This is a genomic window from Paenibacillus wulumuqiensis, from assembly GCF_000971965.1.
Lineage (GTDB): Bacteria > Bacillota > Bacilli > Paenibacillales > Paenibacillaceae > Saccharibacillus > Saccharibacillus wulumuqiensis.
Map to the genome: position 1 here is coordinate 115,343 of NZ_LAQP01000004.1, position 57,671 is coordinate 173,013.

The following is a 57,671-nucleotide window of genomic DNA, read 5'->3' on the forward strand; positions in this document are numbered from 1 at the left end:
ACTGGGTATGCGGAGAACAAGTGCACAGCAATCATATTGCCATCGTAACAGCGGATCATGCAGGTAAAGGCTGGGCTGACCGGGAAAGCGCATTTCAGGCAACCGATGGGCTGATCACCAATGTGCCCGGCATATTGCTGACTTCCTTTTACGCGGATTGTGTGCCATTATATTTTATAGACCCTGTACATAAGGTCGTAGGACTGGCGCATGCCGGCTGGAAAGGTACGGTAGCCGATATTGCCGGGGAAATGATTCGGACGATGATAGAGCAGTATGGCAGCGATACAGCCGATATCCGTACAGCGATCGGACCTTCGATTGGCAGCGGTCATTATGAAGTGGACAGCAAGGTTATGGATGCGGTAGATGTTTGGACAGCCAGGCTTGAGGGTAATGGTCAGCAGCTTACATACGCGAGACCGGGCAAGCCGGGCAGAACCTGGCTCGACCTCAAACAATTAAATCGGGAAATTATGATTTTTGCAGGAATACAGCCCCAGCATATCGAAATGAGTACATGGTGTACGTACGAGAACAATGATTTGTTCTTCTCTTATCGTGCAGATGGAGGACGTACAGGCCGTATGGCAAGCTGGGTTGGTATAGAAATGGAGTGAACTACAGATTGGGACTACAGGAACGTATAGCTCATGTACAGGAGCGTATTGCCGCTGTCTGTGAGCGAAGCAGCCGCAGTGTGGATGAAGTCCAGGTAGTCGCTGTCACCAAATATGTGTCGCTGGAAAAAACAGCACGCGTACTGGATGCAGGACTTGTACACCTGGGAGAAAACCGCTGGCAAAACGCCCGGGAAAAATGGGAAGCACTGCATGATCGAGGTGTATGGCATTTTATCGGTCATTTGCAGACCAACAAAGTCAAGGACGTTATTGGCAAATTTCAATATATCCATTCCCTGGATCGCCTGTCACTGGCCAAAGAGCTGGAGAAAAAGGCAGCCGAACTGGATATCCGTGTAAATGTATTCGTACAGATTAATATATCAGGCGAAGAGTCCAAATACGGGCTGGCCCCGGAGGATGCGCCTGCTTTGCTGCAGGCTGTTCAGCAGATGCCGCATCTGAATGTGGTAGGACTGATGACGATGGCACCGGAAGTGGATGACCCGGAACAGACACGTCCGGTATTTCGCGGACTTCGTGAATTAAGAGACCGGCTGAACGAGCTCAAGCTGACGGAACAACCTATGCAGCATCTGTCGATGGGAATGTCGGGCGATTTTGAGATAGCAGTTGAGGAGGGGGCGACCTTTGTACGCCTTGGCTCCATTTTGGTGGGTAAAGAGGAGGATTAACGATGGGAGTAATGAATCGCTTTATGAACTTTTTGGGGCTTCAGGAAGAAGAGGAAATTGTGGAGCGCGAGCAGATTATTGAGGAAGATGATGATCACCGTGAAACTTCTCCAGCCGATCTACGTAAGAACAGTAGAGCGAATAATGTCGTTAGTATTCATTCACAAAAAAATGTGAAAGTCATTTTGAATGAGCCGCGAAGCTACGACGAAGCGCAGGATATTGCAGATCATCTGCGCTCGCACCGCTCGGTCATTGTGAACCTGCAGCGTGTCCGTACGGACCAGGCGCTGCGGATTATCGATTTTATGAGCGGAACGGTGTATGCACTCGGCGGCAGCATTTCCAAGATCGGCGGTAACATTTTCCTGTGCACACCGGATACGGTGGAGATTGAAGGCACGATCGCGGAGATACTTGGTGAAGATTTTGATATTAACAAGATGAGGTGATAGAACGTTGGGTACAGTTTTTGCGGTATTAAACATTTTGTACCAGATCTATACGTATATGCTTATTATTTATATCCTGTTGTCCTGGCTGCCTAGCGCACGCGAAAGTTCGTTTGGACAGCTGTTGGGCAAATTGGTAGAGCCTTATCTGGCGCCGTTCCGCCGCTTTATTCCGCCGATTGGTGGAGTATTGGACATTTCGCCAATCGTGGCGCTGTTCGTACTGAATTTGGCTTTTAGCGGCCTTCAGTACCTGTTGATCAGCCTGTTCTACTAATTTGGATTAATGATAAGTCACTATACGGCAGACGGATGTTGCAGGCCGAATACGGCTATATCCTTATACAGTACAGGAGCTGTCGCAGGATAGCTCAATGAAAGGTAGTAACCACTCATGCATAGTAACATTCATCATCATTTTCATCCGGATGAGCGGGAGTTTGTAGAACGGGCTGCGGAGTGGGTTGATAACGCAGCCCGTTATCATGAGCAAAAACTGACGGACTTTCTCGATCCGAGACAGGCCTATATTTTGTCTACACTGATCGCCAGAGAGCCGGATGTGCAGCTGCGTCTGGATGGCGGTGCGCCCCATGCTGAGCGCAAGCGTGCGCTGGTCGGTCCGGATTATCTGGATCTGGAGTCGGAAGACATGCAGCTGGAAGTATTATCGATTACACCCGAGGGTCAGAAGTTCACGGAACTGGAGCATGGCGATTATATGGGTTCCATTCTCGGACTCGGGATGAAGCGCGGCAAGGTCGGCGATATCCATGTACTGGATGATGGCTGTCATACCGTTGTGGCTTCGGAGATCGCTTCCTATCTGCATTTGCATCTGAATCAGGTTCACCGTCTGCATGTAATGACCAGTCTGCTGCCGATCAGTGAACTGCGGGCAGCTGTATCCGATATTCAGACACTGGAACTGAGCGTGGCCTCGATGCGTCTGGATGGCATTGCCAGCGATGTATACCGGCTGAGCCGCAGCAAAATACTCGTTCCGATCAAGGCGGGTCGCTGCCGGGTCAACTGGAAACCCGAAGAAGATCCTTCCCATCCTCTCAAAGAAGGGGATATGGTATCCGTCCAGGGTTTGGGCCGTTTCAAGGTGCTTGAACTGGAAGGAGTGACCAAAAAAGGAAGGTACCGAGTCAAAATCGGTAAATATGTGTGATAAACAGTAGATCCTTCTTTGACGTTCTGGCTGCACAAGCGGATAGCATAACTGTCTGCGGACTGCCTGGCAGGTAAAAGGATGTACACGAGGCAGTCTGTCCGGCTGACGATCAGGCAGAAGGTTGGACAAAAAAACGGACCGGATCCCCATTCAGGTCGGTTTTTTTGTACCGGCTGTTATTTCCGTGGTGCGTACAGTCGCCAAACAGGATCAAAAAACAGGTGCTGTTGGCCGATATAGACTAACATATCTGCTTTCGGCACAAGAGTATATTCAACGTTGCCGAAATACAGTATGATAGCAGTAATGAGGCAATTTAAGCGGCCTGAATATTATAGGAGGTGTCTATTATGCCATTAACCCCGCTGGATATACATAATAAGGAATTCTCGCGTCGGCTGCGTGGTTATGACGAAGACGAAGTGAATGAGTTCCTGGATCAGGTAATCAAGGATTACGAGGGAATGATCCGCGACAATAAAGACCTGCAAAACCAGCTGCTGGCGGTGCAGGAGCGTCTGGACCATTTCGCAAATCTGGAAGAGACACTCAGCAAAACGATCATCGTTGCCCAGGAAGCGGCCGATGAAGTGAAAAACAATGCCAAAAAAGAGGCTCAGCTGATCATCAAGGAATCCGAGAAAAATGCGGACCGGATTATCAATGAGTCGCTGTCCAAGGCACGCAAGATCTCCATGGAAGTGGAAGAACTCAAAAAGCAGGCTTCCATCTACCGGACCCGTTTCCGTACACTGGTCGAAGCGCAGCTGGAGCTGCTCAGCCAGGATGGCTGGGACGCACTGGAAAACCAGACCCGCGAGCTGGAGCGAACCAGCAGCGAACGTCAGGAGCGTAACGAGCGTGAGCGTGAGCAGTGGAACCGTGAGCGCGAACGCCTGGAAGACCGCGAAGCGGAAGAGTCACGTTCTACAGGAGATATGTACTGATATGCAAAAGATCAGGTTGACATTTTCAGCCTGAAGCGCTATAAATATTTTATGACTGTGTATGGATTCCATATTCCGGCACAGCTGACTGTACTGCATACCGTAGCGTAAGCAGACGGTCAGAGATCGTTATAGTGCAATATGATATAACTTCTAAATTCAGTGATGGGGCCAGTACAGGCTGTCATTGTTCCCAGAGAGTTGGCGGCAGGTGCAAGCCAATGAACAATGCGCTATGGAAAATCTCCCCGGAGAAGCGCGGCTGAACCGTAATTTGTAGTAAGCCAAGCCGGATTGCCTGCCGTTACAGAGGCACCGCATTAGATGATGCGGGTACAAGTGTCATTTTATCTGTGGAGATCAATCGCTGCAGCCGCAAGTACATTTTGACAGTCACTCAGCTTGTGATTTTGCTGAGACCGGCAGGAGTGTATGGCAGTCAGCCGATGATGATGTTCGGCTTTACAGCAGACAGATGAAATGGAACAAGGGTGGTAACGCGAGCAGCCTCGTCCCTTTTTGGGATGGGGCTTTTTTGTGTTCTGGAACATGTGGAATACATGGATAACGGCTGCAAGATCAGCTCTTCTTCCTGCAGTCAGACAGAAGGTCACAGCACAATGAGACAGATCGAAAGGATGAAATGGACATGCAAAAGGTAGATATCAAAGAAAAAGCACGGGCACGGGATCTGCGCATCCTGAATAAGTGGAACACGGAACGTACATTCCAGCGTTCCATCGAGAGCCGCGAAGGCAAGCCGAACTTCGTATTTTATGAAGGACCGCCAACCGCGAACGGCAAACCGCATATCGGACACGTACTCGGGCGAGTAATCAAGGACTTTATCGGTCGTTACAATACGATGAAGGGCTATCGTGTCGTGCGTAAAGCAGGCTGGGATACACATGGTCTGCCGGTAGAACTCGGCGTACAGAAAAAGCTCGGCATTTCCCATAAATGGGAAATCGAAGACTATGGCGTAGAGAAATTCATCAACGAATGTAAAGCGAGCGTATTCGAATACGAGCAGCAGTGGCGCGATCTGACCGAAGCGATCGGTTACTGGACCGATATGGATCATCCGTACATCACACTCGATAATAATTATATCGAGAGCGTATGGAACAACCTGGCAACGATCCATGACAAAGGACTGATGTACCGCGGACACCGGGTAAGCCCATACTGTCCTTCCTGTCAGACGACACTGAGTTCCCATGAGGTGGCTCAAGGGTACAAAGACGTCAAGGACCTGAGTGCAACTGCCAAGTTCAAGCTGCACGACAGCGGCGAATATGTAGTGGCATGGACGACAACGCCTTGGACACTGCCTTCCCACGTGGCATTGGCGGTTAATCCGGAGATGGAATATGCACGTGTCAGCCAGGATGGCGAAGTATACATCATGGCCAAAAACCTTGTCGAAGAGGTTATGAAAGAAAGCAAAGGCGATTATGAAGTGCTGAGCACGATGCCGGGTGCCGATCTGGTCGGCAAAACCTATGACCCGCCATTTAACTATGTCCAAGCGGAAAAAGCGAACATCGTCCTTGGCGCAGGGTTTGTTACCGATGCGAGTGGTACAGGTATCGTTCATATGGCTCCGGCTCATGGTGAAGATGACTACCGTGTCTGCCGTGAGAATGGCATCACTTTTGTAAACATGGTTGATCTGGAAGGTAAATTCGTTGATGCGGTAACTGACTTTGCCGGTCGTTTTGTCAAAGACTGTGATGTGGATATCATCCGCTACCTGTCCGAGCATGGACGTCTGTTCAGCAAAGAAAGATACGAGCACAGCTATCCGTTCTGCTGGCGCTGTGATACACCACTGCTCTACTATGCAATGGACAGCTGGTTTATCCAGACGACAGCGATCAAGGATCAGCTGATCGCCAACAACAACGAAGTAAACTGGTATCCGGGTCATGTGCGTGAAGGACGCTTCGGCAAGTTTCTCGAAGATCTCGTGGACTGGAATATCAGCCGTGACCGCTACTGGGGTACACCGCTGAACGTATGGGTATGCGAGGAGACCGGTGAGCAGTTTGCACCGCACAGCATCGCCGAACTGCGTGAGCGTGCCATCGGTGATGTGCCGGAGAACCTGGAACTGCACAAACCGTATGTGGATGATATCAAAGTTCGCAGCTCCTGCGGCAAGTATGAAATGAAGCGTACACCGGAAGTGATCGATGTATGGTTCGACAGTGGTTCGATGCCGTTTGCCCAGCAGCATTATCCTTTTGAAAATGTGGAGACCTTTGAGCAGCAGTATCCGGCAGATATGATCTGTGAAGGGATCGACCAGACACGTGGCTGGTTCTATAGCCTGCTGGCCGTATCCACACTGATGACCGGCAAGGCACCGTACAAAGCGGTTATGGCGACCGGACACGTACTGGATGAGAACGGACAGAAGATGTCCAAATCCAAAGGCAATGTAATCGATCCTTGGGAAGTGATCGAAGAATATGGTACTGACGCTTTCCGCTGGGCACTGCTGTCCGATAGTGCACCATGGAACAGCAAACGCTTCTCCAAAGGCATCGTCGGTGAAGCCAAATCCAAAATGATCGACACCCTCGTGAATACACATGCGTTCCTGACGCTGTATGCAACGATCGATGGATTTGACCCGGCAGAGCATCCATTCCAGCCATCGGCACACAAACTGGACCGCTGGATCGTTTCCCGTCTGAACAGCTTGATCGTTCAAGTGGAGAAAGCACTGGCTGTCAATGATTACCTGAACTCTTCCAAAGCGATCGAAGGCTTTGTCGATGAACTGAGTAACTGGTATATCCGTCGTTCCCGTGACCGCTTCTGGGGCAGTGGGTTGACTGAAGACAAGCTGGATGCTTACCGTACACTGACGGAAGTACTGCTGACGACAGCCAAGCTGGTAGCACCATTTACACCAATGCTGGCAGAAGATATCTACCTCAACCTGAGCAGCGGCGAGAGCGTGCATATGGAAGATTATCCGGTAGTGAATGAAGCACTGGTGGATCTGGAGCTGGAGCGCGATATGGAGACAGCACGCCGCATCGTTGAGTTGGCGCGTAACGTTCGTAACGAGACCGGCATCAAGAACCGTCAGCCGCTGTCCGAGCTGATCGTCTCGCTGGACAAGGATTTTGATCTGGCATCGTATGAAGAGATCATCAAGGACGAGATCAATGTCAAAGGAATCCGTACCGAGCATGACGATGCAGGCTTCGTCGATTTCAGTTTCAAACTGAATCTGAAAGTTGCCGGTAAAAAGTACGGCAAAAACGTAGGTTTCCTGCAGAGCTTCTTCAAGGAAATGTCTGCCGAAGAGACCCGTAATGTTGTGGCAGCCGGTGTGCTGAACATCACTTCTCCGGAAGGCGAAGAGCTGCATGTGACGAGTGAAGAACTGCTGGTAGAGAAAAAAGCCAAATCCGGCTTTGCTTCTGCATCCGGCTATGGTCTGACTGTCGCACTGAACACCGATATCACGCCTGAACTGGAACAGGAAGGCTGGGTACGCGAAGTAGTACGTACCGTACAGGATTACCGCAAAAAGCTTGACCTGCCGATCGAGAAATATGTTCACCTGACCCTGAACGTCAGCGACGAGCTGCGTCAGGCAATCGAAGCATTCGATCATGTACTGCGCGAAAATGTACTCGTCACCGATGTAAGCTTTGGTGAAGTGGAAGGCATGGAGCAGGTAGAGCTGGTCGGTCAAAAAGCAGGTATTCATATTAACTGAGTGGTTGATTCAAGGCAGGATGGAATGTTGTGATTAGCATATTGGATTTGCATTCATATTACGTTCTGCTGATTGCTTCCAGGAGTGAAATATGAGGCTGGCTGTTTTACTTTAATAACGATTGAGCTCATAGATATAATATTGAACCCACCTTTCCTTTGCTGGAAGGGTGGGTTCTTTGTATTGCATAAATGCAAGTCAAACAATGAAATGTAAATAGATAGCATTTTCATTATATAAAGAAATGTAGTGATTTTTTTTATAATAAGTTAGGATAAGGACAACAGAGAACGGAGGGATAAAATGCCAACATAGTATTCTATCAAACCCATACATAAACCTGATTTAATTCTTATAACAACTAATTATTAAAATCTTAATTATAAAGAAATGAGGAGAGCCAAGATGAACAGTATAGATTTGAAAAAAGCCCGGATACACAATCTTAAAGAAATTGATATTTCTATTCCCAAAAATAAACTTATCGTCGCCACTGGTATTAGTGGATCAGGTAAATCGAGTCTTATGTTCGATATCATCTTTGAAGAGGGGCGTAAAGAATATCTGAAATCTATTGGCTTGTTTGGAGATCTGGAAGATGAACAGAAGTTTGATAGCATTTCCGGCATTGGGCCTACAGTTGCTGTGAAGCAAAGTGTTGTGCGTCAAGCCAACCCTCGATCAACCGTGGGTTCAAGAACAGATCTTCTACGCCTTATTGGTCTGCTCTTTTTCAGTGAAGGTCATCTTTCTTGCTCACAGTGCGAGGAAGCGGTAACGAAAGGGGTAAGCTGTAGTGCCTGTGAAAATGAAAGGAATCAGCTCGATCTCGGCTGCTTCTCCTACAATAATATTAATGGCATGTGTGTAAAATGTTCAGGACGCGGTGCTTATTATCAGGTTAATATGGACAGGTTAGTTCCAAATGATCAAATAACAGTTCGTGAAATTTTCAAATCTATCCATGTTACTCCCGGCATAACAAGGATAGTGGAGAGACAACTCAAATCCTATATGGATATATCGTATGCGGAGCTGCCAGAGTCTATCAAAAATGAGGTCATTAATGGTCATTACACGAATAATAGTGCCAATCAGAGTTTCTGTCTGTCTCGCATATTGCAGACTCGTCATAAAAAAGGTGAGTATATGGATAACCTGTACGAGCTGGTTGCATGTCCGGAATGCAGTGGCTTCCGCATTAGCGACCAAGCACGCAGAGTATTCATTAATGGCCAACATATTGGAGAAGTCGGAAAGATGACACTTCTGGAAGCGAGACTCTTTTTTGAATCTGCGCTGGAAAACAGCTGTTTTACAGCACCAGGGGTGATTTTAAGTCAGGACATTTTACGTAAAATCTCTTCATTGATCCGATCTCGTTTAGGGCATTTATCGCTCTATAGAGAAATGTCTTCCTTAAGCGGAGGAGAACTGCAGCGATTATTTCTTAATTCCCATCTTGAATCGAAAATGGAATCGCTGATCTATATCCTTGATGAACCCACAGTAGGATTACATGAGTCAGAAAAAGCTGAATTGCTGAACTCCATTTATGCACTCAAGGAATTGGGGAATACCGTTATTGTAGTCGAACATGATAAAAGAACGATTGAAGCTGCTGATCATATTATCGATGTCGGACCGAAGGCAGGCATCGAAGGTGGACAAGTTATTTATGAAGGTAGTTTTGCAGGGCTGCTTCAGTGCGAGGACTCACTCAGCGGGCAGTATTTGTCCGGAAAAGCAAAAATGCCGATCAGAACGTTGAGACCCGATATATTTAGCGATGAAAAGTCACCCCGATTAACGATCCATCATGCAAAAACGAATAATCTGAAAGATGTGACGGTATCGCTGCCGCTTGGCGTCCTGGTTGGTGTGGCGGGAATTTCCGGCTGTGGAAAAAGCTCGCTAATTTCAAAAACGCTGGTTCCATTTCTGAAAAAGCATTTTCGCAATTCATCAAGGAATAACACCCTAATGTATAACGGAGATTATCAAAGCAATATTGAAGATGATGCGTCACTTATTGAGACAGTAGTGGAAAGTGTGGATGGTCTGGCATATTTGTCGGGTTTTACGGAAGTTTCCCAAGCGCCAATCGGTAGAAATATTAATTCCAATCCGGTTACCTTCATTAAGATCTGGGATAAAATTCGCAAGCTTTTCTCTGACCAACCTGAAGCTAGACGCTTACGGCTGTCAGCCGGGCACTTTTCATTTAATTCCGAGGGGGCCTGCGAGAATTGCGGAGGCAGTGGTCGTCAAGCAGTGTTTCCTGGTACAGCCATGAAAATTTATATAACGTGCAGCAAATGTAAAGGAAAGCGATATAATGATGCAGCCCTGCAGGTGAGATACAAGGATAAAACCATTGCAGAAATTCTTGACCTGCAAGTATCGGAAGCGGTCTCATTCTTCAAAGAACATAAAACGATCGTTGCTACCCTGGAAGTGATGGAGCGTATTGGCATGGGTTATATTACACTGGGACAACCGACTTCCACAATGAGTGGGGGAGAAGCACAACGACTGAAGCTCGCAAAAGAGATTGGAAAGAAAAAGAAAGGGAATATTCTGTATGTCATGGATGAGCCGACTACCGGGTTGAGTCTTTACGATACAGCACAATTGATCAAACTGCTGGATGAACTGGTCAAAGATGGAAATTCGGTTATCGTTATCGAGCATAACTCCGAAGTATTAAATTCATGTGATTGGATCATTGAGCTGGGTCCAGAAGCGGGAGCAAAAGGGGGCAAAATTATTGCAGAAGGATCACCCCAGACGTTAAGAGACAATCAGGCATCGATAACCGGAAGATATTTGGAGAGGAATTAAATGGTACACAGCCATGCTGCCTGACCAGACCAATAGACGCATCATTTCCGCCTATGCTACAATAGGAAAAGCTGTGTTCACGATGCAAACGGACAAAATGACAATTAATATCCGCTGCCGCCGGCACAGGATTGAACAAACAGGGTGGAGGATGAACGTGATCTATTATGTAATTGCGCTCGTGGCTATTATTATCGACCAGATCAGCAAATACTTTGTGGCAACACGTATGGAACTCAGAGAGCAAATTCCGGTAATCGGTGACTTTTTCCTGATTACGTCACATCGCAATCAGGGTGCAGCGTTTGGCATTTTGCAGAATCAGCGCTGGTTTTTTATCGTGATTACGATTATTGTAGTGGCTGCGATTATATGGTATATCCAAAAAGTCAAATCACGGCCGGATAAGCTGCTGCCTCTGGCACTGTCACTTGTGCTGGGCGGAGCGATTGGCAACTTTATAGATCGTGCACGGATGGGTGAAGTCGTCGATTTCTTTCAATTTAACTTTGGCAGCTACACCTTCCCGATTTTTAATGTGGCGGATTCCTGTATTGTTGTCGGCGTGGCGCTCATTATTCTGGACGCGCTGCTGGATATGATCCGCGAGAAGAAACAGCCTGCTAAGCAGGAAGAGGAGAATGTATAAGTGAGTAAGCAAGAGAATCATAATCAGGCTGAGAGCCTGGAATCTGTAGAAGAGATGGATACATTGGAAGTAACCGCAGAGATGGACGATATACTGGAAGACGGCGAGGAAGCAGGAACAGAGCTGCTGGAATGGACCGTGACTGCAGACGAAGCCAAAGCACGTGTGGATAAATATATTGCCGACCGTCTGCCGGAAGGCATTTCCCGTTCCCAGGTACAGCAGTGGATTACCGGCGGCCATGTCACCATTAACGACCAGCCGGTCAAAGCCAACCGCAAACTGGCGGAAGGCGAGCAGGTCGTCGTACGTGTACCTGATCTGTCGGCTGTAGAGATCGAGCCGGAAAATATTCCACTCAACATTGTATACGAGGATGCTGATGTAATCGTCGTGAACAAGGCGCGCGGTATGGTCGTTCACCCGGCAGCCGGTCATTCCTCCGGTACGCTCGTTAATGCACTGATGTACCATTGCACGGACTTGTCCGGCATTAATGGTGAACTGCGTCCGGGGATTGTACATCGAATCGACAAGGACACGAGCGGCCTGCTGATGGCTGCCAAAAATGACAAGGCCCATGCGTCCCTGTCTGCACAGCTCAAGAACCATACCGTAACACGCAAATATATTGCGCTCGTACATGGCAATATCGAGCATGATCACGGAACGATTGATGCACCGATCGGACGCGCTTCCCAGAACCGCAAGATGTTCACGGTGACAGAGAAAAACGGCAAGCGTGCGGTTACCCATTTTGCGGTTACCGAGCGGTTTGGCGATTTCACTGTAGCCGAGCTTCGTCTGGAGACCGGCCGTACACACCAGATCCGTGTGCATATGAAGTTTATCGAGCATCCATTGGTGGGTGATCCGATGTATGGACGTGTCCGTGCCAAAGCTTCCTTTGTCCAAGGTCAGGCACTTCATGCCGCTATTCTTGGCTTTGAGCATCCGACTACGGGAGAATATATGGAGTTTGAAGCACCTATTCCGGAAGATATGGAACAGGAATTGCATGCTCTGCGCAATCGCTAATCCCGTCCTTTATCAGGAAATAGGATGAATTGGATGCTCTAATACAATATCTCAAAAGTCTGTCATTCCGTTCAGGGTGGCAGGCTTTTATTTTTACTGACAATACGACTTCACCGGTAAATGAGAAGCAGAGGGACAACTATTCATTGCTCAGATAAATATGCATAAAAAATGCATACTATACATATCTGACTTGCGATGATAAATATGGAGGTTGACATGCCTCATTCTTTCTGTCATAATTCAATGCAGATGAATAAGCACCTTTAATTCAGTCCCGTGAGACTGGCAAGGTAACGTGAATGATGTTCACTGTAAGTACACCCTCTGATGGAGCGGTGAGGTTGCAGTGCGTCTGAGTATGACAGTCATGACTGCGGTCGATGACTCGAGACTCCTTGCCGTTTTGGGGCAGGGAGTCTTTTTTATACCCTGCATCCAGACGGCTACAGGTAGACTCGGGTACATCATCTGCAGCCAGCATGTTAACCACGGGGCCTTAGGTGTACGAACCACAAACCTGAGGAGGCTATAAATCATGACGATGGATACGCACATTATCATGGACGAGACGGCAATCCGCCGTGCTCTTACCCGTATTGCACACGAGATTCTTGAGAAAAATAAAGGGATTGAAGATTGTATTATCGTAGGTATCCGCACACGCGGTGTCTATTTGGCAAGACGGATGGCAGAACGCATTGAGGAGATCGAAGGTACGCCTGTTCCTTATGGCGAGCTTGATATTACAGGCTACCGGGACGACCGCAAGGAAGAGCAGGCCGGACTGACAGAACAGATGATGCTGACACCGGAAAATCTGAGCATCAGCGACAAGAAAGTTATTCTGTTCGATGACGTACTCTACACCGGCAGAACGATCCGCGCAGCGATGGATGCCCTGATGGACTGCGGCAGACCAAAGCAGATTCAGCTGGCGGTACTCGCCGATCGCGGACACCGGGAACTGCCGATCCGTCCGGATTATATCGGTAAAAATGTACCTACCTCCAAGCTGGAAGAAATTGAAGTACGCTTGAGCGAAGTGGATGGCAGCGATCAGGTCAACATTATGCAGCATCGGGAGGTGACTGTATGATCATGGCAGCACCTACATTGCATCAGCGCAGTCTTCTCGGTCTCAAGGGCATGAGTGCACACGAACTGACATCGATTCTGGACCGGGCGGCTTACTGGGACGCTCATACGGAAAAACAGGTATCTGTACTCCAATCCAAATTTGTCGCGAATATGTTTTTTGAGAACAGCACGCGTACCCGCTTCTCTTTTGAAATGGCCGAGAAGCGTCTGGGTGCGGAAGTACTGAACTTTACGGCCGCCGCTTCCAGTGTGGAAAAGGGTGAGTCGATCTATGATACGGTACGTACACTGGAGAGCATGGGCATCGACGCGGGCATTATCCGCCTCAAACCTGCCGGTGTACTCCAGGAGCTGGCTGCCAAAGTAGGCGTGCCGCTCATTAACGCGGGGGATGGTAACAACGAACACCCGACACAGGCTTTACTTGATCTGTATACAATGCGCAGCCACTTCGGTTCGGTCAAAGGGTTGCATGTAGCGATCGTCGGCGATATTCTGCACAGCCGGGTCGCCCGCTCGAACTACTGGGCATTGAATGCGCTGGGCGCCAAAGTAAGCTTCTGTGCACCCGATAATATGAAAGCTGACGACCTGCCGGATGCCCACTATATTGGTATGGAAGAAGCGCTGCAGGCGGATGTGGTCATGATGCTGCGGGTGCAGCTGGAGCGCCATGCAACAGGCATGCTCAAGTCGGCTGAAGATTACCGACTTCAATACGGACTGACTGAAGAACGGGCAGCCAAAATGAAAAAACATGCAATCATTATGCATCCGGCTCCAGTGAACCGCAACGTCGAAATTGACGATGCACTGGTCGAAAGTGCCCAATCCAAAATCTTTACCCAGATGCAAAATGGCGTACCGGTACGTATGTCTGTCATCGAACGAGCTCTGCGTAACTAAATCATACAGTACGGAATGACTGAATTCATATCAGGTATCCGCGTCTGTAGGAGAATAGGACCGACAGAGCGGATACCGAAAATAAACCGGCGGATCTATCCGGAAATGATGGATAGCTGAAGCCCATTTCGGAGGGTAATCATGACACTTTTCATAACCAATGCAAGCGTACTGAACGGACAGGGACAGCTCGAGAATACTCATGTATGGGTAGAATCCGGTCGTATCAAACATATTTTCTCCGGAACCACTTCTGTCGATGAAATCAAAGCTTCCCACGGTGGCAGCTCTGAGATCACAGAAATTGATGCTTCCGGCAAGCTGCTCACTCCCGGGCTGATCGATATGCATGTGCATCTGCGCGAACCGGGCTTTGAACATAAAGAAACAATAGCTACAGGAACACAGGCTGCAGCTAAAGGCGGATTCACGACAATCGCCTGCATGCCAAATACCAAGCCGGTGACCGACAAGCCGGAAGTGGTACAGCTGGTGCTGGACAAAGCCGCACAAGCGAACGGTGTCAAAGTGCTGCCGTATGCAGCGATTACGTATAATGAGCTTGGCCGCGAGCTGACCGATTTTGCTGCACTCAAGCAGGCTGGAGCGATCGGATTTACCGACGATGGTGTCGGTGTACAAAATGCACAGATGATGAAGGACGCCATGAAGCTGGCGGCCTCACTCGACATGCCCGTAATTGCGCACTGCGAGGATGATTCACTGGTTGTCGGCGCTCCTGTAGCCGAAGGCGAATTTGCCCGCAAGCACGGTCTCAAAGGCATCCCGAACGAGTCGGAAGCAATCCATGTCGGTCGCGATATTCTGCTGGCGGAAGCTACCGGTGTTCATTACCATGTGTGCCATGTCAGCACCGAACAGTCCATCCGGTTGATCCGTATGGCCAAATCGATCGGCATCAACGTTACTGCCGAGGTATGCCCGCATCACCTGATTCTGTCGAATGAAGATATCCCGGGTCTGGATGCCAACTGGAAAATGAACCCGCCGTTGCGCTCGCCGCGTGATGTAGAAGCCTGCATCGCCGCACTGGAAGACGGTACGCTCGATATGATCGTTACCGACCACGCACCGCACAGTGCCGAGGAAAAAGCCAAAGGCATGGAGCTGGCACCTTTCGGAATTACCGGATTCGAGACGGCTTTCCCGCTGCTGTATACGAAGTTCGTCAAGACCGGACGCTGGTCTCTGGAAATGCTCGTACAGCGCATGACGGCTGATCCGGCAAGAGTATTCCGGCTGGAAAGCGGACGACTGGAAGAGAACGCGCCTGCTGATCTGACATTGATTGATCTGGAAGAACAACGCACGGTTGATCCGTCGACATTTGCTTCCAAAGGAAAGAATACACCATTTACTGGATGGGAGCTGCAAGGCTGGCCGATCATGACGATCGTAGACGGTCAAGTCGTGTGGTCACAGGAAGTTACAACTCCTAGTGCATAAATATACTATAATGTGATATAATTATTCATAGAGCATAAAGAACACGGTGTATGAGCTTCATACCCGTCCCAAATAACTTTCAGGATAGACAGAGGAGTGAATCGGAATGCAGGCAAAATTGTTATTGGAAGACGGAACCTTATTTACCGGCCAGAGTTTCGGAGCGGAAGGTGAAACGACAGGTGAGGTTGTATTCAACACCGGGATTACCGGTTACCAGGAAGTGCTGTCCGACCCATCCTATTGCGGACAGATCGTTACGATGACATATCCGCTAATCGGGAATTACGGAATTAACCGCGATGACTTTGAATCGGTCCGCCCGTATATTAATGGATTTGTCGTCCGCCGGCATGAGCCTGTTCCCAGCAACTGGCGCGCCCAATATACGATTGATGAACTGCTGCGGGAATACGGCATCATCGGCATTAGCGATATCGATACACGGATGCTGACCCGTCGCATTCGTCATCAGGGTACCCTGCGGGGCATTCTGACGACAGCTGCACTGTCTACGGAAGAACTGATGGAGCGTCTGCAGGCGACCAGCTCGTCGATTGACCAGGTCAGCCAGACTTCGACCCGTCATATTTACAGCAGTCCCGGTGCCAAGGAACGGATCGTACTGATCGATTACGGCGCCAAGAGCGGCATTATGCGTGAACTGACACAGCGCGGCTGCGACGTGGTGGTGGTTCCTCAGGATACGACGGCAGAACAGATTCGCCGCCTGCATCCCGACGGTATTCAGCTGTCCAACGGCCCTGGAGACCCCAAAGATGTGATGCATGCAGCCGGCGTGATTGCCGAACTGCTCGGTGAGTACCCGATCTTCGGGATCTGTCTAGGACATCAGCTGTTCGCACTTGCCTGCGGCGCCGACACCGAGAAGCTCAAATTCGGACACCGCGGTGGTAACCATCCGGTCAAGGATCTGAGCACAGGCCGCTGCTATATCACTTCCCAGAATCATGGTTATACAGTGAAGGAAGAGTCCATCAATGGCACCGACCTGGAAGTGACCCATATCAACAATAACGATAAGACGATTGAAGGTTTGAAGCACAGCAAATACCCGGCATTCTCGGTACAGTACCATCCGGAAGCAGCGCCTGGTCCATTTGATAACAGTTATCTGTTCGATCAGTTCCTGGAAATGATCCGTGAACATAAGCAGCAAAACCCCAAGAAAACACGTCAGGCTGAGATGATGGCCGCTGTGAAAGGAGCTCGCTAAGTATGCCGATAAACAAAGATCTCAAAAAAATACTCGTTATAGGTTCCGGGCCAATCGTTATTGGTCAGGCAGCCGAGTTTGACTACGCAGGCACACAGGCCTGCCAGGCCCTGAAAGAAGAAGGCGTGGAGGTGGTGCTGATCAACAGCAACCCGGCCACTATTATGACTGATACGAATATGGCGGACAAAGTATACATCGAGCCGATCACACTGGAATTTGTAACACAGATTATCCGCCAGGAACGTCCGGATGGACTGCTGCCGACACTCGGCGGCCAGACCGGTCTGAATATGGCGGTAGAGCTGGCACGCGCCGGTGTACTGGAGAGCGAAAATGTCAAACTGCTCGGCACCCAGCTGAACTCGATTGAAAAAGCGGAAGACCGCGACCTGTTCCGTGACCTGATGCGCGAACTGGAGCAGCCGGTTCCGGACAGCACGATTGTAACCACACTGGAAGAATCGATCGTGTTTGCCAATGAGATCGGCTATCCCATCATCGTTCGTCCGGCCTACACGCTGGGCGGTACAGGCGGCGGAATCTGCGTTGACGAAGAAGAACTGCGCGAGACGGTAGCGGCAGGACTGCGCTACAGCCCGATCGGACAATGTCTCGTAGAGAAAAGTATCGCCGGCATGAAAGAAGTCGAGTACGAAGTAATGCGTGACGCCAACGATAACTGTATCGTTGTATGTAATATGGAGAACTTTGACCCGGTAGGCGTTCATACCGGTGACAGTATCGTCGTAGCACCGAGCCAGACGCTGTCTGACCGCGAGTACCAGATGCTGCGCTCCGCATCCCTGAAAATCATTCGTGCCCTGAATATCGAAGGCGGATGTAACGTACAGTTCGCACTGGATCCGCAGAGCTACCAATACTATGTCATCGAAGTGAACCCGCGTGTCAGCCGCTCATCGGCGCTCGCTTCCAAAGCAACAGGCTACCCGATCGCCAAAATGGCTGCCAAGATTGCGCTTGGATATACACTGGACGAGCTCATGAACCCGGTTACCGGCCAGACGTATGCTTGCTTTGAGCCGACACTGGATTATATCGTAGCCAAAATTCCACGCTGGCCATTTGACAAATTCACCGGTGCCAACCGCAAGCTGGGTACCCAGATGAAAGCAACCGGCGAAGTAATGGCGATTGGCCGTACATTTGAAGAAGCGATTCACAAAGCGGTCCGCTCGCTGGAAATCGGTGTTCACCGTCTGCATCTCAAAGATGCTGCCGACCTCGAAGACAGCAAGCTGGATGAGCGCCTGACCAAGGCGGATGATGAGCGTCTGTTCCTTGTCGCCGAAGCATTCCGCCGCGGATACAGCCTCGATCAAATTCAGGAGCTGACCAATATCGACTGGTGGTTCCTCGACAAGATTGAGCGTATCGTCGCTTATGAATCTGTCATTACGATGGAAGACGAACTGACCGATGAGACGCTGTATACAGCGAAGCGGCTTGGATTCACCGACCGCTCAATCGCCGAACTGCGCAGCCAGAACAAACCGGATGACAAATTTAACAATGAACATGCCATCCGTGCCTATCGTAAAGAAAACGGCATGATGCCTGTCTTCAAAATGGTAGACACCTGCGCTGCCGAGTTCGAAGCGACAACGCCATACTACTATTCCACATTCGAGACCGAGAATGAAGTGACTCCGGCTACCAAGGAGAAAATCGTTGTACTCGGTTCGGGACCGATCCGTATCGGACAGGGGATTGAGTTCGATTACTCTACCGTTCATGCGGTATGGGCAATCCAGGAAGCCGGTTATGAAGCGGTCATTATCAATAACAACCCTGAGACTGTATCGACTGACTTTAACACATCGGACAGACTGTACTTCGAGCCTCTTTTCTTCGAGGATGTCATGAATGTCATTGAGCAGGAACAGCCGGTAGGCGTAATCGTACAGTTTGGTGGACAGACAGCGATCAATCTGGCTGCACCATTGCAAAAAGCAGGCGTCAAAATTCTCGGAACGAGCCTGGAAAGTATCGATGAAGCGGAAGACCGCAAAAAGTTCGAAGCACTGCTGTCCCGCCTCAATATCGCCCAGCCGCAGGGCAGCACCGTGCTGTCTGTGGATGAAGCGGTAGAAACCGCGCAGAAGCTCGGTTATCCGGTACTGGTACGCCCATCCTACGTACTCGGCGGACGTGCCATGGAGATTGTATACTCTGACGAAGAACTGCTGCGCTACATGGTGGAAGCCGTCAAGGTCAATCCGGAGCACCCGGTACTGATCGACCGTTATATGCTCGGCAAGGAAGTTGAAGTGGATGCCATCTGTGACGGCGATACCGTTGTGGTACCGGGTATTATGGAACATGTGGAACGTGCAGGCGTTCACTCCGGTGACTCCATCGCAGTCTACCCGCCGCAGCATCTGTCTGCAGAGCTCAAGGAAAAGATCGTCAACATCACGATTCGCATTGCCAAGGAACTGAAAACGATCGGCCTGCTTAACATCCAATTCGTTATTTACCAGAATGAAGTGTACGTGATTGAAGTGAACCCGCGCTCCTCCCGTACCGTACCATTCCTGAGCAAAGTCACCAATATCCCGATGGCCAATGTAGCGACGCAAGCGATTCTGGGACGCAAGCTGGCGGATCTCGGATATGAGGAAGGCATGTGGCCGGAGAGCGACCATGTCTCTGTCAAAGTGCCGGTATTCTCCTTTGCCAAGCTGCGCCGCGTCGAACCGACACTCGGACCGGAGATGAAATCTACAGGTGAAGTGATGGGACGCGATCTGCTCTATGCCAAAGCACTGTACAAAGGACTGATCGGTGCTGGTATGAAAATACCATCCACTGGCGCCCTGATCGCTACCGTAGCGGACAAAGACAAAGATGAAGCGGTTCGCCTGCTCAAAGGCTTCTACCGTCTCGGTTACAAAATCATTGCCACCGGCGGTACAGCCGATGCACTAAAAGCAGCCAATATCCCGGTAACCGTTGTCAACAAGCTGTCCGAAGGTACGCCGAACATCCTGGATCTGATTCGCAGCGGACAGGCGAACTTCGTGGTCAACACATTGACCAAAGGCAAAACACCGGAGCGTGACGGATTCCGTATCCGCCGTGAAGCGGTAGAGAATGGCGTCGTATGTATGACGTCTCTGGATACCGTTGAAGCGCTGCTGACCATGCTGGATACGATCAACTTCTCGTCTTATGCAATGCCTTCTTTGAGCAAGGAGAAGCAGCAAAGCAAAGAGAGTCTGGATATCCAGGCCGTTGTCGGCCAGCTGGAAGACCAGGAGACAATCCTGAGCTAAATGATGATGAGCCACTTGTGCGGCGGACCATTCACGTGTCCGCCGTCATTTGTGTGCGCATATGTGCATATAAGCAGAGAACAGAGGTATAGTTACACAAGTAGGATGTAAAAGTAACAGGAAAAAGGGAGTGGAACAATGAACCAGGCTCTACATAGCGCTGCCCGGCGGCTGATCATTGCACTGGATTATCCGAACGCAGCAGAAGCGGGTCAGCTGATTACGCAGCTTGAAGGCATCCCCTGTTATATGAAAGTAGGCATGCAGCTGTTCTACACGGCAGGTCCGGACTTTATCCGTGAGCTGAAATCGAGAGGCTATTCCGTCTTTCTCGATCTGAAAATGCACGATATTCCCAACACTGTCAAAGGCGGTGCACATAGCATCACCCGTCTGGGTGTCGACATGTTCAATGTGCATGCTGCCGGTGGACGCCAGATGATGGCAGCGGCTGCAGCCGGTATGGAGCAAGCACTGCAGGAAGATTCCAGCCTGCAGCGTCCGCTGTTGATCGCCGTAACACAGCTGACCAGCACGTCGCAGGAAACCATGAATCAGGATATCGGCATTCCCGGCAAAGTGGAAGACACCGTCGTACGTTATGCCCAGATGGCCCGGGAAAGCGGACTGGACGGAGTAGTATCCTCACCGCTGGAAGGTCCTGCGATCAAGCAGATGTGCGGGCATTCCTTTATTACAGTCACACCGGGAGTACGGCCGGCAGGCAGCGATGCAGGCGATCAGAGCCGGATTATGACACCGGGACAAGCGATGGCAGCAGGCAATGACTACCTGGTCGTAGGCCGCCCGATTACCGGCGCCAAAGACCCAAGACAATCTGCAGAACAAATCATAGAGGAGATGAGTGTCCATGTTAACGATTGAAGAGATTCCGGCTCATATTGCCGCAGCCTTGCTGCAGATTGAAGCGGTAGCGCTTCGTCCGCAGGAGCCTTTTACCTGGACGTCCGGTATCAAGTCGCCGATCTACTGCGATAACCGGCTGACTATGTCCTATCCATACATCCGCGATCAGATTGCAGATGCATTTGCCATGATCATTCGCGAGCAGTACCCGGATACGGAAGTAATCGCCGGTACAGCGACAGCCGGGATTCCACATGCTGCCTGGGTGGCCCAGAAGCTGGATTTGCCGATGGCCTATATTCGCGACAAAGCCAAAGGACATGGCAAGCAGAACCAGATCGAAGGACTGATCAAGGAAGGCCAGAAAGTGATTGTAATCGAAGATCTGATCTCCACTGGAGGCAGCTCGATCAAAGCGGCTGAAGCGGTACGTGAAGCAGGTGCCGATCCGCTGGCCGTACTGGCGATTTTCAGCTATCAGCTGGATAAAGCCGTTCAGGCTTTTGCCGCTGCCAATCTGCCGCTGCAGACGCTGTCCAACTATACGGCACTGATCGATAAAGCTGTAGAGATGGGCAAAATACAGCCGGACGATCTCGCTCTGCTGCATTCCTGGAGAGAAGACCCGGCTGCATTTGGCAAGTAAATAAGCTGAAGTAAGCTGAAATTGTCTACTAACGCCTGGTGAACGCTTGCTTGCAGCTTCACCAGGTCTTATACATATCTGTCAGCGGTTGTGAAAAAATATTGACAGCGATAAATGAGATGCGGTATATTAATTAAGTCGCTGTTTACTTGATGCACCAGAAGAGAACGCTCTTTTTGGTCACAAGGGCCTATAGCTCAGTTGGTTAGAGCTACCGGCTCATAACCGGTTGGTCGGGGGTTCGAGTCCCTCTGGGCCCATACTAAAAAAGGACTGTCCATCGTCAATTGCTGACATGATGGACGGTCCTTTTTATTATGCATCAAAAGGTTAACCGATTAACGCCTGCCGCGTCTCTTGAAAAGTATAACCAGCAGTACAATAACAACGATAATCAACAGAAATTTCATATGGGGCCACCTCCTTGAATCAGCGGCCTTTTTCCAGAACCTATCTCCTGGAAAATAAACAGGATACATGGTACCTCATCGATAAGCTGCTGTCATTATAGTGGGAGTTTAGATAATGAAGTGAGAGACGACCCTGCCTGAATCCTAAATGCGGGAAGGCTTGTCTTTGTCTGTTTCATCATCTTTATCCGTAAAGTCTTCACGTACCTTGTTTACCGCTTCGCCGACTGCTTCTTCCAGCAGGTCCTGAGCGGAACGGTCGTTATTTGGATCGGGCTCGGGAACAGGATCCACACCTGCGCCGCGTTCTTTATGGGAATCTTTATATTCATCTGGATTGTTCATTGTCATTCATCCTTTCTGTATCGTCTATGGGTAGTGAACGGAATTAAAAGGGAAACTGTACAGCTTTAATGAGCGGATAAGAATAAAGAAAGCTATGTTATCGAAATAAACCATTGTAGGAGGCGCTGAATCATTTTGTTAGCAAAATAGCCGTTCATTTGGCGGCTGTAAAAGAGTATCCGAAAGACGCAAAATGGAGAAGAAAAAGGTTCTAAAAATTTATGCTTTACAGAATTTCAAAATTATTATATTATATGTTGGTGACTGAAACGCGCAGGTTCATATCATGAGATGATATACTACATAGCAATTAATGATAAGTATTCATACACCTGAGTAACACAGCTCACTTGACCTTAACTTGCCGGGGTGGCGGAATTGGCAGACGCACAGGACTTAAAATCCTGCGGTAGGTGACTACCGTACGGGTTCGACCCCCGTCCTCGGCATACCGTATTAAAAGCCCGTAGTGGCGCGGATTTCAAGACGTAACCCTGTACGAGAGGGGTACGTCTTTTCCTCGTTATGTACGTAAATTCACCGAAAGATACTACGATACGCAAAACTTTCCCCGAACGCATAGTACTATCATATATCGTATTCCCTACTTTACGCAAGCATTCTCGAACTGTTCCGTTAAAGCATACGAAAATACATACGACATTTGGGCGCACTCTAACGGAGTTGCGTCCTTTTTTTTTGCTTCGAAATAAGTCCGTAGCTGCTTCTCGGTCTCTTTATACTCCGGCGTTACCAAATGGCCTAATTCAAAGGATACATAGCGGAACCCTAAAGGAGGAATTTCTGCTATGGCATGGATTACGGATAAATGGATCGACCGGTCTGCCCGTGACGAAGTGGTCGCGGACCTTGCGGACCTTGCGGATAGCCTGCAGGACGCCGATATGTCCGAACTGGACCCGGATGACTTGGCGGAGATCGCTGCAGCTATGGACGAGCTGGACCGGTTGGAACGGATTAGCGAATGTGAAGAGGATCTTATCGCGTTCGCTTTCGAATATTTCAGCGAGGCACGTAATCCGGGAAATCCGGGTAACTGGGACGGCTTCGATATCCAAGACCTATCGGAAGCGCCGTTCTTTCACCGTGAAATCGCCGAGATTATGGACGATGTCAGTAACGTAGAGGTAAACGCTAAGGTAGCGGTGGCGGCGCCCCGTTCACACGCTAAATCAACGTATTTATCAAAGGCGTTTCCTCTGCGGGAAGTCTGCTACCGTAAACGTAAGTACGGAATTATCATTTCGGAGACGCCGACGGTCGCCAGCGCCAACCTCGATTGGATCAGTAATCAATTAAAGTATAACGAAAAGCTGCGTCGGGACTTCGGTCCGTTACTTTCTCAAAAGCCTCACGAAAATATTCGGGATAACAGCTCGGAGTTTATCGCCTGGGAACCTACGGAATCGGGTGCGCCAAAAATGCTTGCACTGCTGCAGGCGGCATCAACCGGTCAGGCGCTTCGTGGTCGTAACTGGAACGGTGTACGACCGGATTTACTCGTATGTGACGATCTGGAAGACGTAAAGACTAACGCAGCGACTCCGGAACAACGTGAGAAGATGCGTAGTTGGTTCAGTCAATCCGTCATGCCGCTGGGCGACCCGAAAGGTAAACGTACGGCGCTCGTATATATGGGAACTACCGTCCACCATGAGGCGCTGTTAATCGAAGTCTTATATAAGCGCGCCGATTTCCGCTCGAAGGTATATCGAGCTATTATCGAATGGCCGGAGCGTATGGATTTATGGGAGGAATGCCGCCAAATCTATACGGATCGGGAACGGGATCATCGAGCCGCCGACGCTAAGGCATTTTACGAAGATAATCGCGAAGAAATGGACCGCGGCGCTGTTGTATTGTGGCCGGAAGCGCAGCCGATATGGAAGTTGATGACCTGGAAGTGGGATAACGGTAGCAAGGCGTTCAATACCGAGTATATGAACAATCCGATTGACGAGGAATCTATGATCTTCAATCCGGAGAAATTCACGTATTGGGACGGTGGGAAATACGCCGACCTACTCGGAAGTTATCCGCGACCGTCCGGTGATTTCGAAATATTCTTCGGTATTGACTTCGCCATGGGTAAGCAGCGCGGCGACTACTCCGCAATTGCCGTCCTCGCCCGACATAAAAAGACCGGCACAAAGTTCGTACTCGATATGTTCCTCGAACGTATCAAGCCGGACGCCTTCATTACGAAGATCGTAGACTACGTATTACGGTATCAGCCGGACGGGGTCGCGGTAGAGACGCAGGCAGCGCAGGAGTTCTTTGCGGATATGTTGAAGGAGGCGCTCCGGGCAGCCGGGTTCCCAACGTCAACGCGTATTCGCGAGATTAAGCAGAAGTCCCGTAAGGAGCTGCGTATCGAGGCGATGCTTCCGGATATCGAGGCCGGAGCCATTCAGTTTACGAAGAAGCACGCCCTATTACTCGAACAATTCGAAATGTTCCCGAACGCTACACACGATGACGGTCCGGACGCCCTCGAAATGGCGAATAGTATTTCGAAATCTGGTCGGAAGAAGATCCGGAACAAGCCCGCCGGTTTCTAAGAAGGATAACGCCCTCGTTTCGCTTGTATTTCGCCTGCAACTAGGCGCTTTACCTGCGGACGGGGGCTATTTGTCGTTCTAAGACAAAACGAGCTCTACGACGCTAATATCACGGTCAAATAAATACATAGATGACGCTCCTCTTATTACGCAAGGCCGCTCGTCAAGGCGGAGAGGTTAGCAGGTGAACGACCCTCGGGTCGGATCAGATAACGAAGGAGCGGAATACATGACGGAATTTTACAACATTAAGGAGAAAAAGCTGTTTTATCCTGGGGCGGCGTATCCTCCTGACGTAGAGATCCCTCGTCTGGCTAAGTACGAACGCGGCCGGACTATTTTCGAAGGCCGTCACGCCGAGATTTACGACCGGGCGTCTTCTTTGCTAAAAGATAGCCCTCACGCGAGCCAGCTTAAGACGCTGTTTATTGCGGTTAACCTGATGGATTTACTACTGACGAAGCCTGCGGACCTAATGGTCGGAGAGGCACCGTCCTATTCCAGCGGAAAGGACCACGGATCGGTCGTTCAGGAGCGCGTCGACTCTATCGCAGAGGAAAACGACCTAACGCAATTGATCCACGAGGCCGTAGTCGGTGCCGGTATTCGAGGAGACTCGTTTATCAAGACGTACTATGCGCCGCGGGCTGACATATCTGAAACGCTAGAGCTGGGGCTTACACCGCCACCGCAAGACTTAGAGCCGATCATCGAGCCGGTTGACCCCTCTATTGTATTTCCGGAACTGTCCCGCGGATCAAAGAAGCGCTTTAAAGCGATCAATATCGCGTGGGTAGAGTGGGAAATCGAACGTACGGATATGATTACGAGCTTATTTACTCGCGGCCTGCAGTATACGGACAAACCGTACCTCAACGTAGAACGCCATATCCCCGGCTACATCATCTACGAACGTTACGAGCTCTTTAATTCCGGCGTGGACACTTCGTATGACGTCCCGATCTCTACGTACAAGATTGGCGAACAGGTTGCTACCGGCCGCCATCAAGATATCGTACCGACCGGAACAAGCCGTCTTCTTATCGACCACATCCCGTACAAAACGACGGACGAGCACTGGTCCGGAATCAGCGGTATCGAAAAAGTAGAGTCTGTATTGAGCGCGATTAACGAGCGCCTGGTACAGATCGACTACATCCTATGGAAACACGCCGATCCGACCGCCTACGGTCCGGATATTGACGACGGAGATACGGCGCGCTGGGGCGGCAAATACATTCCGCTGGAAAGTAATGACGTCACGCCGGGCTATATGGTGTGGGAAGGTCAGCTCGAATCTGCTTTTAGAGAGCTCGATCTACTGCTCGGTATCGTTTACCAAATGTCCGAAACTCCACAATGGCTGTTCGGTACGACATTAGCCTCGGATAAGGGCGGTACCGGTACGTCTCATACGGACGTGGGTGCGATCAAGGCGCGCTTTATGCCGATCCTATCCAAGGTCAAGCGTATTCGTACTCACGTAGACCGGGCGCTTCGTGACGCTCTCTATAAGGCGCAGGAACTCGAACTGTTCGCCAATCAGGGCGTTGAAGGCTTCGAACCTTACGAGGCGGTCTACCCTAAGATCGAATGGCGCGATGGTCTGCCGCGTGACGATAAGGAAGCTGCAGAAGTAGCACAAATCCGGACCGGCGGTAAAGCTACGCAATCCGTCATGGACGCTATTAAGGAAATGGACGGACTGTCTGACGCCCAGGCTGCGGAAATGCTCCGCCGGATCACGGAGGACGATGACCGGACGCTCGGTACGGTAGACGCTTCGATCTTTAACGAGGAGGACCCCGTAGATGAATCCGATCAATAAGATCGTCGGTTTATTCAAGTCCGCTAAAAGCTCGCTCGGTAGCGCCGTGTCCCGTTTATTCGGGCGCGGCAAGGTTACCGCAGCAGATGCGAAGGCAGCGCAGCAAGAGTCCGACCGCGTCTTAAAGGAACTCCGCAAAGAGTCCGACATATGGGTCCGCGATAACCTGACGAAGGCAGCGAAGGACGGCGTAGCTAAATCCATGTTCGACCTAAAGGAAGCGCGGTCCCTGCTCGAAGCTGCGGACAAGGCGAAACTCAATAAGCCCAATCGGGAAATGCTGGCCTTAATGATTCAGCAGACAAACGCCGACGTGCTGCAGGTTACGAACAATATGGATCGCCGTATGAAGCTCGTTATTCAGCAGACACTCGCGGAGTCGTTACGCAGCAACTTTTCTCAAGGCGTAAATACTAGCGGATCAATTGCGCAGGACGTACTCGCCCGATTACGTCGTACTGCAGGTGTCGCTTTAGATACCGGAATCGTTGACGCTGCAGGCCGCCGGTGGAAGCCGGAAGTCTACGTCGAAATGCTCGTACAAACGAAAATGGCGGAGACCGCGCGGCAGGCAACGATTAACGACGCTCTGGAACGGGAGGTGTATTACGGAATAATTTCCAGTCATGGCGCGAAAGATATGTGCCGGAACTGGGAAGGACGGATCGTAAAACTGGTAGCGGATGCGCCCGGCGACTATCCGTATATCGGCGATCTTCCTACACGTGAAATATTTCATCCTCGGTGTCGACACACAATTTCCCCGATTCGAAACCCCCAAGGAGGCTAACCCATGAGAGATCCCATCGCACGCTATCCCATCAGCGGAACCGCTGACAAATCAGTAAACCTACCTGAACGCGCTTCGTACTTGGTTCTTTACAATGATGGTTCAAGTAATGTAACGGTCACGGTCGGCAAATCATTCTCCGTCACCATCGCGCCCGGCGACTTTTTCGACGAAAGGCTGGACCCATTTGACCGAATCAAAATTACGGCCACTTCTCCGTATCGCGGATATGTTCGCGTACCCGAGGGAGGTAACCTGTAATGCGTGACGTATCCGCAAGACGGTCCGCTCGTAAAGCGCAGAACATGGCGAAGCTGGCCGCACCTCCGGTCTCCACCGCTAAAATCCTCGGAGACTCCATAACGTTCCAAAATAACGTCGCGACTCATTTTTCTGATCGCGGCTATTTCGTATGGGCTAACGCGTATCTCGGTCAGGCTTTCGAGTTCACCGGTAACTACGGCGTTTCCGGACAGCGTTCGGACGAGATCCTCAAACGTGTCGGTGACGTTATCAACGTAGACAAGCCGTCCTATTGCTTCGTACTTGCGGGCGTGAATGATATCTCGCAGCAGGCTACGAAGAATACCACGGCAGCCGGAACCTTTGCGAATATCCGAGCGATTTACGACGCTCTGACGAACGCGGGCGTTACCGTTATCGCGTTGACCCTTCCGGCGTCTAACTCCTGGACTACGGACACGCAGAACGCAATGTACTTCGAACTGAACCGCCTCATTAAGGACTATGCGAGAGTAAGTCCGAACATTATTCTCGTAGACGGCGGTTCTGCGTATCTCGATCCGGCTTCGCTCGGTCCCGTAACAGGCATGACGGTAGACGGTACGCATCCGGCACCGGGCGGTGCCTCTCGTATGGGCCGTTTGCTGGCGGACGAACTCCGTAAGCACATCAAACTGCAGCCGACGACGCTGGCATATAGCAATATTGATCCCGGTAACATGCTCAAGAATGCCACGTTCAGCGGTACCGGCGGAACAGCGGCCAACGCATCTATCACTGGTGATATTGCGGCAAACTGGATCGGCGCCGCATATTCGAGCGCTACCGTTGTAGCGAGTAAAGTTAATCGGTCCCTCCGGATGGGTCAGCGCCAACGTCTGACGATCAGCGGCGGCACGGCTACGGGGAATGCGTACCTGTACCAGGACGTCTCTACCGGATTTGCAGCGGGAGACAAAGTATACGGGCAGATTGCGCTCGAAATAGACGCATCCTCGGTCGTTACGAAGTCTATCGAGTTCGGCGTAGACTGCCGATCCGTTACCGGCGGCGTGGGTACTTCGCTCGGAACGTATTTCGGTATGTTCCACGAATCTGCAGCGCCGGATCTGAATTACACACCGACCGGCCAGTTAATTCTACGGACGCCGACCTTTACCGTCCCGGCGAACACGAATCAACTCCGTTTTAGTCTCCGGATTCATATGTCCACCGGAATTGTCGACGTAGATGTAGCGGATTTGCGTAAAGTTTAGGTCGTTAGGTTACTTCGGAGCCTCTTTCGCGGCCCATAGAGTGAGCCGAATAAACGGATATCTCCGAAATGACAGCTCGATAGGCTGACGTCATGCCTTAAATTGACGGAGACCATGCGCTACGCAGCGGGTAAACGCGGACAGGGAGGATTATGAGTAAGTATCTTTTTAGAATGTCACCACTTTTTAGCGAGGACAAAGGCGGCGAAGGCGGAAGCGGCGGCAATCCCGATCCGAATCCAAACCCGGACCCTAATCCCGAACCACCTCGTACATTCACGCAGGAAGACCTCGACCAAATTGTAAAGGATCGTCTTTCCCGTGAACAAAAGAAGTTCGCAGACTATGACGATATGAAATCGCAGCTTGAGCAGCTCCTGGCAGACAAGAAAGCGCGAGAAGAAGCGGAACTTACCGAGACAGAAAAGCAGGAGGCGGCAGCTAAAGAGGCGCTACAACGTGCCGAAGAAGCAGAGCGCGCTCGTGACCAGGCTGTCCAATCTGCAAATACACGCCTTATCAACGCCGAGTTTAAAGCCGTAGCTCGCGACCTCAATATTCGCCCTGACGCCTTACCCGATGCCCTGGTCCTAGCGGATCTATCCGGCGTGTCCGTTGATTCTGACGGCAATGTGGTCGGTGTAGAGGATGCGGTTAAAGCGCTAGTCGCCTCGAAGTCTTGGCTGCTGGCTCAACCGAAACAAGCGGACCCAATCGGTGGTCCTTCCGGAGGTCCTGCGCCGAAGGGTGATAAGACGAAGGAACAGCGCCTTAATGAAGCGGCTGAGATCGTTCGGAAAAATCCGACACCTCAAGCGCTGATGCAATATACGAAACTCAAACGCGAACTCGGTATGTAACGGACGTCCTAACGGGCGTCTTTTTTATTTCCTATAAACCAACTAAAAGGGGATACCACACATGACACAAATTTTTGGCGCCGACCTGATCGGTAAACGCGAGTCCGTTACGGATCAAATGCTACTGCTGAACCCGCACACGACTCCGCTGCTTTCTATGCTCGGTTTTGCGAACCCAATCGCGGCCGTAGAACATAACTGGTTCGAAGATACAATGTTCGCGCAGGAGACTACGGTAGCGGGCGCAGTAACTAACGCAGCCACTACGATGGTTGTTGCGAGTACCGAACCCTTCCGCGTTGGCGCAATCTCGCAAGTGGGCGAAGAACTCGTTAAGGTTACGGCGATTAACGAAGGTACAAAAACGCTGACTGTCTCTCGTGGTTACGCAGGTACGACTCCGGCTGCGGTGACTGACGGCTCTACTATCGAGTTCTTGTACGTAGAGGGCGTAGAGGGTGCCGACGCTCGTTCTGCTCGCAGCAAGAAGCGCGTACGTAAGTCCAACCTGACGCAGATTTTCGATGATACCGTAGAAGTTTCCGGTACGGCTGCCGCGGTTGCTCAATACGGAATTACGGATCTGTATGAGTACGAGAAAGCGAAGAAAATCCAGGAGCTTTCCCTGCAACTGGAAAAAGCCATGATCGGCGGTATCAAGAACGAGAACGGTAACATTCGCCAGATGGCGGGTCTTCGTTCGATGATCCAAACGAATGTGAAGGACGCTGCAGGTGCTGCGCTGTCTCTGAACATTCTGAACGATTCCCTGCAAGCGATCTACGAAAAAGGCGGCTTTGCTACCGGCGGTAACTTTGAGGTTATCGTGCCGGCGAAGCAAAAACGTGCTGTAGGTACGTTCGATAAAAACCTGATTAACATCGACTCCGACGATCAACGTCGCGGTACTGTAGTTAGTCGTCTGATTACTGATTTCGGCGAGTTCCCAGTTAGCATTAATAACAACCTGAACGCCGACGAGCTGATGATCATCGACAAGAACCGTACTCAAATCCACGCACTGAATGGCCGCGAGTTCGGTCATGAGTACCTGGGTAAGAGAGGCGACTACTACCAAGGTATGATCGTCGGTGAGTACACGCTTGAACTGCACCAAGAACAAGCGCACTCTCGCATCAAAGGTCTGGCGTAAGCTCGGCCGTTCTATTCCGGGCCTGCCGCGTAACTGCGGTGGGCCTTTTTCTACTTTATACGGAGGTGTAACGAACGATGGCAAAATACACATCGCGATACAAGGAACTTAGCTTTTACGTAGAGGGCCGCGAGTACAAGTTCATGGACGGAGTATTCGTAACTAGCACGCTGGAACAGGACGAGGTACTCGGTCGTGTTGCTGACGCTACCCTGGTCGAAGAAGACGCAGAGGAGGCGGAAGAAGAAACGGAAGAAATTGCGGCCGATCCGGAGGAAGCAGAAGCACCGGCCCCAAAACGCGGCCGTAGGAAAGCCGCAGCAGCGGAGTAAGGAGCCGACCTATGACAGTGACTATTCCGGAAGCGGACGTTTATGTTAACGAAAATTGTATCGACGTAGAAGACTGGCAGGCTGCCGAAGAAGCAACCAAAACACGATACCTGAACGTGGCTGCTCGGACGCTAAATCAGTACTACCGGAAGTATATTATTCCGGATAACGCCGTTTACGAGTTCGCTAATACCTTGGCGATTCTCTATAACGATACGGGACGTCTGCAGCGCCAAGGTATCGCGTCTTTCGGTCTGACCGGCGTATTCAGCTTGAACAATAAAGAGGGCAGTACGACAATGCCGTATGACTCTCTTCGTAAGTTTATTCCGCAGACAGCGCTCGACCTGATCGGCAATGAAAACGACGTGAATCTGACGCGAAAATCCGTTAAATGGACGGTGATGTAACGTGGCAATCATTCCGTTAAAGCAGGCCGTTATCGTCAGCAAATCCAGCGGGCAAACAACCGGCTGGGGTCACGCAGGTCCGGGCGTAGACGTGCCTTATAAGGTTCGAGCATCCGAGCAAATGAAGCTCGTAAAGAACCAGTTCGGAGAGGAAGCCGTTTCCTCTCTGACGCTTTTATTCGATAAGATGCCGGACATCCGCTATGACGACGTGATTTCGTTTACGAACGAACTGGGCGAGACGATCCGTCTTAAGCCTATCGCGATTCAGCCCCGACGTCACTTGTCCGGGCGAGTACTAATCACGGAGGTCAACCTGTAATGGCAAATAACAGTATCAAGTTCGATCTCGGCCGCGGTGCTCCGTTCTTCCGGAGAGTGGTCGGTAAATTCCTACGGGGATACGGCCGTAAGCTTGAGGACGCTGTAGAGGACGGATCGAAGCGCGGCATGGAAGACGCTCTCGACGAGTGGAAACGCCGGGCTACGGATCTTGCTCCGCTTAAGACCGGTAACCTACGCCGCAACATTACGGCCGAAACGAAAAAGCAAGGCGACCAGGTAGTCGGTGAGCTTTCGGTAACTGCCGTCACTACGAGAGGCCGCAGACGCTTCGACTACGCTACGTACATCCACGATGTTTATCCGACCCGGCACGGTGAGTCCTTTAAAAATCCGACCACCTCCGGGACTATTCCCCGCTTTATCGATAAGTCCGGCGAACAGGTCGAAGACAAATTCCGCAAGGATATCGAAGCTTCTATCAAATCCGAAATCAAACGGAGGGGTCTGTAATGTCAGTCATTACGAATATCCTCGCCATTGAATCCCTACTCAAAACGATGTACCCGACCGCTACTTTCGAGAAGCAGACAACGCCGGAAAAGCCCACGCCAAACACATTCGTTATTCGGATGGTATCGGACAGCCGCGAACTTGAAACAGGTTCGTGGTTTGTTGTGGACCGGGATTACCAGATCATCTATTTCACGGAGTATGCAGAGGAAGCTCTACCGGTTATGGATGCCATTTCTTCAAAGATATATAGCCAGATATCCATCCCTGCAGAAGGCATCCGCTTCGAAGGTTTTAACTTCGCGAACCCGGAGCTGACCGGAAGCAAACTATACGGCACAGTCGGTATTCTTCGGACATCCGTTCGTGAGAAACGCGACCTTCCTACGCCGGAGAAAGTCGGAGAGGTTATCGTAAGCCGGATCGAAATTCGGCCACGTAGCCCTAAATAAAAGGAGGAACTCACATGGCAGGCGGAACGTTTGATCCAACGTCCCTACCGATTCAACCCGGCCTATACGCTAATTACGTAGAAGCCGCATCTGCTCAAATTACCGGAGGCGCTCGCGGCATCGTCGCTATTCCGCTGTTGACTTACGGCAGCAAGGCGCAGGCCCAGTCGTTTTATACGATTGAGAACGAGAAACAGGCGGTCGATACCTTCGGAACAGCGAACGTTAAGTCGATTCTGCTGGCGCTGCAGGGCGGAGCAAAAGAGGTTCTCGTATATACGATGCCTACTACGCCAGACGCTGACGCATACATCAATATGCGTAATGCTTTCGAAGCACGCCCGTTCAATGTTTTCGCATTTGACGGAGAGTCCAGCGCGTCAGAACGAGCCGCTACGAAAACGTGGGTCGCTCGAAACCGTACCGAAGGTAAACACTTCGTTGTGGTCATCGGGGGCACTGCAGCGGAGGACGCCGACCCAGCGGCAGGTATCGCTCGTACGAATCTGAACTCGGACCAGAATATCGCGAATCTGACGACCGGCGTTATTATCGAGGGCGTTTCCTACAGCTCCGGTAAGTTTGCGCCATGGTTGGCCGGTCTGATCGCAGGTACGGCAATCAATCGCGCAATCACTTACGCCCAGGTACCGGCAGATGACGTTACGCTGCGCTTGACAAAGACGCAGATTGACGCTGCTCTGAGCGCTGGTTCTATCGTGTTCAAGAACGACGGCGTAAGAGTCAAAGTTGTTCAGGGACTCATGACGGACAAGCATAAAACCCGAAGCATCCGAGCGCGTCAGGCGATCCTAACGGACATCTCGCAGACAGCGGAGGATAGCTACATCGGTAAATTGAATAACGACGCGGACGGTCAGGCAACGTTGATCGTAGCGGTGAAGGCGTATCTGGAATTGCTGGCTAATAACGGCGTTCTGAATGCGCCTTCCGTCGTTCTCGATCCGGAAAACAAGTCTATCGGCGATAAGGTATTCCTCGTCATTTCCTACGTGGAAGTGGATTCGATGGAACGTATCTTCTTGACCATCAACGTATAAGGAGGGGTATCCCATGACTGGACCACTTAACGCCCAGCGTACCATCTCCGGTACGTTCGGCAAGACTATCGACGAAAACGGTAACTGGTTGAACAACGTGTACAAGATCGAAGCGAATATCGAAATCACATTCGCGGACGTCAAACGATCCGGTACGCGCTGGATGGGGAACAAAGTTACCGGTCTCAAAGGCTCCGGTACCATCGGCAGCTACATGATTACTTCGGAATGGATCGAAAAAATGGCGCAGGTAACGGACGATAAAAGCTCGCCCTTCACTACGCAATTGATTGTAACTCTGGCTGATCCGGAATCCTTCGGTGCCTACCGCGTTCGATTAATGAACGTTACTTTCGATAAGATTCCCGTTGTTCAGTACGAGGTCGGCGAGATCGTAGACCAGGAGCTTACGTTCTTGTTTAGCGGTTACGAAGTCCTCGAATCTCTGCGCGGCGAGGGTTAATACGGAGGGCCTTCGGGTCCTCTTTTCTTTTTACTTAAACCAAAAAAAAAACTATCGGAGGTTGAACATATATGAGTAAAGCACTGGAAGCACTGCTCGGAGCAAGTAAGGACGTAACTGGCGAGGTTTATATGGAGCGGTTGGGTACGAGCCTTAAAATTCGTCCGGTTACCACGCAGGATATGGAAAGAGCTCGCCAGCGTGCAACTATTGGTCCCGGTAAAGTGGACGAACGTGTACTAACGAACCTGATCATCGCGGCAACTACACTGGAACCCGACTTCGGCAATAAGGATCTGCTGGCGCATTATGGCGCAGAGGATGCCGCGGACTGCGTAGAAAAGTCCTTGCTGATGGGCGAACGATCTCACTTGGAAGAGAAGATTATGAAACTATCCGGATACGGCCAGTCTGATCCGGTAGAAGACGCAAAAAACTAATCCGGGCGGGTGGTGAGGCGTATATCCTTCACGAGATATTCCAGCGTCATCATATCCCGCCCCACGAAGTTTACGCGCTCGATCCGCGGCATAAAGCGTTCTTATTCGCTTCGATGATGGTTGCGTTGGAACCGGAAATAAAAGAATCGCAGCAGCGTGATAAAGAGAACGCCGAGGCATTCCGTGAACTTAACGCGAGAGGAGGCTGGTAACCGTGTCATTTGATATTCGGGGTACGCTACGTTTGGTCGACCGTATGTCGAGTCCGTTACGGGGCGCGATGGGTACGATTAGTAAATTCACCGCAGCGGGTGCCGGTCTCGGTCTCGCGGGTATCGGTATCGCAGGGGCGCTCGGTACTGCGCAAGGTGCCGCTCAATTGCTAGGGGACTCTATGTCGAAAGCGATGGACTTCGAAGCACAAATCGACTCCGTAGCTGCGCTCGACAAGAGCCTCGCAAAAGGGTCGGCCAACTACGATAAACTAACGGCGCTGGCGCTTGAAATGGGCGCAAAAACCTCGTACTCCGCTCTCGAAGCGGCTCAAGGTATGGAGGAGCTGATTAAGGCGGGCCTCTCTGCAAAACAGGTTATGGGCGGCGGACTTGAAGCGGCTTTGAACCTCGCTGCAGCGGGCAGTATCGAAGTTGCGGATGCAGCTTCCGTAATGTCTATCGCAATGAATGCGTTTAAGCAGGACGGCATGAGCGCGGCAGACGCAGCGAATATCCTCGCATCAACAGCGAACGCTTCTGCAACGGGCGTAAACGAGCTTAAATACGGTATTGCTGCCGTCGGTTCCGTTGCAGGATCGCTCGGCATGACGTTTAAGGAGACGGCCGCTTCGGTCGGTATCTTCGCTAACAACGGTCTGTCTGCATCCGATGGCGGTACATCCCTGAAAACGATGCTCGCGAATCTGCAGCCGATGACCAAGAAAACGCGCATCCTGTTCGATGAACTCGGTTGGACCGTCAACGGCACGAATAATAAATTCTTCGATGCTGCCGGTAATCTTAAGGACCTGACGTCCATCGCGGGTATCCTGAACGACACAACGAAGAACATGACGAAGCAAGACAGGGGAGCACTCTTCCGAGATCTGTTCGGATCGGATGCCGTCCGTGCTGCGACTATCTTCGCGAAGGAAGGCGCGGAAGGCGTAGCGAAGTTCCTGAAACAGGTCAAGGAAGGACCGACAGCGCTTGAGGTTGCAAAAGCCAAGTTAAATAACGCTAAAGGTGCGGTCGAGCAGTTGTCCGGTGCTTTTGAGACGTTCCAGATTTCGGCGCTGACTCCGATGATGCCTGCGATTAAAGAAGTTTCTCTCGGCCTTGCTGACATGTTTGCCGGAGCTGCTCCCCAGGTCAAAAAGGAAATGGAATCGGTCGGTAAGGGTGTCACGGATTGGATGGAAAAGATACGAAACAATCCAGCGTACAAAAACGCGAAGACACTGAGCGCTAAGATTGACTTCGTATTTAAGGACCTTTCCGCTACCTTTTCGAAGTGGTACAACGAAGAAGGAAAGGCGAAGCTTACTAAGGCTACCGAGAAGATTGCAACGTTTGTCGGTGGCGTACTGAAAGATGCTGCTCCTACGTTAGGTAAGGTCGGATTACAGGTCGGTGGCGCCATTGTGGCCGGTATGATGCAGGCGATCAAGGAAAACTTTAACCCGCTCGCAGCTATCGGAGGTTCAGGCATCGGCGGCGCCCAGTACGGAGCTAACGTTATCGCTTCGCAGAATAAGCTCAATAATACGCCAGACGGAAAACCAGTGCTCGGCCAGACTACGCTGGGTACCGGCGGTGCTCCTAAATCGAAGTGGGAATCCGCTCTTGATAGCGTAGGTGACGCGATTGGGAACGGCGTAAACTGGGTCAAATACGGTTCTCACGCGGGCGGTCTCGATAAGGTTCCGTATAACGGCTATAAGGCGAACCTGCATAAGGACGAAACGGTCCTGACGAAAGGGGAAGCGGCCGACTACCGTAGCGGTAAGAGTGGTAAGGGTTCGGTAGTTATCGAGCAGGTCATCATCAATAACGAGCAGGATTATCAGGCGTTCCTTACACGGCTAACGAACGACCTGGCGAAGCTCGGATAATAGGAGGGGAAAACGTGCCAAGTTCGCAGCAGCTATGGTTTAAATTCAACAACGGCAAAGAGGTTCTTTGGTTACCGGTAAATCCGGAAGCCATTTCGGTAACGACCACACACGGATTTCAGGACGTTGAGGTATCGAACCTGGGCGAATATACGGTAATGGGAACGAATCGGCTTCGCAGCTATTCGTTCTCTTCGTTTTTCCCCTCATATTATGACGGATCGTATTGCGAGCATGATCGGTTCGACAAGCCTACCGAAATTGCATCGCAGATTGAACGCTGGATGCGATCCGGCAAGCCCATTCGATTTATCGTAACGGGAACAGCAATCAACCTACCGGTTACTATCCGCAACTTCGAGTATGAGGAGCGCGGAGGCGATCCAGGCACGCTATGGTACACGATAGAACTTAAGGAATATATTTTCGTAGAGACGCCGAAGAAGAAAGATCCTACGAAAAAGGCTGCGGCTCCGAAAGCTACTACGAAAGCCAAACGGCCAGACTCTACGGTCAAGGCGAAGACATACACGGTTAAGGCCGGAGATTCTCTATTTAAGATCGCCCAGCGCGCCGAGGTACTCGGAGATGGCGATAAATGGCGCGACCTATACACGAAAAATAAATCCGTCATCGGCTCGAATCCGAACAAGCTCAAGCCGGGGCAGAAGTTGGTGATACCGTAATGGCCGTGAATATTAAGCTACTTTATGATAACGCGATCTGGATTGAGCAACTGGCGAAGTCCGTGGAATGGTCCGGAGACGTTGCGCAGCCTCACCGAACACTTACGGTATCCTATTCGAATACCCTGGACGGTAAGGACGAGCGTATTGACTTCGAACTTGGCAAAGAGCTCCGGTTTTACGTCGACAATGTCGGCCTATTCCGGGGTGTTATTTTTTCCTATTCGACGGATTCAAACGGTGACGCAACGGTCACTGCTTACGACGAGAACATTTACTTAACGAAGAATGAAGACGACCAGAAGTTTGTCGGGATGACGGCGACCGCCATTGTCAAGTCGCTTTGCAAACAGTTCGAGATTCCCGCGGGCGATATTACGGAGACCGGCTACGTTATTCCGAAGATGATCCTGCGTGGTAAAACGTTGTGGGATATGATCGTTACGGCATTGACGGAGACCCGGAAACATACGAATCGAAAATATATCGTCTATACGAAGAATGGGCGCCTATGTATGAAGGAGAAAAAGGAATCGCCGGTCCGTTGGGTTCTGGAAGATGGCATCAACATTTTGACCGCTAACCGATCCGTCTCCATTGACGATATGGCAACGGCCGTTAAAGCTTCCGGTGGCGACGATGAAAAGCCGATCACCTTCACGGCAAAGGACACGGCCCTGATCAAGAAATACGGACTTATGCAGAAGATGGAAAGCGCCGATTCAGACGCGACCAGCTCGCAGATTCAGGCACGGGCGAAAGAGAAGCTAAAGGAGCTCGCCAAGCCGAAAGATGAAGCGGATATCGACGCGCTTGGCAATGTCGAAGTTATTGCGGGCTCGGCCATTTATGCCTTCGAATCTATTACGGATCTTGTCGGAGGATTTTACGTTAACGCCGATACTCACACGTTCGAGAACGGCACACACACGATGAATGTTCGGATTTCCAAAACGGACGAGCTTCCGAAAATGGAATACGAAGGTGACGACGAGAAGTCGAAAGAGAAGAAAACGAAAGCCAAGAAGGACAAGAAGAGAGCCAACGGTCAGACGAATAATCACGGTAAACGCCGTACGGTTAAGGACGTCGATAAGGATGTCGCCGCTCTGCAGCGTCAAATCGAGCAGCTTAAAAAGGAGGGCTAACATGGCAATTGAGAAAATAGACGGGGGCCCCGTCAGCCAGTTCCGCGACCTAATTAAACAGGTCGGCCATAACCGGGATACCGACGTAGAGTTCGGAACGGTCCTGGTCGGCTATCCGGCGTTATCTATTCAGTTGGATAACGCTAAGTTTACGCTCGATGCCGACGACGTTGTAGTGCCGCAGCACCTGACGAACTGGACAGAGAAGATCGCTATTAAACCGCAATCGGTTACGATCAAGCTTTCGGAGTATACCCGGCAGCAGCAGAAAACGCAGTCTAGCTCGGTTATGGACGCGGGTATGTACGCGGATCAAATTATCGGCACGCTGGAAATTGCGGAGCTTGAGATCGAGCACCAAAACGAGCTCGTAGCGGGCGACCGCTTGGTAATCGTATCAGCGGGCGAAGGTCAGCGCTATTTCGTATTGGATAGAATACCGGCAGGAGGTGGCACGGATGGCGTTCAGTCCGTTGAGTGATAATTTCGAAGATACATCGTTTGTCACGGAGGATGACGTACTGCCCTCGAAGACTTACGCGCTCGACCTGGATACCGGCGCAATTGGTCCGATGGTCGACGGCACGGCTGCGCTCAAGCAGTTTATTCTAAAAGCAATCGCGACGGAGCGATTTCACTACACCGTATATGATACGGATTATGGCTGCGAGCTGGAAGACTTGATCGGGTCCAATGTAACCGCCGAACTTCTAACGGATGAGATCCCGCGCGTGATTACCGAGGCACTAATATATGACGACCGGATCGACGACGTATACGATTTCGTAACCGAGCAATCGGGCGATAAAGTGTACGTCTCTTTTTATGTGGACACGAACCAGGAAACTATCCCTATCGAGGTGGTGCTGTAATGTACGAATCGCAAACTATGGCCCTGATCCTTTCCCGGATGCTTACGGCCACTCCAAATACGATTGATAAACGCCAAGGCTCCGTTACTCATGATATGCTCGCCCCGGCTGCGGTAGAGCTGACGCAGGGTTATTCCGAGTTGGACGCTATCCTGGAATTAGCCTTCACGGATACTGCTACGGAGGGTTACCTAGAGCGCCGTGCCGCGGACTACGGATTGACAAGAAAAGCGGCTGCTAAGGCGAAAGGCTTCGTTACATTCCGGGCTAACAGCGGCCAGCCGCCGACTACTATTCCCGCCGGTACACTCGTATCTACGGGCGGAGATCAGCCGAACTACTTCATCGTAGACGTAGGCGGTACGACGTCAGCGGCTCGCCCAAATTCGGTCACATTGGCCGTTACTGCAGAAGTGGCCGGAGCAGCCGGGAACGCGGATAAAAACGCAGTCACGGCGATTATAGGCGATCTCGTGGGCGTACTGACCGTTACGAATGCAGCGGCCTTTACTGGTGGCGTGGACGCAGAGAGCGACGACGAACTTCGCGTACGCTGCTACGACCGGGCGCGTCAGTCTGTAGCGTCAGGTAACGCCGCTCACTATCGACAATGGGCGCTTGAGGTACCGGGCGTGTCTGATGCGCGAGTATATCCGGTATGGAACGGCGGAGGTACGGTTAAGGTCGTAATCCTCGGCTCCAATAAACGGGCTCCTGACGCTGCAGTCGTGGCCTCTACGCAGAAGTATATCGACCCTACGCAAGACGGTACCGGCCAAGGACAGGCGCCTCTCGGAGCCATTGCTACGGTAGCTGCTGCGGTCGAAGTTAAGATCAACGTCTCCGTTAAGGTGGAATTGGCAGCAGGCGCCTCTCTGGACGAAGTAAAAGCGCAGCTCACCTCTGACGTAAATGAGTATCTCGGACAGCTAGCGTTCTCTGACGCCCTGGTTCGTTTCAATAAGATCGGAACCCTGTTACTCGATTCCAGCCCCATCGTCGACTATACGGACTTAACGCTTAATGGGAGTACGGGGAATATTCAAATCAAAGACGGCGAGGTGGCAGTATTAGGGACGGTGATCGTTACATGAAGACTTTGGGCGAACAAAAGCAGGCAATGAAGGATTATTTGCCGACCTATTACCGCGAATCCGTGATCGTAAATAACATCATGGATCGGGATGCGGCCGAGATTAATAAATGGATTATGACAGCCTACGAGGTCCTAGACCAGATGTTCATCGGTACGGCGACCTGGGGCCTCGCTCGTTGGGAGCACATCTTCGGAATTAAAGCGGTGACCGGCCAGACGTACGAACAGCGCCGAGAGATCTTGCGGTCGAAGCTCCGGAGTAGTGGCAGCGTTACGGCTGCGTTGGTAAAGTCCGTAGCAGAATCGTACTCTAACGGCCAGGTATCCGTTACGATAGATGCCGCAAAGTACACGGTCAATATTACGTTTGTAAGCGCCGTTGGTATTCCGGGTCAGCTCGACATCTTAAAGAGCGTAATTCGCGGTGTTATTCCGGCGCACTTAGCTATCGCATTCAACTTCCGATACCTGCTGATTAAAGAGGTTCACGAAGTTATGACACTCGATCAAATCCAGTCCCATAAATTATCAGATTTCGCAGGAGGTGCGGTCTAATGGCGAGCAATACGCCCAATCTCGGCTTACTCAAAAAGAACCCTGTCACGGACGGCAATGATACGTTCAATATTCAGACGATGCTTAACGATAACTGGGACAAGATCGACCTCGCTATCGGAGACATCCCGTCCCAAATTGACGAACTGTCTGAAACGGCGGTCACGTATAAACCGATTCCGGCCGGAGTTACTAGCGTAAACGGGCTTGTAGACATTGGCATTTATTTCACGCCGAACATGGAATCGTTGTCTAATATCCCCGCCAATCCGGTAGCTGGCGCAAACTGGCTTAATACACACGCTTTATTCAACGTGTTCAATATTACGCCTCCTTACGCCGGTCCTTCGTTTCTACGCGTGATTGAGCTGTACGTAACTCACGGTACTACGCAATATTACTTCCGCCGGAACACGAAGATTAGTATCTCTGGCGGGACAACGACGGTAACTCACGGGTCGTGGGAACGTATGATCACATCAGCAGGCGGAACGATTACCGGAGCGATGATCGTAGGTAGTACGCTCGGTGTGTCCGGAAAATTAACGGCCAGTGGTGGGCTTGATGTAGCCGGAGCGGTAACGGTCAGCTCAACGATGTCTGTAGGCGGAAAACTAACGGCTAGCGGAGACCTCACTGTCAACGGAGTTATTACTACGCCAACACTACGCGGCGGAGTGTCCGCTGTACTTGCGTCGGAAACAGCGGCCTCCAAACGGTGGACATTTCATATCGCTGATTTTAACGAGGGTACGCTGTACATCTCTCCGTCTAAGACAGCGCAGGGAGCCGATTGGGATTTCGATAAGAACGTTGCCCTTCGGTCTAATGACGGGAAGCTGTCCAATAACGGTCGTGTGATTCTCGATGAAATCGACGCGGTAAAGCAATCTGGCGTTAAGGTTAAGCAGGATTTAACGGACGCGCTTAACGCCCATGGGATAGCGTCCTCTACCGGCGATACATTCCAAACGCTAACGGACCGAGTAAGAACGGTAGCCTACGGGCGTAAGTATGTGGATTCCGTTAAAGCATATCCTGGCGTAGCTGATCGAGGTTGGTACCAAACGGGAAACTATATCGGCCGTTTATGGGACAGTGATTATCGCATTCATTACGGAGACCTGCAGATTAGACTTAATAATCCGATTACGGAATGTTTAAATTCTACACGATTCGACTTGAGTAATGCATGTGGTGCACACCTAGTGTTACTTGACAGCGCCGGGAGAGCTGCTGAGATTATGCCGTGGGTTAAGTGGCAGCCTACAGGCACGGTGGGTAGCGGAAACTTCGGAAACGCGTATGTAAACAAAATCACCTTTGACCGTACGATTCGTAAGGTAATCGCGAACGTGAACAAGCCATCGACAACGCTAAGTCCGACGACACTACCCGCCGAAGACATTTCCCTCACGCTTCCGAATGACTTCAATATCGACGGACCGATTACCATCCGGTATGAGAGCGCGGGATATACGTCTGGAGGCGGCAGCTGGTGGTTCACGTCGCTGGGCTCGATTTATATGTAACCGACATAACGAACAGAAGGGAGGTGTACGTCATGGACCCGGCAATCATGCAGTCGGTATTAACGCAGGGGCCGTTCGCGGCTCTTTTTGTTTGGCTTCTTTTCCGCGTCATGAAACAGAACGCGGAGCGAGAGGCGTACCTGCAGAGTCTCCTCGATAAGTTTTCGGAAAAATACGATTTGATCATCGAGCGACTTGACGGTATCAACGTAAAAATCACGGACAAGACGGAGGAGGACAAATAATGGCGTTAACACTCGAACAGGTAAAGCGTAAGTCGGCCTCGCGGTTGGCTACGCTTAATTCCGTATGGAGACTCGCAGCAGAGGCGGTTATCGAGCGTGCCTATAATCGCGGCGTCTATATCGTTCTGGTACAGGCGCTTCGAACCTACGCAGAGCAGGACGCCCTATACGTGCAAGGACGGAACGGGGATAAACGGAACATTGTGACGAATGCCCGCGGCGGCTACTCGAACCATAATTTTGGCTGCGCGATTGATTTCGCCCTACTGAACGCCGATGGTACGCAAGTATCCTGGGATACCAAGCGCGATTGGGATAACGACGGCGTACGCGATTGGATGGAAGTCGTCGAAGAGGCGAAAAAGCTCGGCTGGTCGTGGGGCGGCGATTGGAAAACATTCGTCGATATGCCTCATTTCGAAATGACGTTCGGACTGTCTACGGCTGATTACCGTGTAGGACGTCGCCCAATGCCTGCGCAGCTTCGGATCGCAGAAGCAAAAATTAACTCGGTAATGAAATCCGAGATCAAAACGGAGGATGACGGTATGACAGCAGCGGAAAAGAAAGCATTCGAGGAACTGCAGGCGAAAGCGGAGGCAGCCGGTAAAGCAACGGCGGAATCGGCAGCTTTAATCGGTAAGTTGACGGAACGTATCGCGTACCTGGAAGGCCGTGACAAAATGGCAAAACTGCCGGAATGGTCGATCAAACCGTTTGAAAATGCGAAGGCGGCGGGCGTTGTTAATAACGCAAATGAGTCGTCTTACGATATCTGCCGAGTAGTTACGATGCTGGATCGTTTGGGCGCATTTAAAACGGATACTACGAAGGAGGTGAGCTAATATGAAGAACGTTAAAATTGTGCCGCTGATTATTGCGCTGCTGGGGTCGCTCAAGCTGATCCTTGCAGCTTCCGGTATCGAAATTCCGGACGCTACAATCGACGCTACCGCTAACGGCGTGGCTGCGGTTGCTTCCGTAGTTGGTATCGTCATGTCGCCGGTTAAAAAGCCGGAGGATACGAGCGTTAACTAACGATTGACAGTCGGCGGCTTATTAAAAAACGTAAGCTCTAGCGGATTGAAATTTGCTACAGCTTACGTTAAATTAATTTTTTTAAATCTTTTAGTATTACGACTATAATTCTTCTCTGCTGGGCATACTTTCTAAAATCAACCATCCATCCAGAAACTGACCAAACAATTATTAAAATGGAAACAAAAACGAAAAAAAATAGAAACCCATAATGTTTTTAGTGAGAGTACATATGCAATTTATGGAGTTAGAAGACCTAAAAGAAGTGTTAAAGCCACTGTTTGTTTAGATATTTCTTCTTGAGTTTCTAGTTTCGCTTTGGTCAATTGCAGTTGCGCTATTCTCTTAGTATCAGATTCTATTTGAATAGTTATTGACAACTAAGCATTTTATTAGATATGTTGGAAGCATCAGAAAAGAGGAGAACAAGTATTATGAATAAAGCGGTCAGAGCTCTTATAATAATTAATATTTTGATTTTAGTAGTCTCTGCTTACATATATGTACTCAATCGCCAACAAGCGAAGGAAATTGGCAATCTATCTAAACAGTTAGATAAAGCTAATGTACTCTTCGAAGATGTAAAAATACTTAAAGCTAATGAGGCATTTCAGCGTTTAGCCCATACAGTTGAGGGTGCATATACAACAGAAGATTTTATAGTAGAAAGAATAAATTTCTATACAAATAAAGATAATACGAAGTTAATCGGCGTAACTTTAAATCTTACCCCTCAATCGAAAATGGCACTATTATATAAAGACGCCGGACAATTCGCTATATCGGATCGCGAGTTTCGGGCTAAATTAGAGCCCTTTATACCGGAAATAAAGAAGTATTATGGTGTATTTAGCGATACGTTACCGTGGGGAAATAATGTAAATGCTACAATAACAGTACGTAATTACGAAGTCGCTACGTATAAAGACGGAAAATTAATTTTGACGGGGGAGTGAATACATGAAATACGAATATTTAGCGATATTTACATATGAAAAAGAGGGAATTAGCGTAGAATTTCCGGATTTACCTGGCGCATATACCTGCGGTAAAACGGATGAAGAGGCGATGCTTATGGCGCAGGAATGTTTAGCGGGATTTTTAAGTGAAATGTTGGCGGATGGTGATAAGATTCCGCAGCCTAGTCGAACTGAAGATATACGCCTTAGCGAAAAAGATAAGATTGTAGCGATTCAAATAGAAGAATAAAAGAAGCGCAGACTCTACTAAAAGACTTGATCTTTTGAGTGTCAGCGCTTTTTTTTGTTAGCGTATTAGAAAAGGTAAAATTTCAGTTTGCGATAAATTTCCTTTCATATCTTCAATAGATAGATAAGCTTTATAAGAAATACCTTGTGTAATTTCATGTATTATATTATCAATAATATGTGAAATTGCACCAAAACTAAGATTGATTCTTAAAATTTCGTTTGGATTAATATGTGCAAAATTATCCCTAGTAAAAGGAATCCAATTGCTATTTTTTCCTGGTATCCAAAAAGCTCCTAGACCTATAGTAATAGTCGCGTCTAATTGCTCATTTATAATAAATAACGTAGCATGTGCTAAAAGATTAATATGAGTTCCTACATTAATAATATTTGCTATGATATTCAAACGTTTTTTTTCATCTAAAGTAAAATTGTAAAAAGAGCTATTATGAAATAGTTCTAGCTTAAAAGGAGGGACAATAATCTTATCTTTCTCATTGTACATCAAGTCAAGGTCATACCGTGTAGCAGGATTAGTACGTGTTCCTTTTCGCACAGGGATATAGCATTCGATATTTTTATGTCTTCGTATTACATGCGGTTTATTAAAAGATTGTGGAATATGAACTACTACAACGTATTTATCATCTATTTTAATTTCATGAAAATTAACATCGAAAGAGTCTTGAAGTTTTCTATAAATTATATCTGTAAGTTTAGCAGAGTCGATAGGTAATCGTGTGTCGTAAATTTCTCCGGTTTCTCCATCGATACCTATTATAAAATAAGCATCAGGGCCTGGAGTGTTAACCATTGCAGTAAGATCTTTTACAAATTCTGATTGTCCTTCCTCATCTCTTTTATTTTCCTTGGTAAAAACTTTCCAGAATTCTCGTTTTAACTCTCGTCTAGGATTCTCGTACTGTGCGCCAGCTTTTATTTGACGACTAATGTTTAAAATATCGGACGTATTCAACATAATAAAATATCGCTCCTTATTTATTTAGGAATATACTGGCACTAAGTTGGTAAAACGTCAGCTTTCAGCGTCATTTTTAATCCAACATATTTCGGCGTGATTTCCTCGATCCGTACATCCTCTAATATGTTTAATCTTAATAGTGTCGTAGTAAATAGTTCCGTATTACTAACAAGCTTGCATTTATTGTATTCGTTTACATACGTATTTTATGTTTCCTTCATTCCTCATTTATGTACTCTATCAAATCCCCAGGTAATACATTTAGTTTGTTACATAAAGTATCCAGTGTAGGAAAATCCACTCTTGTATTAGCATTTAAAGCCAGTGCCTTAACTGTATTACGACTAAGCCCAGTAAGTTCTATAATATCCTTCGGTTCCAAGCCCCGCTCTTTCATTATTTTATCTAGTGAGAAACGAATCATAATAAACCTCCAAAAAAAACAAATTTATCAACTAGTTGACAAGGTGACAAAGTGAATATACTATGTAATTATGTCAGTTAGTTGACTAGTTGACAAAGTGATTATAGCACGTTCAAGCAACCTTAAACAAGGAGGATTTTTCGTATGATACATAACTAATATAATTCTCACTATTTATTAGCGTTTCGAAACGGTCGGTAAGTACTAATCTTCCGGCCATTTTTTACACCTGAAAAGGGAACGTATGTTCTTTATATAAAGCTAAAATCATATATATATATATTTTGATGTGAATAAATAATGATTTTAATTAGAAAACTTAATTAAATAGACCAAATATCAAAGGAGGCCACTCTTATGAAAATTACAAACGAGCAATTCAATGAAATGTATGCAACTGAAATCGCACCAATCGTACACAGCGTCGCTAAATACTTCGGAGCAGTGACGCACATTCCAACCGCTGAATATGAAAGCCGCTTGAATTACGAAGCTTGGCTCGCTGTTCAGAAATTCGACGGAGAAAAGGCGAGTTTAAAAACGTTTCTTTATATGCGTCTGAAAGACCGCGCTAAACGTGTTCTTTACGATGAACGCCAGTCTAAAAATAACGAAAGTATCGATGGGGCTACAAACGACAAAGAAGGGAAATCGACTGCTTATCGGCAGTATGCGAGCGATATAAATGTCGAGAATGACAGCATCGCAACGGAAACTATACGAAAACAGCGTGAGCTTATTCATGTACTATTGTCTAGCGTGAAAAAGTTAGACCCGATTATTCATGAGCTTGCTGACCGCTTCCTCAACGGTGAGGCTGATTCGGTTGGAGAGCTGGCGCGAACAATGGGAATACACAAGCAAAAGGTAGCTAGAGCGCTGCAATATGCGGCGCGTAGTTACGACGAAAATAAATTCGGTCCCTTGAGCGATTACTTGTCCGCTTAATTCGAGATTAATTAATCTTAATATACGCAAATATGTGACCAGAGTAGTCTATCTTGTGGATACTACTCTATAAGGAAAATAAAAACCAAAAGGAGTGGCAATATGAAGAATCAAGATTTAATTAGTATCGTGTCTCAAAAGGATCTTACAGCTAAGTTAGAAGGTGCGCAGCCACAAGAGTTCATAAGATTACACATTGACAAAGCAGTAGCATCCGGTTTAGTGGCAAATATGGGAACTAAGTTATGGGCTACATTATCCGTAATCGCTATGTTTACAAATGAGAAAGGGCAGAGTCAATGTAGTCAAAAACAGATTGCTAAAGCGCTAGGTGTTAGTCAGACAACTGCTAAAAGGTACCTATGTGCTTTAACTAATTATAGATGGAAAGGAGAACCTATATTAAAAGTAGAGAAAGCGCCGGATTGCGGTTGTGAGGATATGTCCTTATATACGATATTGTCCTTCTAATAAGATAGTATACGATAGGCCTGGCGATTTAAATCGCTGGGTTTTTAGTATAACAATAAAGCTATAAATGAATGGATATATTTGAGTGGATATAATAAATACAGGTAAATTATAGAAAAATAAGCCATCCAGTAAGAGGTAAGAAGATTGTTTGCGGATCGGTAAATACTTACGACATTATAAGTACAGAAAGCTACACAATACATCATCACCACAATTTTTTTTGAAGTTGGGCGTGACGAAATATAACTATTATTCTGCAACGCCTATTTTACATATTAAGCAAGGACTTATATAGACGTTACTTATCGCCCCTACTCACGCGTTAATGGGTGAAGCGTACGATTACGTACGACATTACGCATTGGAGGGCGATTTAAGATGATGGTAGATGGCGTAGATTTCTTATACGTATACAGTACGGCTTTGTTTAAGTTCCTGCAGCAGGGCCGTTTCCGGTACGTATGTATCGGCGTAAATGAGCGTTCAGGCGGCCGATTTTGGCTGTACGTGAAGACGGAGGAACTGCGCGGAGCATTAGACCGCTATGACGCGCTGAAAACGTCCGAGGAGGCGTAGTCTATGAAAACACGCATTATTTACGACGACCAGGACGAGTTGTTTCGTATAAGCAGCCGTCCAAATCGCTGTATTTTCCGGAAGGATCTGCGAGACGGCAATAAGTACACGTTAGAGTTTTACCGTGTGCGGGTTCATACGCCAGGTCATCCAATAATCTATCGTTGGTACGTCAGCCTGTACGTAGGCGACTTCCGAAAGGCGAATAGCTGGCGGCGGACGTTTAAGAGTAAAGAGATTACCGGCTCGGGTTCTATCCGATGTCTACGATCCGCAGCGGCGCAAGTACGCTGGTTTATCACGCACCTGGATAAGAACGAAGAATTGGCGATTCAGGGAACGGACGAGCGGCGAGCGCGAGTATATGACCGGCTGCTGAAATATCCGGAGTTTATCGAGCAGGACGGCATGATCATCGCACGTAATCCGAATATATGGACGTGGGAAAGGAGGTGATTACGTAGTGGCCGAGTATAAGAAACTCGTTGATCCGGCTACCGGCGAAGTCCATCCGAGAGCGGTCATTCTATCGGACGGCGACCGAGTATCCAGCGCGGCCCAAAGAACGAACTACCGGCGACGGGGCGGCAGGTCAGCCGAATTTACAATAACGAATATGGAGAATATTGACGAGGTAATTGACCGCGTTTCGGATAAGAATTGCGGTTATTTGCTGTACCTGCAGTGCTTCGTCAACTATGACGCCATACTCGAAAATCCGGATAAGACGGCCATGAGTCGCAGCGATATCATGCGTACGCTCAAAATAGGCCGGACTACACTCACGCAGTTCCTACGGGAAACAACGGCCGCGGGCGTAGTTATTGAGGATGGCGGCAAATACCGAATTAATCCACGTTATCACTTCCAGGGTAAAACGAGCAATTCGGCCGTGGTTAAAACGTTTGTCGCCCGGATAAAAGAGCTGTATACGGAGGTTAATGCGAAGGATCTCGGCTTCGTATACAAACTAATGCCGCATATACACCTGGAAACAAATACGATCTGCGCCAATCCTTTCGAAAAGGACGTAGAGAACACGATCCCGCTTACGAAAGAGGATATCGCCCGGCTTACGAATGTGACCGAAAAGTCCGTTTATACGAAGCTGCGCAGCCTTAGATTCGGAGAGCAGTACGTATTTGCCGAAGTGGTGTACGGGCGGTCCCGGTATTATAAGATCAATCCGTTCGTGTTTTACCGGAAGAATGGGCGGCCAGATGCGACGCTGCGAGAGATATTTTCCTTACGTAACAATTTCACATCGGTAAAAACGCGAACAAAAAAGGCCGGACATCGGTAAAAACGCGAACATCGAAAAAGTGGCTTCGGCCTTAGAGCCACAAGGGTTTGCGGCGTTTTAGGGGTCAAATTTATTCTTAGTCTTTAAGAGCGCAATAATTACGAAAAGATACCTCATGTTTGTACTCACTCCGTTCATAAAAACAATCGGGGCAGGGGAAGCATGAGGTCCTTTTAATTAGGGCGTGTTAAGGTAGTTATATCTCCGTACCTTTAGGGACGGGCGTGTGACCGGAAGGGAGCACGCATATACATAGCGATAGGTGAGCGTACACTATAACGCCCATTTATCGCTTATTTTATTTACGGGAGGAATACGTATATGGGACGTCCAGGACCGAAGAAAGCACGCGCATTAACAACGGAAATGTACATCGCTATTAAATGGATGGCGCTACCTAAACGAGGAGGTAAGACGTACGAGGAGCTCGCAGAGTTGGTCGGAGTACATCGCGCTACCCTATTCGAATGGAAGAAGAATCCGGTATTTGAGGCGGAACTCAAACGGGAAATGATCCGGAATACGCAGGATAAGTTGCCGGAGCTTCTGGATTCGTTAATTGACATCGCTATAGCGGACGGTAACGCAGCAATGGCGAAGCTGGCGCTGCAGGTGAACGGTATGCTTACGGATCGGGTCGAGATCGAAACGAAGGATAGTTCGGATGGCGTTGATTTGGACGCGCTTAAAGACCGAATTAAGCAGCGTAAACGCGATTAATGTGTACGTTAGTACAAACGGTTAGGGCAGCGTAAAGCGGTCGATACGCAGCGGATAGGACGGTAAAACGAAGGGCGTATGTAGTGCGGATAGTGTCCGTAGAGTCGTACGCTCTTAAAGCCGTCCAATTCGTTATGTGGTGCGTAATGGGGACGCCGGGTTGAGTACGAGCGTGTACGACACGGGATGGCGTATAAGTCTACACGGGACTCCTGGCGCCTACCCTGCCCGTAATTTTTCGGTGAGGATCGGTCAAATAACGATACATAACGGTGAAACTGCGGAAAAGTACAAATAGCGGAGCGTATACCGGTCGATCCATACGTAATGAACGGCGTATAGCCCGTAGTGGCGCGGGTTACGGGCTCTGGTCGGTCGATTGACTTGTGTCGAAAATGTATGTTTTGTACATATGTTGACGATTTAACGCAGTAAAGTACGTACCCCCAAGCGCCCCTCCGAACGGCCCCAGTCAGGCCGGTAATATTCGCGAGCACCGAAATTAACTTTTGACTTTAGCGTAGTAAAGGACGCCCCCAATGCGGAAGCGTCCCGGAGTCTTACCGTAAGTTGTCGAGCGGCGAAAACTTCTGATGCTGCTTCGATAGGTCTTGCGAGAACAAGTTTACGTACATACGCGTTACTACTAACGATTCGTGGCCGAGCAATTTCTGCAGACTGAACGCATCGCCGCCGTTCATTATATAGAGCTTGGCGCAGGTATGGCGGAATGTGTGCGGACTGCAGCGTACGCCTTTAATACCCGTTATGTCGCCGTAGTTCTTTATCGTCTGCTGCATCCCGCGAGATTTAAAACGCTTGTCGTCGATGTTTACGAATAGGGCTTCCGTTGATAGACTGCCGCGTAGCTCTAAGTAAGTTCGCAGCATCTTTTCCAGGCGTCTACTGAACGGTACGAATCTTTCTTTGCGGCCCTTTCCATATACGCGGAGTATCCGATCCGCCCAGTTAATGTCCGAAAGGTCGAGCCGCTCTAATTCAGATATCCGGACGCCGGTATCTAAGAGCGTGGACATAATTACGTAGTCGCGGTAGCCCGTGAACGTTTTCTTATTCGGCGCATCGAATAGCATCCGGAGCTGGTCGTCCGTAAAGGTTTCGATAATTCGCTTTTCGGACCGTATCGCGCCGAGCTTCGACATCGGGCTTTGTGCTAAGTGACCCTCCTCTACTAAATAGTTGAAGAAGGCGCGCCAGGTTCTGATCAGCTTGTTAATCGTTTGGTCCGAAGGATATTCGCCGATACCCCGGTTAATGCGTGTCTTACGTTTATTGTCGATCACAATCGAGATATGGGCTTTCGTTATGTCCCGTGGAATCTGGACGCCAATATCTCCGAGCAGTAGCGTAAGCTCGTGCAGGGCATCTCGGTAACTATTGGTCGTGTTCTTCGTGAGGTTCCGTAATTCACAATTACGTAGATACGAGGCTACCGCCAGGTCTATATCGGTCGATTCGTCCACTACCTTCGTAACATGATTTCTTCGTCTTCTGGATTCGGTCATTGATTTCGCCGCCTTATGCGTTTAGTGTACGTATACGAATCGTATACTGTGCGTTGAGGGGTCCGTTATGTAGAATATCGTTGTAGTGGCGGAATTGGCAGACGCACAGGACTTAAAATCCTGCGGTAGGTGACTACCGTACGGGTTCGACCCCCGTCCTCGGCATACAGAAAAAGCTTTCTTTCCTTACAGGGAAGAAAGCTTTTTTTATTATACAGAAGCCAAAGAGCAGAGATCCATAAATCGGATTTTAAATAATATTTCAATATATGAAAAATTCATAATAGAGAAAACAAAAAAAAGGCCGCGTCCCAACGAAGGGACAGCGGTCTTATTTATGCACAAATACCGTGTCTTTGCGTGAATAGAAGGTCACATTCCCATCTTCATTTTTCAGCATTATGTAATCTTCGGTAATCCGCTCGATCACTCCATGTTCTACACTAAAACCGGGCTGCCAGGCGTAGACCTTGGCTTGAAACAGCGCAGCAGCGAAGAAATGGACATTGGTTGTCAATTTGCGTTCCGTGCTTTCGTTCATGGGCGTTATGCACCTCCGTACACAGATAAATGGAATAATGGTAACAGGGCAGGAGGCATGATGCCGATCCCGGACCGATAGGCGAATCGAAATAGCCTGCTTGTGATCCTGCTTTCTAATATAGTAACAAACTGTCTCGCCGATCACAATGGAGCAGCAGGATGGATAGGCAACAACAAGAGAAGCTTTCCTCTTTTTTAGCGCAGATCAGAGGGAGTGCGTCCGCGCAGCTGACGGAATACCCGGTTAAATGTACGCACATTGCCAAATCCCGATTCCAGCGCAATATCGATCAGCTTGCGATCCGACTGCAGGATCAGCTGCTCGGCATGACGAATGCGCAGCTCATTAATATATGTATTATACCCTACCCCAGTGACCGTTTTGAAAAAGCGGGAAAAGTGAAAAACGCTCATCCCTGCATAGTCGGCACCATCCTGCAGTGTACATGGCTCTGTGCAGTGCTGTTCCAGATGCTCCAGCAGCTCCTGCATGACCTTCAGATGAGCCAGCGTGCGGGAATGGTGTCTTCGAACCGACGAATGGTCGGCAGCCAGGTAACGCAGCGCCAGGCCGCTCAGCTGATGCAGCAGGCCGGTAATGATCATTTCATACTGGGATTCATGATGCTGCACTTCCGCTGCCAGCGAACGAATCACCGGCTCGGCCTGCTGCAGGAACAGCCGGTTCTGCTCCCCATCCGGCCCGTGGGGAGATACGAAGCTGGACCGAAGCGGATGCTCCTGCGGCCATCCGGCAGGACTGCCAATCAGCCGTGGGTTGAAGATAATCAGCAGAATGCTCGATTCCAGACCGGTACTGTCGTAATAGTGAATATCTCCGCTGCCGCACAGGGCCATCTCTCCCTGATGCAGTACTCTCGTCTCCGAGTTGATCCCCATACGTACCGATCCTTCATACACGTACATAAACTCAAGATCATGATGCCAGTGCGCCAGAAAGTTAATATTCCGGATCTGTATCGCCTGAAAAGGAAACCCTGTCTCATAATAGTACAAACGGTTCTCGTGAAAAGCGCGCATCCTCTCACCTCAGATAGCTTGGTATGTAATGTTCTTGACGGAAAGTCCTGTATTCGGTCACCATTTGGCATAACTGCGGAATCATGGAGGCTGATACCGGATTACATGAATACTAGCAAAAATTGTCCATCATTACAATGAAAATGACGCGCATTGAACAATCATTTTCCCTACAATACATAGTATGTAAGCGTTACAAAAATAAGATCTGTACCAGATCGAATACACAGGAGAATGAGCAGATATGACCAAACAGGCATTGATCGTCAGAGGCGGCTGGGAAGGACACCAGCCGGTAGAAGTATCCGAGTTATTCGCCGAATGGCTTAGAGCGGAAGGTTTTGAGGTAGAGATATCCGATACACTGGATGCATTTCTGGACGAGGAGAAGCTGAAGCAGCTGAATCTGATCGTCCCGGTCTGGACAATGGCGGAGATTACGGATGAGCAGCTGCAGCCGGTGCTGCGTGCTGTCGCTTCCGGTGTAGGACTCGCCGGCTGTCACGGCGGCATGTGCGATTCGTTCCGCAACAGCGTCGATTGGCAATTTATGACCGGATCGCAATGGGTCGCCCATCCATTCAATGATGGTGTCGAGTATGAAGTGCAGATGGTCAAGTCGGCGGACAGTCCGCTGATTGAGGGCATTGCCAACTTTACCGTCAAGTCGGAACAGTATTATCTGCATGTCGATCCGGCTGTACATGTACTCGCTACGACAACTTTTGTGATCAGTGACAGCCCTCATTCGGCCAATGGCGAAGTTCGTATGCCGGTCGTCTATACGAAGCGCTGGGGCGATGGCAAAGTCTATTACAACTCGCTTGGTCACCAGGCCAATATTTTCGATATTCCGGAAGCCAAAGAACTGATGCGCCGCGGACTGCTGTGGGCAGCACGCTAATTAGACGAGGGAGAGGGGATTATTCATTATGGATAAAATCAAAATCGGCCTGATTGGCTGCGGAACCATCAGCGATATTTATTTGCAGAATCTAACGCATACATTTGTCAATACGGAAGTGTATGCCTGTGCCGATCTCAATCCCGACAAAGCCAGCCAGGCAGCGGAAAAATACGGTATACCGCACATATGGACAGCGGATGAGATTATAGCAAGCGAAGAGATCCAGATCGTGGTGAATCTGACGACACCGCAGGATCATTTCGAGATTTGCCGTCAAGCGCTGGAGGGCGGCAAGCATGTGTATGTGGAGAAGCCATTGTCCCTGTCACCCGAGCAGGGCAGTGAACTGGTGAGACTGGCGGAGGAGAAAGGACTACTGCTTGGCGGAGCACCGGATACGTTCCTCGGTGCCGGACTGCAGACCTGCCGCAAGCTGATCGATGACGGATTTATCGGAGAGCCGCTATCGGCGACTGCCTTTATGGTCAATCATGGGCATGAGAGCTGGCATCCGGCACCGGAATTTTACTACAAAAAGGGCGGCGGTCCCATGTACGATATGGGCCCTTATTATCTGACTGCCCTGATTTCGCTGCTGGGGCCGGCGGAACTGGTAAGCGGTATGACCCGCACTTCATTTGCCCAGCGTACGATTACGAGTGAACCGAAGTTTGGCCAGGTGATCGATGTGGAGGTGCCGACGCATATTGCAGGCACAATCCAGTTCCGCAGCGGTGCGATTGCAAGCATGATCACCAGCTTTGATGTATGGAGCAGCACCCTGCCGTATATTGAGATCTATGGTACGCTGGGAACGATGCTTGTACCGGACCCGAATACCTTTGGCGGTCCGATCCGTCTGCGCCCTGCCCAGGGCAGTGAATTTATGGAGATTCCGGCGGTTCATCAATATGAAGAGAACAGCCGAGGGATCGGTATCTCGGATATGGCGGATTGTATTCTCCATGGAGGCACTCCACGTGCGAATGGGCAGATGACCAATCATGTGCTGGAGATTATGTATGCTTTTCACAGCAGTGCAGAGTCACGCCGTTATGTTGAACTGACGACTACCTGCGAACAGCCGCAACCGCTGTCATATGGGCTGGTAAATGGATACCTGCGCTGAAGCTAAACAGAGCGTCTGGCTGAAGCAAACGACAGCAGCGTATAGAGAATGATATGGATACAACAGCGGTATCGGACGTACGCTAATTTTTTCATCAAAAATGAACTTTTCTGCTGACCATCCGAGAGATATTCGCTTTTCATATTATCACTCAGTAGGAGTCCATTTGTTGAATAGTAAGGATTGCCGAAAGCGGCAGCTGGCATGATGGCTGCTGCTTTTTGATGTGTATTTTTTTCCATATTAATAGGATTCATTATTATAGAAACCTCTGCTGCAGCAATCTAATCAGCAGACTAGGATGATTTTTATGTAAAGCTGTTATTTATTACGTGTTATTGATTAAGCCGTCGGGTCATCCAAAAAGGCATACTGTCCGTTTCATGATATATCGGTTCATGTCCTGCATGCCCCTCATCCAAAAAAAGGTGAAACCAAAATCGAATTGCATTATGATGAATTTGGGGTAATAACTGAGACAGGTATCAGCGAGCAGCTGGATACAGGAATAATCCATCGACAGGATGGCCGATACAGAAAGGATGTTGATTATGTTTGATAATGATTGGGATGATATTTTGAAGGAGGAAATGGAGCAGCCCTATTTCCAGGAACTGATGAGCTGGCTGGATGCGGAGTATGAAGAGCATACCATTTACCCGCCAAGGGACTTGCTGTTTCAGGCGCTGCGTCTGACTCCATATGCGGAGGTCAAAGCGGTCATTTTGGGTCAGGACCCGTATCATGGTGCCGGTCAGGCTGAAGGACTCAGTTTCTCTGTGCAGCCGGGAGTTAAAATTCCGCCTTCACTGCGTAATATTTACATAGAGTTAAATGAAGATATTGGAGCGCCGATTCCGAATCACGGTTCGCTCGTTAGCTGGGGCAAGCATGGTGTACTGCTGCTCAATACGGCACTAACCGTACGCGCCGGACAGCCGGCTTCCCACCGGGGCAAGGGCTGGGAGCGATTTACCGACACGATTATCCGACTGCTGAATGAGCGCAAGGAACCGATGGTGTTCCTGCTGTGGGGTAATCATGCGGCAGAAAAACAGACACTGATCAATACGGAGCATCATCTGGTGATCCGTTCGGCACACCCAAGTCCATTTGCCGCACGTAAGGGATTTTTCGGCAGTCGCCCGTTTTCACAAACCAATCAATTCCTGGAAAAGCATCAGATCGAGCCAATCGACTGGACAATTCCGCAGTTATCCTGAGGGGGTGGCAGATGGAGGTGGAGATGATGAAGCACTGGGAAGGCAAAAAAGTCGTAATTACCCGGGATGATGAGTATCATTCCAGACTGTACGGTACCATACAGCATTGGGATATCGAGAAGAATCGGCTCATCCTGCAGCCGGGTTCGATTCATATTCTGCTGAATGATATCCTTCATATCAAGGAGCTCAAAATGCTGCCCCAGGATCTTAATTCGGCAGCCTGGGAGCTGAATTCGGTCGGTTATCTGATGAAGCAGCCGGTT

General features: G+C 49.5%; 61 protein-coding genes, 2 tRNA genes, 1 pseudogene and 1 other annotated feature (2 of these 65 running past the window's edge). Of the genes and pseudogenes, 57 read left to right on the forward strand and 7 right to left on the reverse strand.

What is annotated here, in order from left to right; all coding sequences use genetic code 11:
* The 18 genes and pseudogenes from pgeF to WH45_RS12560 form a co-directional block, all read left to right on the forward strand.
* Positions 1–620, forward strand: partial view of a peptidoglycan editing factor PgeF gene (pgeF, locus tag WH45_RS12475; protein WP_052723759.1) — the 3' portion only. The gene continues 226 nt to the left of window position 1, outside the view; only the last 620 of its 846 coding nucleotides appear in the window; its start codon lies beyond the left edge, outside the window; its stop codon occupies positions 618–620.
* 8 nt (positions 621–628) lie between these two features.
* A complete protein-coding gene (locus WH45_RS12480) occupies positions 629–1,318 on the forward strand; it encodes a YggS family pyridoxal phosphate-dependent enzyme (protein ID WP_046214760.1) in 690 nt (229 codons plus the stop codon).
* Positions 1,319–1,320: 2 nt separating this feature from the next.
* Positions 1,321–1,770, forward strand: a complete 450-nt coding sequence (locus WH45_RS12485; protein WP_046214761.1) for a cell division protein SepF — start codon at positions 1,321–1,323, stop codon at positions 1,768–1,770.
* Between the two features lie 7 nt (positions 1,771–1,777).
* Positions 1,778–2,047: a YggT family protein gene (locus tag WH45_RS12490; RefSeq protein WP_082096766.1), complete on the forward strand. Its 270-nt coding sequence runs from the start codon at positions 1,778–1,780 to the stop codon at positions 2,045–2,047.
* A 117-nt stretch (positions 2,048–2,164) separates the two neighbouring features.
* Positions 2,165–2,947 (forward strand): YlmH family RNA-binding protein, encoded by a 783-nt coding sequence (locus tag WH45_RS12495; RefSeq protein ID WP_046214762.1) that lies wholly within the window; start codon positions 2,165–2,167, stop codon positions 2,945–2,947.
* 353 nt (positions 2,948–3,300) lie between these two features.
* A pseudogene (locus WH45_RS12500) lies at positions 3,301–3,801 on the forward strand (DivIVA domain-containing protein); the annotation flags it as partial.
* Positions 3,802–4,050: 249 nt separating this feature from the next.
* Positions 4,051–4,417, forward strand: a binding site (T-box leader).
* Positions 4,418–4,546: 129 nt separating this feature from the next.
* Positions 4,547–7,642, forward strand: a complete 3,096-nt coding sequence (gene ileS / locus WH45_RS12505) for an isoleucine--tRNA ligase (RefSeq protein WP_046214764.1) — start codon at positions 4,547–4,549, stop codon at positions 7,640–7,642.
* A gap of 405 nt (positions 7,643–8,047) precedes the next feature.
* A complete protein-coding gene (locus WH45_RS12510; protein ID WP_046214765.1) occupies positions 8,048–10,486 on the forward strand; it encodes an excinuclease ABC subunit UvrA in 2,439 nt (812 codons plus the stop codon).
* Positions 10,487–10,643: 157 nt separating this feature from the next.
* Positions 10,644–11,135 (forward strand): signal peptidase II, encoded by a 492-nt coding sequence (lspA, locus tag WH45_RS12515; protein WP_046214766.1) that lies wholly within the window; start codon positions 10,644–10,646, stop codon positions 11,133–11,135.
* Positions 11,136–11,216: 81 nt separating this feature from the next.
* Entirely contained in the window at positions 11,217–12,173 is a 957-nt protein-coding gene (locus WH45_RS12520) for an RluA family pseudouridine synthase (RefSeq protein ID WP_046215148.1), read from the forward strand.
* Between the two features lie 538 nt (positions 12,174–12,711).
* Positions 12,712–13,272, forward strand: coding sequence for a bifunctional pyr operon transcriptional regulator/uracil phosphoribosyltransferase PyrR (pyrR, locus tag WH45_RS12525; RefSeq protein WP_046214767.1), 561 nt, complete (start codon positions 12,712–12,714; stop codon positions 13,270–13,272).
* Positions 13,269–14,180 carry an aspartate carbamoyltransferase catalytic subunit gene (locus tag WH45_RS12530; protein WP_046214768.1) on the forward strand — a complete coding sequence of 304 codons (912 nt, stop codon included), beginning with the start codon at positions 13,269–13,271 and terminating at the stop codon, positions 14,178–14,180. Before pyrR ends, WH45_RS12530 begins: the two co-directional genes overlap by 4 nt.
* 141 nt (positions 14,181–14,321) lie before the next feature.
* Positions 14,322–15,647 (forward strand): dihydroorotase, encoded by a 1,326-nt coding sequence (locus WH45_RS12535; RefSeq protein WP_046214769.1) that lies wholly within the window; start codon positions 14,322–14,324, stop codon positions 15,645–15,647.
* A gap of 106 nt (positions 15,648–15,753) precedes the next feature.
* Positions 15,754–16,884 carry a glutamine-hydrolyzing carbamoyl-phosphate synthase small subunit gene (gene carA / locus WH45_RS12540; protein ID WP_046214770.1) on the forward strand — a complete coding sequence of 377 codons (1,131 nt, stop codon included), beginning with the start codon at positions 15,754–15,756 and terminating at the stop codon, positions 16,882–16,884.
* A gap of 2 nt (positions 16,885–16,886) precedes the next feature.
* The gene (gene carB, locus WH45_RS12545) at positions 16,887–20,183 is read left to right on the forward strand and encodes a carbamoyl-phosphate synthase large subunit (protein WP_046214771.1); all 3,297 of its coding nucleotides are present in this window, start codon (positions 16,887–16,889) and stop codon (positions 20,181–20,183) included.
* A 138-nt stretch (positions 20,184–20,321) separates the two neighbouring features.
* A complete protein-coding gene (pyrF, locus tag WH45_RS12550; RefSeq protein WP_046214772.1) occupies positions 20,322–21,068 on the forward strand; it encodes an orotidine-5'-phosphate decarboxylase in 747 nt (248 codons plus the stop codon).
* The gene (gene pyrE / locus WH45_RS12555; protein ID WP_046214773.1) at positions 21,055–21,696 is read left to right on the forward strand and encodes an orotate phosphoribosyltransferase; all 642 of its coding nucleotides are present in this window, start codon (positions 21,055–21,057) and stop codon (positions 21,694–21,696) included. Before pyrF ends, pyrE begins: the two co-directional genes overlap by 14 nt.
* A 186-nt stretch (positions 21,697–21,882) precedes the next feature.
* Positions 21,883–21,956 (forward strand) — tRNA-Ile (locus WH45_RS12560).
* Between the two features lie 294 nt (positions 21,957–22,250).
* On the opposite strand, the gene WH45_RS12565 is transcribed toward WH45_RS12560, so the two are convergent.
* Entirely contained in the window at positions 22,251–22,451 is a 201-nt protein-coding gene (locus WH45_RS12565; RefSeq protein ID WP_046214774.1) for a hypothetical protein, read from the reverse strand.
* A gap of 363 nt (positions 22,452–22,814) precedes the next feature.
* Here WH45_RS12565 and WH45_RS12570 point away from each other — a divergent pair.
* From WH45_RS12570 to WH45_RS12710, 29 genes are all read left to right on the forward strand, one after another.
* Positions 22,815–22,900: transfer RNA gene (locus tag WH45_RS12570), tRNA-Leu, on the forward strand.
* 360 nt (positions 22,901–23,260) lie between these two features.
* Positions 23,261–25,033, forward strand: a complete 1,773-nt coding sequence (gene terL, locus WH45_RS12575) for a phage terminase large subunit (protein ID WP_324292934.1) — start codon at positions 23,261–23,263, stop codon at positions 25,031–25,033.
* 229 nt (positions 25,034–25,262) lie between these two features.
* Positions 25,263–26,861 (forward strand): phage portal protein, encoded by a 1,599-nt coding sequence (locus WH45_RS12580; protein WP_046214775.1) that lies wholly within the window; start codon positions 25,263–25,265, stop codon positions 26,859–26,861.
* Positions 26,845–27,651, forward strand: a complete 807-nt coding sequence (locus tag WH45_RS12585) for a phage minor capsid protein (RefSeq protein WP_046214776.1) — start codon at positions 26,845–26,847, stop codon at positions 27,649–27,651. The genes WH45_RS12580 and WH45_RS12585 overlap by 17 nt, the downstream gene beginning before the upstream one ends.
* A gap of 3 nt (positions 27,652–27,654) precedes the next feature.
* Positions 27,655–27,912 carry a hypothetical protein gene (locus tag WH45_RS12590; protein ID WP_046214777.1) on the forward strand — a complete coding sequence of 86 codons (258 nt, stop codon included), beginning with the start codon at positions 27,655–27,657 and terminating at the stop codon, positions 27,910–27,912.
* A 44-nt stretch (positions 27,913–27,956) separates the two neighbouring features.
* Positions 27,957–29,150, forward strand: a complete 1,194-nt coding sequence (locus tag WH45_RS12595) for an SGNH/GDSL hydrolase family protein (protein ID WP_235338380.1) — start codon at positions 27,957–27,959, stop codon at positions 29,148–29,150.
* Positions 29,151–29,302: 152 nt separating this feature from the next.
* On the forward strand, positions 29,303–30,010 hold the full coding sequence (locus WH45_RS12600; protein WP_052723760.1) for a phage scaffolding protein: 708 nt from the start codon (positions 29,303–29,305) through the stop codon (positions 30,008–30,010).
* Positions 30,011–30,071: 61 nt separating this feature from the next.
* The gene (locus tag WH45_RS12605) at positions 30,072–31,163 is read left to right on the forward strand and encodes an SU10 major capsid protein (protein WP_046214779.1); all 1,092 of its coding nucleotides are present in this window, start codon (positions 30,072–30,074) and stop codon (positions 31,161–31,163) included.
* Between the two features lie 77 nt (positions 31,164–31,240).
* Positions 31,241–31,495: a hypothetical protein gene (locus WH45_RS12610; RefSeq protein ID WP_046214780.1), complete on the forward strand. Its 255-nt coding sequence runs from the start codon at positions 31,241–31,243 to the stop codon at positions 31,493–31,495.
* 11 nt (positions 31,496–31,506) lie between these two features.
* Positions 31,507–31,905: a hypothetical protein gene (locus WH45_RS12615; RefSeq protein ID WP_046214781.1), complete on the forward strand. Its 399-nt coding sequence runs from the start codon at positions 31,507–31,509 to the stop codon at positions 31,903–31,905.
* Between the two features lies 1 nt (position 31,906).
* Positions 31,907–32,227: a hypothetical protein gene (locus WH45_RS12620; RefSeq protein WP_046214782.1), complete on the forward strand. Its 321-nt coding sequence runs from the start codon at positions 31,907–31,909 to the stop codon at positions 32,225–32,227.
* Positions 32,227–32,700 carry an HK97 gp10 family phage protein gene (locus WH45_RS12625; protein ID WP_052723761.1) on the forward strand — a complete coding sequence of 158 codons (474 nt, stop codon included), beginning with the start codon at positions 32,227–32,229 and terminating at the stop codon, positions 32,698–32,700. The genes WH45_RS12620 and WH45_RS12625 overlap by 1 nt, the downstream gene beginning before the upstream one ends.
* Entirely contained in the window at positions 32,700–33,152 is a 453-nt protein-coding gene (locus WH45_RS22870) for a hypothetical protein (protein ID WP_052723762.1), read from the forward strand. The genes WH45_RS12625 and WH45_RS22870 overlap by 1 nt, the downstream gene beginning before the upstream one ends.
* Before the next feature lie 14 nt (positions 33,153–33,166).
* Positions 33,167–34,213, forward strand: a complete 1,047-nt coding sequence (locus tag WH45_RS12635; RefSeq protein WP_046214783.1) for a phage tail sheath subtilisin-like domain-containing protein — start codon at positions 33,167–33,169, stop codon at positions 34,211–34,213.
* 13 nt (positions 34,214–34,226) lie between these two features.
* On the forward strand, positions 34,227–34,676 hold the full coding sequence (locus WH45_RS12640; RefSeq protein WP_046214784.1) for a phage tail tube protein: 450 nt from the start codon (positions 34,227–34,229) through the stop codon (positions 34,674–34,676).
* A 71-nt stretch (positions 34,677–34,747) separates the two neighbouring features.
* A complete protein-coding gene (locus WH45_RS12645; protein WP_046214785.1) occupies positions 34,748–35,116 on the forward strand; it encodes a phage tail assembly chaperone in 369 nt (122 codons plus the stop codon).
* A 214-nt stretch (positions 35,117–35,330) separates the two neighbouring features.
* Positions 35,331–37,226 (forward strand): phage tail tape measure protein, encoded by a 1,896-nt coding sequence (locus WH45_RS22875; RefSeq protein ID WP_052723763.1) that lies wholly within the window; start codon positions 35,331–35,333, stop codon positions 37,224–37,226.
* Positions 37,227–37,240: 14 nt separating this feature from the next.
* Positions 37,241–37,912 (forward strand): LysM peptidoglycan-binding domain-containing protein, encoded by a 672-nt coding sequence (locus tag WH45_RS12655; protein ID WP_046214786.1) that lies wholly within the window; start codon positions 37,241–37,243, stop codon positions 37,910–37,912.
* Positions 37,912–39,060 (forward strand): XkdQ/YqbQ family protein, encoded by a 1,149-nt coding sequence (locus WH45_RS12660; RefSeq protein WP_200897693.1) that lies wholly within the window; start codon positions 37,912–37,914, stop codon positions 39,058–39,060. Before WH45_RS12655 ends, WH45_RS12660 begins: the two co-directional genes overlap by 1 nt.
* Before the next feature lies 1 nt (position 39,061).
* Complete coding sequence (locus tag WH45_RS12665) at positions 39,062–39,541, forward strand: DUF2577 family protein (protein WP_046214787.1); 480 nt, start codon at positions 39,062–39,064, stop codon at positions 39,539–39,541.
* Positions 39,519–39,932, forward strand: a complete 414-nt coding sequence (locus WH45_RS12670; RefSeq protein WP_046214788.1) for a DUF2634 domain-containing protein — start codon at positions 39,519–39,521, stop codon at positions 39,930–39,932. Before WH45_RS12665 ends, WH45_RS12670 begins: the two co-directional genes overlap by 23 nt.
* Positions 39,932–41,026 carry a baseplate J/gp47 family protein gene (locus WH45_RS12675; protein WP_046214789.1) on the forward strand — a complete coding sequence of 365 codons (1,095 nt, stop codon included), beginning with the start codon at positions 39,932–39,934 and terminating at the stop codon, positions 41,024–41,026. The genes WH45_RS12670 and WH45_RS12675 overlap by 1 nt, the downstream gene beginning before the upstream one ends.
* Positions 41,023–41,583, forward strand: a complete 561-nt coding sequence (locus WH45_RS12680) for a putative phage tail protein (RefSeq protein WP_046214790.1) — start codon at positions 41,023–41,025, stop codon at positions 41,581–41,583. The genes WH45_RS12675 and WH45_RS12680 overlap by 4 nt, the downstream gene beginning before the upstream one ends.
* Positions 41,583–43,115, forward strand: coding sequence for a bactofilin family protein (locus WH45_RS12685; protein ID WP_046214791.1), 1,533 nt, complete (start codon positions 41,583–41,585; stop codon positions 43,113–43,115). The genes WH45_RS12680 and WH45_RS12685 overlap by 1 nt, the downstream gene beginning before the upstream one ends.
* Positions 43,116–43,147: 32 nt before the next feature.
* On the forward strand, positions 43,148–43,360 hold the full coding sequence (locus tag WH45_RS12690) for a BhlA/UviB family holin-like peptide (RefSeq protein ID WP_046214792.1): 213 nt from the start codon (positions 43,148–43,150) through the stop codon (positions 43,358–43,360).
* A complete protein-coding gene (locus WH45_RS12695; RefSeq protein WP_046214793.1) occupies positions 43,360–44,205 on the forward strand; it encodes a M15 family metallopeptidase in 846 nt (281 codons plus the stop codon). The genes WH45_RS12690 and WH45_RS12695 overlap by 1 nt, the downstream gene beginning before the upstream one ends.
* 1 nt (position 44,206) lies before the next feature.
* Entirely contained in the window at positions 44,207–44,398 is a 192-nt protein-coding gene (locus WH45_RS12700; RefSeq protein ID WP_046214794.1) for a hypothetical protein, read from the forward strand.
* A gap of 434 nt (positions 44,399–44,832) precedes the next feature.
* Positions 44,833–45,354, forward strand: coding sequence for a hypothetical protein (locus WH45_RS12705; protein WP_046214795.1), 522 nt, complete (start codon positions 44,833–44,835; stop codon positions 45,352–45,354).
* Positions 45,355–45,358: 4 nt separating this feature from the next.
* Positions 45,359–45,607 carry a type II toxin-antitoxin system HicB family antitoxin gene (locus WH45_RS12710; RefSeq protein ID WP_046214796.1) on the forward strand — a complete coding sequence of 83 codons (249 nt, stop codon included), beginning with the start codon at positions 45,359–45,361 and terminating at the stop codon, positions 45,605–45,607.
* 57 nt (positions 45,608–45,664) lie between these two features.
* Here the strand turns inward: WH45_RS12710 and WH45_RS12715 are convergent, their stop codons facing one another.
* Both WH45_RS12715 and WH45_RS12720 read right to left on the reverse strand, forming a co-directional pair.
* Entirely contained in the window at positions 45,665–46,588 is a 924-nt protein-coding gene (locus WH45_RS12715; RefSeq protein WP_046214797.1) for an AlbA family DNA-binding domain-containing protein, read from the reverse strand.
* A gap of 220 nt (positions 46,589–46,808) precedes the next feature.
* Entirely contained in the window at positions 46,809–47,015 is a 207-nt protein-coding gene (locus WH45_RS12720) for a helix-turn-helix domain-containing protein (protein WP_046214798.1), read from the reverse strand.
* Positions 47,016–47,372: 357 nt separating this feature from the next.
* Between WH45_RS12720 and WH45_RS12725 the strand changes: the two genes are divergently transcribed.
* The 6 genes from WH45_RS12725 (at position 47,373) to WH45_RS12750 (ending at position 51,036) form a co-directional block, all read left to right on the forward strand.
* Positions 47,373–47,963 (forward strand): hypothetical protein, encoded by a 591-nt coding sequence (locus tag WH45_RS12725; RefSeq protein WP_046214799.1) that lies wholly within the window; start codon positions 47,373–47,375, stop codon positions 47,961–47,963.
* A 102-nt stretch (positions 47,964–48,065) separates the two neighbouring features.
* Positions 48,066–48,434: a hypothetical protein gene (locus WH45_RS12730; RefSeq protein WP_046214800.1), complete on the forward strand. Its 369-nt coding sequence runs from the start codon at positions 48,066–48,068 to the stop codon at positions 48,432–48,434.
* A 381-nt stretch (positions 48,435–48,815) separates the two neighbouring features.
* Positions 48,816–49,013: a hypothetical protein gene (locus tag WH45_RS12735; protein ID WP_052723764.1), complete on the forward strand. Its 198-nt coding sequence runs from the start codon at positions 48,816–48,818 to the stop codon at positions 49,011–49,013.
* 3 nt (positions 49,014–49,016) lie between these two features.
* Positions 49,017–49,469: a hypothetical protein gene (locus WH45_RS12740; protein WP_046214801.1), complete on the forward strand. Its 453-nt coding sequence runs from the start codon at positions 49,017–49,019 to the stop codon at positions 49,467–49,469.
* Between the two features lie 7 nt (positions 49,470–49,476).
* Entirely contained in the window at positions 49,477–50,316 is an 840-nt protein-coding gene (locus WH45_RS12745; RefSeq protein ID WP_046214802.1) for a hypothetical protein, read from the forward strand.
* 321 nt (positions 50,317–50,637) lie between these two features.
* A complete protein-coding gene (locus tag WH45_RS12750) occupies positions 50,638–51,036 on the forward strand; it encodes a phBC6A51 family helix-turn-helix protein (protein ID WP_046214803.1) in 399 nt (132 codons plus the stop codon).
* A 560-nt stretch (positions 51,037–51,596) separates the two neighbouring features.
* On the opposite strand, the gene WH45_RS12755 is transcribed toward WH45_RS12750, so the two are convergent.
* From WH45_RS12755 to WH45_RS12770, 3 genes are all read right to left on the reverse strand, one after another.
* Positions 51,597–52,562 (reverse strand): tyrosine-type recombinase/integrase, encoded by a 966-nt coding sequence (locus WH45_RS12755; RefSeq protein ID WP_046214804.1) that lies wholly within the window; start codon positions 52,560–52,562, stop codon positions 51,597–51,599.
* Between the two features lie 331 nt (positions 52,563–52,893).
* The gene (locus WH45_RS12765) at positions 52,894–53,103 is read right to left on the reverse strand and encodes a hypothetical protein (RefSeq protein ID WP_046214805.1); all 210 of its coding nucleotides are present in this window, start codon (positions 53,101–53,103) and stop codon (positions 52,894–52,896) included.
* Between the two features lie 197 nt (positions 53,104–53,300).
* The gene (locus tag WH45_RS12770) at positions 53,301–54,146 is read right to left on the reverse strand and encodes an AraC family transcriptional regulator (RefSeq protein WP_046214806.1); all 846 of its coding nucleotides are present in this window, start codon (positions 54,144–54,146) and stop codon (positions 53,301–53,303) included.
* 244 nt (positions 54,147–54,390) lie between these two features.
* Between WH45_RS12770 and WH45_RS12775 the strand changes: the two genes are divergently transcribed.
* Positions 54,391–55,050, forward strand: coding sequence for a ThuA domain-containing protein (locus WH45_RS12775; RefSeq protein WP_046214807.1), 660 nt, complete (start codon positions 54,391–54,393; stop codon positions 55,048–55,050).
* A gap of 28 nt (positions 55,051–55,078) precedes the next feature.
* A complete protein-coding gene (locus WH45_RS12780) occupies positions 55,079–56,182 on the forward strand; it encodes a Gfo/Idh/MocA family protein (protein ID WP_046214808.1) in 1,104 nt (367 codons plus the stop codon).
* 2 nt (positions 56,183–56,184) lie between these two features.
* Here WH45_RS12780 and WH45_RS12785 read toward each other — a convergent pair whose 3' ends face one another.
* The gene (locus WH45_RS12785; RefSeq protein WP_046214809.1) at positions 56,185–56,439 is read right to left on the reverse strand and encodes a hypothetical protein; all 255 of its coding nucleotides are present in this window, start codon (positions 56,437–56,439) and stop codon (positions 56,185–56,187) included.
* A gap of 285 nt (positions 56,440–56,724) precedes the next feature.
* On the opposite strand from WH45_RS12785, the gene WH45_RS12790 reads away from it, so the two are divergent.
* Complete coding sequence (locus WH45_RS12790; protein ID WP_200897694.1) at positions 56,725–57,405, forward strand: uracil-DNA glycosylase; 681 nt, start codon at positions 56,725–56,727, stop codon at positions 57,403–57,405.
* Positions 57,406–57,416: 11 nt separating this feature from the next.
* Positions 57,417–57,671: the 5' portion of a hypothetical protein gene (locus WH45_RS12795; RefSeq protein WP_052723765.1), read on the forward strand. The gene runs 177 nt beyond the window's last position; 255 of the gene's 432 nt are visible here — the first part of the coding sequence; its start codon is at positions 57,417–57,419; the stop codon falls past the right edge of the window.

Excerpts from the sequence above, each read along its gene's own strand:
- WH45_RS12485 (WP_046214761.1), top strand. The coding sequence starts at position 1,321 with ATGGGAGTAATGAATCGCTTTATGAACTTTTTGGGGCTTCAGGAAGAA.
- WH45_RS12495 (WP_046214762.1), top strand. The coding sequence starts at position 2,165 with ATGCATAGTAACATTCATCATCATTTTCATCCGGATGAGCGGGAGTTT.
- ileS (WP_046214764.1), top strand. The coding sequence starts at position 4,547 with ATGCAAAAGGTAGATATCAAAGAAAAAGCACGGGCACGGGATCTGCGC.
- WH45_RS12510 (WP_046214765.1), top strand. The coding sequence starts at position 8,048 with ATGAACAGTATAGATTTGAAAAAAGCCCGGATACACAATCTTAAAGAA.
- WH45_RS12520 (WP_046215148.1), top strand. The coding sequence starts at position 11,217 with ATGGACGATATACTGGAAGACGGCGAGGAAGCAGGAACAGAGCTGCTG.
- pyrR (WP_046214767.1), top strand. The coding sequence starts at position 12,712 with ATGACGATGGATACGCACATTATCATGGACGAGACGGCAATCCGCCGT.
- WH45_RS12530 (WP_046214768.1), top strand. The coding sequence starts at position 13,269 with ATGATCATGGCAGCACCTACATTGCATCAGCGCAGTCTTCTCGGTCTC.
- WH45_RS12535 (WP_046214769.1), top strand. The coding sequence starts at position 14,322 with ATGACACTTTTCATAACCAATGCAAGCGTACTGAACGGACAGGGACAG.
- carA (WP_046214770.1), top strand. The coding sequence starts at position 15,754 with ATGCAGGCAAAATTGTTATTGGAAGACGGAACCTTATTTACCGGCCAG.
- carB (WP_046214771.1), top strand. The coding sequence starts at position 16,887 with ATGCCGATAAACAAAGATCTCAAAAAAATACTCGTTATAGGTTCCGGG.
- pyrF (WP_046214772.1), top strand. The coding sequence starts at position 20,322 with ATGAACCAGGCTCTACATAGCGCTGCCCGGCGGCTGATCATTGCACTG.
- pyrE (WP_046214773.1), top strand. The coding sequence starts at position 21,055 with ATGTTAACGATTGAAGAGATTCCGGCTCATATTGCCGCAGCCTTGCTG.
- WH45_RS12565 (WP_046214774.1), bottom strand. The coding sequence starts at position 22,451 with ATGAACAATCCAGATGAATATAAAGATTCCCATAAAGAACGCGGCGCA.
- terL (WP_324292934.1), top strand. The coding sequence starts at position 23,261 with ATGGCATGGATTACGGATAAATGGATCGACCGGTCTGCCCGTGACGAA.
- WH45_RS12580 (WP_046214775.1), top strand. The coding sequence starts at position 25,263 with ATGACGGAATTTTACAACATTAAGGAGAAAAAGCTGTTTTATCCTGGG.
- WH45_RS12585 (WP_046214776.1), top strand. The coding sequence starts at position 26,845 with ATGAATCCGATCAATAAGATCGTCGGTTTATTCAAGTCCGCTAAAAGC.
- WH45_RS12590 (WP_046214777.1), top strand. The coding sequence starts at position 27,655 with ATGAGAGATCCCATCGCACGCTATCCCATCAGCGGAACCGCTGACAAA.
- WH45_RS12595 (WP_235338380.1), top strand. The coding sequence starts at position 27,957 with ATGGCGAAGCTGGCCGCACCTCCGGTCTCCACCGCTAAAATCCTCGGA.
- WH45_RS12600 (WP_052723760.1), top strand. The coding sequence starts at position 29,303 with ATGAGTAAGTATCTTTTTAGAATGTCACCACTTTTTAGCGAGGACAAA.
- WH45_RS12605 (WP_046214779.1), top strand. The coding sequence starts at position 30,072 with ATGACACAAATTTTTGGCGCCGACCTGATCGGTAAACGCGAGTCCGTT.
- WH45_RS12610 (WP_046214780.1), top strand. The coding sequence starts at position 31,241 with ATGGCAAAATACACATCGCGATACAAGGAACTTAGCTTTTACGTAGAG.
- WH45_RS12615 (WP_046214781.1), top strand. The coding sequence starts at position 31,507 with ATGACAGTGACTATTCCGGAAGCGGACGTTTATGTTAACGAAAATTGT.
- WH45_RS12625 (WP_052723761.1), top strand. The coding sequence starts at position 32,227 with ATGGCAAATAACAGTATCAAGTTCGATCTCGGCCGCGGTGCTCCGTTC.
- WH45_RS22870 (WP_052723762.1), top strand. The coding sequence starts at position 32,700 with ATGTCAGTCATTACGAATATCCTCGCCATTGAATCCCTACTCAAAACG.
- WH45_RS12635 (WP_046214783.1), top strand. The coding sequence starts at position 33,167 with ATGGCAGGCGGAACGTTTGATCCAACGTCCCTACCGATTCAACCCGGC.
- WH45_RS12640 (WP_046214784.1), top strand. The coding sequence starts at position 34,227 with ATGACTGGACCACTTAACGCCCAGCGTACCATCTCCGGTACGTTCGGC.
- WH45_RS12645 (WP_046214785.1), top strand. The coding sequence starts at position 34,748 with ATGAGTAAAGCACTGGAAGCACTGCTCGGAGCAAGTAAGGACGTAACT.
- WH45_RS12660 (WP_200897693.1), top strand. The coding sequence starts at position 37,912 with ATGGCCGTGAATATTAAGCTACTTTATGATAACGCGATCTGGATTGAG.
- WH45_RS12665 (WP_046214787.1), top strand. The coding sequence starts at position 39,062 with ATGGCAATTGAGAAAATAGACGGGGGCCCCGTCAGCCAGTTCCGCGAC.
- WH45_RS12670 (WP_046214788.1), top strand. The coding sequence starts at position 39,519 with ATGGCGTTCAGTCCGTTGAGTGATAATTTCGAAGATACATCGTTTGTC.
- WH45_RS12675 (WP_046214789.1), top strand. The coding sequence starts at position 39,932 with ATGTACGAATCGCAAACTATGGCCCTGATCCTTTCCCGGATGCTTACG.
- WH45_RS12680 (WP_046214790.1), top strand. The coding sequence starts at position 41,023 with ATGAAGACTTTGGGCGAACAAAAGCAGGCAATGAAGGATTATTTGCCG.
- WH45_RS12685 (WP_046214791.1), top strand. The coding sequence starts at position 41,583 with ATGGCGAGCAATACGCCCAATCTCGGCTTACTCAAAAAGAACCCTGTC.
- WH45_RS12690 (WP_046214792.1), top strand. The coding sequence starts at position 43,148 with ATGGACCCGGCAATCATGCAGTCGGTATTAACGCAGGGGCCGTTCGCG.
- WH45_RS12695 (WP_046214793.1), top strand. The coding sequence starts at position 43,360 with ATGGCGTTAACACTCGAACAGGTAAAGCGTAAGTCGGCCTCGCGGTTG.
- WH45_RS12700 (WP_046214794.1), top strand. The coding sequence starts at position 44,207 with ATGAAGAACGTTAAAATTGTGCCGCTGATTATTGCGCTGCTGGGGTCG.
- WH45_RS12705 (WP_046214795.1), top strand. The coding sequence starts at position 44,833 with ATGAATAAAGCGGTCAGAGCTCTTATAATAATTAATATTTTGATTTTA.
- WH45_RS12710 (WP_046214796.1), top strand. The coding sequence starts at position 45,359 with ATGAAATACGAATATTTAGCGATATTTACATATGAAAAAGAGGGAATT.
- WH45_RS12715 (WP_046214797.1), bottom strand. The coding sequence starts at position 46,588 with ATGTTGAATACGTCCGATATTTTAAACATTAGTCGTCAAATAAAAGCT.
- WH45_RS12720 (WP_046214798.1), bottom strand. The coding sequence starts at position 47,015 with ATGATTCGTTTCTCACTAGATAAAATAATGAAAGAGCGGGGCTTGGAA.
- WH45_RS12725 (WP_046214799.1), top strand. The coding sequence starts at position 47,373 with ATGAAAATTACAAACGAGCAATTCAATGAAATGTATGCAACTGAAATC.
- WH45_RS12730 (WP_046214800.1), top strand. The coding sequence starts at position 48,066 with ATGAAGAATCAAGATTTAATTAGTATCGTGTCTCAAAAGGATCTTACA.
- WH45_RS12735 (WP_052723764.1), top strand. The coding sequence starts at position 48,816 with ATGATGGTAGATGGCGTAGATTTCTTATACGTATACAGTACGGCTTTG.
- WH45_RS12740 (WP_046214801.1), top strand. The coding sequence starts at position 49,017 with ATGAAAACACGCATTATTTACGACGACCAGGACGAGTTGTTTCGTATA.
- WH45_RS12750 (WP_046214803.1), top strand. The coding sequence starts at position 50,638 with ATGGGACGTCCAGGACCGAAGAAAGCACGCGCATTAACAACGGAAATG.
- WH45_RS12755 (WP_046214804.1), bottom strand. The coding sequence starts at position 52,562 with ATGACCGAATCCAGAAGACGAAGAAATCATGTTACGAAGGTAGTGGAC.
- WH45_RS12765 (WP_046214805.1), bottom strand. The coding sequence starts at position 53,103 with ATGAACGAAAGCACGGAACGCAAATTGACAACCAATGTCCATTTCTTC.
- WH45_RS12770 (WP_046214806.1), bottom strand. The coding sequence starts at position 54,146 with ATGCGCGCTTTTCACGAGAACCGTTTGTACTATTATGAGACAGGGTTT.
- WH45_RS12775 (WP_046214807.1), top strand. The coding sequence starts at position 54,391 with ATGACCAAACAGGCATTGATCGTCAGAGGCGGCTGGGAAGGACACCAG.
- WH45_RS12780 (WP_046214808.1), top strand. The coding sequence starts at position 55,079 with ATGGATAAAATCAAAATCGGCCTGATTGGCTGCGGAACCATCAGCGAT.
- WH45_RS12785 (WP_046214809.1), bottom strand. The coding sequence starts at position 56,439 with ATGAATCCTATTAATATGGAAAAAAATACACATCAAAAAGCAGCAGCC.
- WH45_RS12790 (WP_200897694.1), top strand. The coding sequence starts at position 56,725 with ATGTTGATTATGTTTGATAATGATTGGGATGATATTTTGAAGGAGGAA.